The organism is Lysinibacillus sp. NPDC097231, from assembly GCF_044761885.1.
In the GTDB taxonomy this organism is placed as follows: Bacteria; Bacillota; Bacilli; order Bacillales_A; family Planococcaceae; genus Lysinibacillus.
On record NZ_JBIWDH010000024.1, the window covers coordinates 1 to 57,671 of the forward strand.

Annotated in this window: 52 protein-coding genes and 1 other annotated feature (1 of these 53 running past the window's edge); of the genes, 32 read left to right on the plus strand and 20 right to left on the minus strand. The window is 34.1% G+C overall.

The window, feature by feature from the left end; all coding sequences use genetic code 11:
- Positions 1-315 precede the first annotated feature (315 nt).
- On the plus strand, positions 316-1,575 hold the full coding sequence (locus ACIQXF_RS14670) for a TnsD family Tn7-like transposition protein (protein WP_402784066.1): 1,260 nt from the start codon (positions 316-318) through the stop codon (positions 1,573-1,575).
- Positions 1,576-2,447: 872 nt separating this feature from the next.
- Here ACIQXF_RS14670 and ACIQXF_RS14675 read toward each other — a convergent pair.
- From ACIQXF_RS14675 to ACIQXF_RS14705, 7 genes are all read right to left on the minus strand, one after another.
- Positions 2,448-3,128 (minus strand): CPBP family intramembrane glutamic endopeptidase, encoded by a 681-nt coding sequence (locus ACIQXF_RS14675; RefSeq protein ID WP_402783940.1) that lies wholly within the window; start codon positions 3,126-3,128, stop codon positions 2,448-2,450.
- Positions 3,129-3,262: 134 nt separating this feature from the next.
- Positions 3,263-4,021 carry an ABC transporter permease gene (locus ACIQXF_RS14680; protein WP_402783942.1) on the minus strand — a complete coding sequence of 253 codons (759 nt, stop codon included), beginning with the start codon at positions 4,019-4,021 and terminating at the stop codon, positions 3,263-3,265.
- Entirely contained in the window at positions 4,018-4,767 is a 750-nt protein-coding gene (locus tag ACIQXF_RS14685) for an ABC transporter permease (RefSeq protein WP_402783944.1), read from the minus strand. The genes ACIQXF_RS14680 and ACIQXF_RS14685 overlap by 4 nt, the downstream gene beginning before the upstream one ends.
- Positions 4,764-5,477, minus strand: a complete 714-nt coding sequence (locus ACIQXF_RS14690) for an ABC transporter ATP-binding protein (protein WP_402783946.1) — start codon at positions 5,475-5,477, stop codon at positions 4,764-4,766. Before ACIQXF_RS14690 ends, ACIQXF_RS14685 begins: the two co-directional genes overlap by 4 nt.
- Before the next feature lie 92 nt (positions 5,478-5,569).
- Positions 5,570-6,574, minus strand: a complete 1,005-nt coding sequence (locus ACIQXF_RS14695; RefSeq protein WP_402783948.1) for a sensor histidine kinase — start codon at positions 6,572-6,574, stop codon at positions 5,570-5,572.
- Positions 6,571-7,248 (minus strand): response regulator transcription factor, encoded by a 678-nt coding sequence (locus ACIQXF_RS14700; RefSeq protein WP_402783950.1) that lies wholly within the window; start codon positions 7,246-7,248, stop codon positions 6,571-6,573. The genes ACIQXF_RS14695 and ACIQXF_RS14700 overlap by 4 nt, the downstream gene beginning before the upstream one ends.
- Before the next feature lie 125 nt (positions 7,249-7,373).
- Positions 7,374-7,628: a hypothetical protein gene (locus ACIQXF_RS14705; RefSeq protein ID WP_402783952.1), complete on the minus strand. Its 255-nt coding sequence runs from the start codon at positions 7,626-7,628 to the stop codon at positions 7,374-7,376.
- Between the two features lie 318 nt (positions 7,629-7,946).
- Between ACIQXF_RS14705 and ACIQXF_RS14710 the strand changes: the two genes are divergently transcribed.
- The 4 genes from ACIQXF_RS14710 to ACIQXF_RS14725 all read left to right on the plus strand — a co-directional run bounded on the left by ACIQXF_RS14710 (position 7,947) and on the right by ACIQXF_RS14725 (position 11,337).
- Positions 7,947-8,360: a hypothetical protein gene (locus ACIQXF_RS14710; protein ID WP_402783954.1), complete on the plus strand. Its 414-nt coding sequence runs from the start codon at positions 7,947-7,949 to the stop codon at positions 8,358-8,360.
- Positions 8,361-8,683: 323 nt separating this feature from the next.
- Positions 8,684-9,406, plus strand: coding sequence for a DUF4085 family protein (locus ACIQXF_RS14715; RefSeq protein ID WP_402783956.1), 723 nt, complete (start codon positions 8,684-8,686; stop codon positions 9,404-9,406).
- A gap of 172 nt (positions 9,407-9,578) precedes the next feature.
- Positions 9,579-10,445 carry a phosphotransferase family protein gene (locus ACIQXF_RS14720; protein WP_402783958.1) on the plus strand — a complete coding sequence of 289 codons (867 nt, stop codon included), beginning with the start codon at positions 9,579-9,581 and terminating at the stop codon, positions 10,443-10,445.
- A gap of 187 nt (positions 10,446-10,632) precedes the next feature.
- Positions 10,633-11,337, plus strand: coding sequence for a hypothetical protein (locus ACIQXF_RS14725; protein ID WP_402783960.1), 705 nt, complete (start codon positions 10,633-10,635; stop codon positions 11,335-11,337).
- 503 nt (positions 11,338-11,840) lie between these two features.
- Here ACIQXF_RS14725 and ACIQXF_RS14730 read toward each other — a convergent pair.
- Positions 11,841-13,268, minus strand: a complete 1,428-nt coding sequence (locus tag ACIQXF_RS14730; RefSeq protein ID WP_402783962.1) for a serine hydrolase domain-containing protein — start codon at positions 13,266-13,268, stop codon at positions 11,841-11,843.
- A gap of 883 nt (positions 13,269-14,151) precedes the next feature.
- A complete protein-coding gene (locus ACIQXF_RS14735) occupies positions 14,152-15,006 on the minus strand; it encodes a metallophosphoesterase family protein (RefSeq protein WP_402783964.1) in 855 nt (284 codons plus the stop codon).
- Between the two features lie 628 nt (positions 15,007-15,634).
- Here ACIQXF_RS14735 and ACIQXF_RS14740 point away from each other — a divergent pair.
- The 5 genes from ACIQXF_RS14740 to arcC all read left to right on the plus strand — a co-directional run bounded on the left by ACIQXF_RS14740 (position 15,635) and on the right by arcC (position 21,314).
- Positions 15,635-16,327, plus strand: a complete 693-nt coding sequence (locus ACIQXF_RS14740; RefSeq protein WP_402783966.1) for a Crp/Fnr family transcriptional regulator — start codon at positions 15,635-15,637, stop codon at positions 16,325-16,327.
- 264 nt (positions 16,328-16,591) lie between these two features.
- Positions 16,592-17,827 carry an arginine deiminase gene (arcA, locus tag ACIQXF_RS14745; protein ID WP_402783968.1) on the plus strand — a complete coding sequence of 412 codons (1,236 nt, stop codon included), beginning with the start codon at positions 16,592-16,594 and terminating at the stop codon, positions 17,825-17,827.
- Between the two features lie 28 nt (positions 17,828-17,855).
- Positions 17,856-18,875 carry an ornithine carbamoyltransferase gene (argF, locus tag ACIQXF_RS14750; protein WP_402783970.1) on the plus strand — a complete coding sequence of 340 codons (1,020 nt, stop codon included), beginning with the start codon at positions 17,856-17,858 and terminating at the stop codon, positions 18,873-18,875.
- A gap of 69 nt (positions 18,876-18,944) precedes the next feature.
- Complete coding sequence (arcD, locus tag ACIQXF_RS14755) at positions 18,945-20,342, plus strand: arginine-ornithine antiporter (protein ID WP_402783972.1); 1,398 nt, start codon at positions 18,945-18,947, stop codon at positions 20,340-20,342.
- Between the two features lie 27 nt (positions 20,343-20,369).
- Positions 20,370-21,314 carry a carbamate kinase gene (gene arcC / locus ACIQXF_RS14760; RefSeq protein ID WP_402783974.1) on the plus strand — a complete coding sequence of 315 codons (945 nt, stop codon included), beginning with the start codon at positions 20,370-20,372 and terminating at the stop codon, positions 21,312-21,314.
- A 513-nt stretch (positions 21,315-21,827) separates the two neighbouring features.
- On the opposite strand, the gene ACIQXF_RS14765 is transcribed toward arcC, so the two are convergent.
- The gene (locus ACIQXF_RS14765) at positions 21,828-22,262 is read right to left on the minus strand and encodes a lipoprotein (protein ID WP_402783976.1); all 435 of its coding nucleotides are present in this window, start codon (positions 22,260-22,262) and stop codon (positions 21,828-21,830) included.
- Between the two features lie 133 nt (positions 22,263-22,395).
- Between ACIQXF_RS14765 and ACIQXF_RS14770 the strand changes: the two genes are divergently transcribed.
- From ACIQXF_RS14770 to tlp, 5 genes are all read left to right on the plus strand, one after another.
- Entirely contained in the window at positions 22,396-22,959 is a 564-nt protein-coding gene (locus ACIQXF_RS14770; RefSeq protein WP_402783978.1) for a hypothetical protein, read from the plus strand.
- Positions 22,960-23,442: 483 nt separating this feature from the next.
- Positions 23,443-23,673 carry an anti sigma factor C-terminal domain-containing protein gene (locus ACIQXF_RS14775; RefSeq protein WP_402783980.1) on the plus strand — a complete coding sequence of 77 codons (231 nt, stop codon included), beginning with the start codon at positions 23,443-23,445 and terminating at the stop codon, positions 23,671-23,673.
- A 644-nt stretch (positions 23,674-24,317) separates the two neighbouring features.
- Positions 24,318-26,789, plus strand: a complete 2,472-nt coding sequence (locus ACIQXF_RS14780) for an S-layer homology domain-containing protein (RefSeq protein ID WP_402783982.1) — start codon at positions 24,318-24,320, stop codon at positions 26,787-26,789.
- A gap of 236 nt (positions 26,790-27,025) precedes the next feature.
- Positions 27,026-28,387: a TraB/GumN family protein gene (locus tag ACIQXF_RS14785; RefSeq protein WP_402783984.1), complete on the plus strand. Its 1,362-nt coding sequence runs from the start codon at positions 27,026-27,028 to the stop codon at positions 28,385-28,387.
- Between the two features lie 279 nt (positions 28,388-28,666).
- The gene (tlp, locus tag ACIQXF_RS14790) at positions 28,667-28,903 is read left to right on the plus strand and encodes a small acid-soluble spore protein Tlp (protein WP_370047470.1); all 237 of its coding nucleotides are present in this window, start codon (positions 28,667-28,669) and stop codon (positions 28,901-28,903) included.
- Positions 28,904-29,246: 343 nt separating this feature from the next.
- Here tlp and ACIQXF_RS14795 read toward each other — a convergent pair whose 3' ends face one another.
- Positions 29,247-30,110, minus strand: coding sequence for a helix-turn-helix domain-containing protein (locus ACIQXF_RS14795; RefSeq protein WP_402784068.1), 864 nt, complete (start codon positions 30,108-30,110; stop codon positions 29,247-29,249).
- Positions 30,111-30,674: 564 nt separating this feature from the next.
- On the opposite strand from ACIQXF_RS14795, the gene pyrF reads away from it, so the two are divergent.
- The 6 genes from pyrF (at position 30,675) to ACIQXF_RS14825 (ending at position 38,486) form a co-directional block, all read left to right on the plus strand.
- Positions 30,675-31,628, plus strand: a complete 954-nt coding sequence (pyrF, locus tag ACIQXF_RS14800) for an orotidine-5'-phosphate decarboxylase (RefSeq protein WP_402783987.1) — start codon at positions 30,675-30,677, stop codon at positions 31,626-31,628.
- A gap of 331 nt (positions 31,629-31,959) precedes the next feature.
- The gene (locus ACIQXF_RS14805; protein WP_402783989.1) at positions 31,960-32,430 is read left to right on the plus strand and encodes a GNAT family N-acetyltransferase; all 471 of its coding nucleotides are present in this window, start codon (positions 31,960-31,962) and stop codon (positions 32,428-32,430) included.
- Between the two features lie 281 nt (positions 32,431-32,711).
- The gene (locus ACIQXF_RS14810; protein WP_402783991.1) at positions 32,712-33,245 is read left to right on the plus strand and encodes an RNA polymerase sigma factor; all 534 of its coding nucleotides are present in this window, start codon (positions 32,712-32,714) and stop codon (positions 33,243-33,245) included.
- On the plus strand, positions 33,232-34,884 hold the full coding sequence (locus ACIQXF_RS14815) for a DUF4179 domain-containing protein (RefSeq protein WP_402783993.1): 1,653 nt from the start codon (positions 33,232-33,234) through the stop codon (positions 34,882-34,884). Before ACIQXF_RS14810 ends, ACIQXF_RS14815 begins: the two co-directional genes overlap by 14 nt.
- A gap of 523 nt (positions 34,885-35,407) precedes the next feature.
- Positions 35,408-35,649 (plus strand) — a binding site (T-box leader).
- Between the two features lie 246 nt (positions 35,650-35,895).
- On the plus strand, positions 35,896-36,210 hold the full coding sequence (locus tag ACIQXF_RS14820) for a hypothetical protein (RefSeq protein WP_402783995.1): 315 nt from the start codon (positions 35,896-35,898) through the stop codon (positions 36,208-36,210).
- Positions 36,211-36,713: 503 nt separating this feature from the next.
- On the plus strand, positions 36,714-38,486 hold the full coding sequence (locus tag ACIQXF_RS14825; RefSeq protein WP_402783997.1) for an oleate hydratase: 1,773 nt from the start codon (positions 36,714-36,716) through the stop codon (positions 38,484-38,486).
- A gap of 434 nt (positions 38,487-38,920) precedes the next feature.
- Here the strand turns inward: ACIQXF_RS14825 and ACIQXF_RS14830 are convergent, their stop codons facing one another.
- The 5 genes from ACIQXF_RS14830 to ACIQXF_RS14850 form a co-directional block, all read right to left on the minus strand.
- Entirely contained in the window at positions 38,921-39,139 is a 219-nt protein-coding gene (locus ACIQXF_RS14830) for a helix-turn-helix domain-containing protein (protein WP_402783999.1), read from the minus strand.
- A gap of 10 nt (positions 39,140-39,149) precedes the next feature.
- Entirely contained in the window at positions 39,150-39,635 is a 486-nt protein-coding gene (locus ACIQXF_RS14835; RefSeq protein WP_402784001.1) for a DUF2975 domain-containing protein, read from the minus strand.
- Between the two features lie 332 nt (positions 39,636-39,967).
- Positions 39,968-40,306, minus strand: a complete 339-nt coding sequence (locus ACIQXF_RS14840; protein ID WP_402784003.1) for a hypothetical protein — start codon at positions 40,304-40,306, stop codon at positions 39,968-39,970.
- Between the two features lie 175 nt (positions 40,307-40,481).
- Positions 40,482-41,849, minus strand: coding sequence for a M1 family metallopeptidase (locus tag ACIQXF_RS14845; protein WP_402784005.1), 1,368 nt, complete (start codon positions 41,847-41,849; stop codon positions 40,482-40,484).
- Between the two features lie 276 nt (positions 41,850-42,125).
- The gene (locus ACIQXF_RS14850; RefSeq protein WP_402784007.1) at positions 42,126-42,476 is read right to left on the minus strand and encodes a hypothetical protein; all 351 of its coding nucleotides are present in this window, start codon (positions 42,474-42,476) and stop codon (positions 42,126-42,128) included.
- A gap of 199 nt (positions 42,477-42,675) precedes the next feature.
- Between ACIQXF_RS14850 and ACIQXF_RS14855 the strand changes: the two genes are divergently transcribed.
- Positions 42,676-43,179: a GNAT family N-acetyltransferase gene (locus tag ACIQXF_RS14855; RefSeq protein WP_402784009.1), complete on the plus strand. Its 504-nt coding sequence runs from the start codon at positions 42,676-42,678 to the stop codon at positions 43,177-43,179.
- A gap of 24 nt (positions 43,180-43,203) precedes the next feature.
- Positions 43,204-44,169, plus strand: a complete 966-nt coding sequence (locus ACIQXF_RS14860; RefSeq protein ID WP_402784011.1) for an alpha/beta hydrolase — start codon at positions 43,204-43,206, stop codon at positions 44,167-44,169.
- 155 nt (positions 44,170-44,324) lie between these two features.
- Here the strand turns inward: ACIQXF_RS14860 and ACIQXF_RS14865 are convergent, their stop codons facing one another.
- Positions 44,325-45,956, minus strand: a complete 1,632-nt coding sequence (locus tag ACIQXF_RS14865) for a hypothetical protein (protein ID WP_402784013.1) — start codon at positions 45,954-45,956, stop codon at positions 44,325-44,327.
- A complete protein-coding gene (locus ACIQXF_RS14870; RefSeq protein WP_402784015.1) occupies positions 45,956-46,735 on the minus strand; it encodes an ABC transporter ATP-binding protein in 780 nt (259 codons plus the stop codon). Before ACIQXF_RS14870 ends, ACIQXF_RS14865 begins: the two co-directional genes overlap by 1 nt.
- 155 nt (positions 46,736-46,890) lie before the next feature.
- Here ACIQXF_RS14870 and ACIQXF_RS14875 point away from each other — a divergent pair, with 155 nt between their 5' ends.
- The 4 genes from ACIQXF_RS14875 to ACIQXF_RS14890 all read left to right on the plus strand — a co-directional run bounded on the left by ACIQXF_RS14875 (position 46,891) and on the right by ACIQXF_RS14890 (position 51,182).
- Entirely contained in the window at positions 46,891-47,415 is a 525-nt protein-coding gene (locus ACIQXF_RS14875) for a sigma-70 family RNA polymerase sigma factor (RefSeq protein WP_402784017.1), read from the plus strand.
- A complete protein-coding gene (locus ACIQXF_RS14880; RefSeq protein ID WP_402784019.1) occupies positions 47,405-48,268 on the plus strand; it encodes a hypothetical protein in 864 nt (287 codons plus the stop codon). The genes ACIQXF_RS14875 and ACIQXF_RS14880 overlap by 11 nt, the downstream gene beginning before the upstream one ends.
- A 531-nt stretch (positions 48,269-48,799) precedes the next feature.
- Positions 48,800-50,272 carry a MocR-like pyridoxine biosynthesis transcription factor PdxR gene (pdxR, locus tag ACIQXF_RS14885; RefSeq protein WP_402784021.1) on the plus strand — a complete coding sequence of 491 codons (1,473 nt, stop codon included), beginning with the start codon at positions 48,800-48,802 and terminating at the stop codon, positions 50,270-50,272.
- Between the two features lie 4 nt (positions 50,273-50,276).
- The gene (locus ACIQXF_RS14890) at positions 50,277-51,182 is read left to right on the plus strand and encodes a D-alanine--D-alanine ligase (protein ID WP_402784023.1); all 906 of its coding nucleotides are present in this window, start codon (positions 50,277-50,279) and stop codon (positions 51,180-51,182) included.
- 82 nt (positions 51,183-51,264) lie between these two features.
- On the opposite strand, the gene ACIQXF_RS14895 is transcribed toward ACIQXF_RS14890, so the two are convergent.
- On the minus strand, positions 51,265-52,104 hold the full coding sequence (locus ACIQXF_RS14895; protein ID WP_402784025.1) for a YitT family protein: 840 nt from the start codon (positions 52,102-52,104) through the stop codon (positions 51,265-51,267).
- 404 nt (positions 52,105-52,508) lie between these two features.
- Between ACIQXF_RS14895 and ACIQXF_RS14900 the strand changes: the two genes are divergently transcribed.
- Complete coding sequence (locus tag ACIQXF_RS14900; RefSeq protein ID WP_402784027.1) at positions 52,509-53,072, plus strand: cupin domain-containing protein; 564 nt, start codon at positions 52,509-52,511, stop codon at positions 53,070-53,072.
- 219 nt (positions 53,073-53,291) lie between these two features.
- Here ACIQXF_RS14900 and ACIQXF_RS14905 read toward each other — a convergent pair whose 3' ends face one another.
- Positions 53,292-53,717: an Hsp20/alpha crystallin family protein gene (locus ACIQXF_RS14905; protein WP_402784029.1), complete on the minus strand. Its 426-nt coding sequence runs from the start codon at positions 53,715-53,717 to the stop codon at positions 53,292-53,294.
- Positions 53,718-54,492: 775 nt separating this feature from the next.
- Here ACIQXF_RS14905 and ACIQXF_RS14910 point away from each other — a divergent pair.
- The 4 genes from ACIQXF_RS14910 to ACIQXF_RS14925 form a co-directional block, all read left to right on the plus strand.
- Positions 54,493-55,086 carry an NADPH-dependent FMN reductase gene (locus ACIQXF_RS14910; protein ID WP_402784031.1) on the plus strand — a complete coding sequence of 198 codons (594 nt, stop codon included), beginning with the start codon at positions 54,493-54,495 and terminating at the stop codon, positions 55,084-55,086.
- Positions 55,087-55,483: 397 nt separating this feature from the next.
- Positions 55,484-56,422, plus strand: a complete 939-nt coding sequence (locus ACIQXF_RS14915) for a ring-cleaving dioxygenase (protein WP_402784033.1) — start codon at positions 55,484-55,486, stop codon at positions 56,420-56,422.
- Positions 56,423-56,437: 15 nt separating this feature from the next.
- Positions 56,438-57,046 carry a flavin reductase family protein gene (locus tag ACIQXF_RS14920; RefSeq protein WP_402784035.1) on the plus strand — a complete coding sequence of 203 codons (609 nt, stop codon included), beginning with the start codon at positions 56,438-56,440 and terminating at the stop codon, positions 57,044-57,046.
- A 248-nt stretch (positions 57,047-57,294) separates the two neighbouring features.
- A protein-coding gene (locus ACIQXF_RS14925) for a sigma-70 family RNA polymerase sigma factor (protein WP_402784037.1) crosses the window boundary here: on the plus strand, positions 57,295-57,671 show its 5' portion. Its footprint extends 136 nt past the window's final position; 377 of the gene's 513 nt are visible here — the first part of the coding sequence; it begins with the start codon at positions 57,295-57,297; the stop codon falls past the right edge of the window.

Here is a 57,671-nt window from a genome sequence, read left to right on the forward strand (position 1 = left end):
CTTGCGTTATTCATCTTAATTGAACCGCCGTATACGGATCCGTACGTACGGTGGTGAGAGAGGTCGGGGGTTAGTCACCCCCTCCTACTCGATTGTGAACGATGTGTTGAGGATAGTATAGAGAAATATGGTGAGAGTTATTGGAATAGAATTTTCCAAACTCAAGGAATCTATGTATGTAGTAAACATGAAACGCCTTTAAGATATGCTTTATTAAATACTATTAATAATCCTATAAATAAATTTTTATTACCAAATGAATATGTAGCAGAAGAAATTAAATTAACTGATGGGTCTTTTCAGAAACTTTTAAGTATATCTGAGAACGTTGAATACTTTTTTGAAAATGAAGTAGGCTATATTAATAGTAAAGAACTTTATAATAAATATTTTGAGTGTATTAAGATAGCAGGAATATCTACTCCATTATCAAGTTTAAAAAAGAATTTAGGTGGGATATTGATTTCTAAGTTTGGAGAAGAGGCCTTAGATCTTTTAAACTCTAATCCACTAAAAAATGATTGGCTTTCGTACTTAAGCATAGAGAGGATAAAACATATTCATCCAATTAGACATGTCTTATTAATGGTTGCGCTTTCGAATTCTGTACAAGAATTTTTGACTAATGAATTCGGCTATAAACCTTTCGGAAACGGACCATGGGCATGTATGAATATACTTTCGGATCATTATACAATGGAAACTATTAAAGATATAAACTTAGTATTTAATAAATATAAAGGGGAATTTCAAGGGGAATTTAAGTGTAATTGTGGATTCACATATATATTAAATATCGGAGAAAATTCCCCACTTAATATTGAAAACTTTCATTTTAGAATTAAAGAGAAAGGGGATGTGTGGAATAGAGAGTTTAGTAAATTGGTTAGTAGAGGTGTACCTATTTCGGAGATTGCTACAATAACGAAACAAGCAAAAGGAACAGTTAGAAAAATAATAAAATTTGGACACGATTCCTTTGAACAAGAAAAGGCACGGAAGCGAAAACTTATTATAAAAAATGAGGACATACAAAAAAATATTAATCGAAGGGAATGGATTAAACTAAGGCGTAAATTCCCTAATTTATTACGTACTGAATTAATTGCGGCAAATAAATCTCTATATACAAAATTAAGAAGTAAAGATGCGGTATGGTTAGATGAAAATTTGCCTCTTTCTAAGAGAGGAAGAAGTAAATTAAGTAAAGAAGCATATTTTGAGAAGGACTTAGCATATTTAGAGAAAGCAAAATATGTGATAAATAAATGGTCTGAGTATGAAAAACAAGCTGATAAATTAATAAAAATAACAAAGATACCTATTTTGGTGAGGATCGGTTTAGATTCCAGGTATGTAAATAAATACAAAATGACTTTTAGTTTTATAAAATCAGTTTTAGAATCACATGGAGATTATCAAATAAGAATTATCAAAAATTGCATTGCCACTCATTTTGATGATACTGAATTAAAAAGATATAAAATACTTTCGCTAAGTGGATTAAGGAAACTAGAGCCACAAGCTAAGAAATATTTAGATGATATTATTAAAGAACATAATACTCCAAAATAATTACTCAATAAAAATGAAGTTAAGGAATTAATACAGTAGTATTAAATAGTATACAACTTTTTTGTAACATTTGTTTGAAATTTATAAACAATTCAAGTGTTAAAAGTATACATCTTTTTTGTTACATAATAAAAGTATTTTAATTATGAATGCATGATTTGGGGCTTAAAAGTATACATCTTTTTTGTTATTTAACATGTTTTGTGTGTACACAACTTAATTGTACCCTACACAACTCAATTGTACCCTGTACAACTTAATTATACCCTGTACAACTCAATTGTACCCTAGTATATTTAAGTTAGTAGCTAAATTTATGTAGGGCTGGTATATAAAATAAAATTAGTTGATTTTAGGCTTAAAAAGCTAGTGCCTGCCTCTATTGTATAAAGGAAGGCACTTTTAAATTATGGCTGTTTTTTAAAATTGTTACTGTTCAATCATAATGGCAGAGTTAATCTACAAATGTTTGTAGATTGACTCTTTTTTGTTTTGATGTTTCATAAGTCGATTATACGAATATTGATTCCTGTGATTTTCCATTCAAATCTTAACAAGAATGCTTGTTGTATTAAACTGCCCTTTTAGCGCCAGAAAAATGCTGATTACAATCTTAGGAAATATACACGATTTAAACGTTAAGCCATAACCGTGTAAATATTGGTGTATCAAGTGTTTACGCTTCATGTATAAAAAACTGTATAAATAATGTTCATAAGAAAAGCCGCGAAACGTTGTTTTAACAACATTGATGGCTTCTAAATGTGCGACAAAACTTGCGTTTGGGAACGCTTTTTAGTTTATTGATGTATACATTATAAATCCTTGTTGCACTAAAGTACCACGTTAGTTAATTAATAATATATTTTTCACTAAATAATAGTAACAAAAAAATTATGCAACGCGTGCAACAACACAACCGACCATAATGAACCTGTCTTTTTATAGACAAAACCGAAAAGTAAACCTAATGCAAAAACATATATATGGGTCCCAGCTATAAAGAAATCATAGAATCCAGCATTGTAAATCCAAATTGGGTAGCGAATGACCAAAAATAGTAAAGCAGTTACAATATTTGCTTTCCAAAAAGCCATTTTTTTATTGATTTCTTGTAAAATTAATCCCCTGAAAACAATTTCTTCAGCTAGCCCTGCCATAAGAAAACCATTAAGGTAATCATCAAGGGATAATGAAAATTGAAATGATTGCTGATTAATAATATATGTTTCAAATGCAAAATATAAGCCAACTAACAGTGAAAGAACTACTCCCCAAAATAAACCTCTTTTAACATTAACGTTCACTCTTAAGTAGTCAAATGGGTTAGTATGTAAATAATATTTTATGTATAACCAAGTTGGAACAATCCATACAAACCCCTTAACCAACGCCTCTAATAATGGGTAGATTATTTCACCGAACGAATAAATGTAGTCAATTAACCATAATTCTTTAATTGTCCATGCCAAATAAAATATGAGTAGAAACCCTATCATTGCTTTTACATCATTATTTTTCACTTCACTTTCAACACTTAATTGTGATTCCATTTCTACCTCCATTAATGTAGTTATTTCTATTTTCGAATATTTACCAAGATTGCATTTGGGAACGTTATTTAGGTTTATTATGTATATCTTATAAATCACTTGTGTATTTTTCCGGTAATAGCTGAAACCTAAACTTAGGCATCTCGTTTACGGTAAGATACAATAGCTACTGTAATAAAGATCAGTGTCCATAACATAGAAACACCTGTCCCTTGCATTGGTGTAAGGACATTTATTTCGTCAGAGGAAGGCGGCATATACATATAATATCCTGCCGTATCCGGAAAATAATTTTTAATACCGGGTAAAAAATTTCTCAATAATGGACTGACAATGAAATAATGACCAAGCAGTACCACTAAAGCAGGAGTGGTTCGTCTGAGTACAACACCTATAGCTGCACTGAGAAGGGTGGTTAATGTTAGATAGCCGGTTGCACCTACTAAAGTTTTTATCATAGCATCTATTTCAATCACTAATGCTGTGTCTCTCATCATAATAAAAGCATATAGTACACCTGATGCAGCAATAATAAACGCCATAGGAATGGTTACAATTGCCAAAGCTAAATGCTTCGTGGATAGTTGAAACTCTCGCCAAGGGATCGTAGTTAAAGTAGTTCGAATCTGTCCACCCGTATACTCTGAACAAGTAGCTAAGATACCTAGAATAATGAACCCTGCTTGAAGATAGCCCATAGAAGCAAGTCCTATTTTCAGTATACTTTGCGTTCCTGCTGCCCCTTGTAGACCAGCAGAAGTAAAAGCTGCTGCTAAAACTAAATTTAGAATGAATGTCCCCATAAGAGTGAGCCATACCAATGGTAATGTAACTAATTTTTCCAGTTCAGCACCAAGGATTAGAGTTATCTTTCTACTAGAAGAGACACTCATGATGTAACGTCCCTCCTATGGAATACAATGGCTGCGACAATGAAAAGAACAGCTACCCAAGCAAACATGATTAAACCACCTGTGAATGGGGTGTGAAAACTGTCGCTCGTAAACATAAACATATCAAAGCCAGCCTTATCTGGTAAGTAAAACGCTAATTTTGTAACCTTAGTAAGGAGGTAAGAGACTGTCACAACAGATGAATTTATCATAAGCACAGTAAGCGGGATAATGCCATTCTTAGTTAGAACCGTAATCCCAAATGCTAAAAGAGCAGTAAATATCCAGTAACAAACCGCGCCGATCAGTCTAGATGCTTCAAATGCAGGGGCGTATTCACCAAGAATAAGATTTGTAGCTGACACAGTTGTTAGAATAGCAACAATGGAAAGCAGTATGCTGATCACTGTCACTGCACTTGCTTTTGCCAGCAAAAAGTGGAAACGGGATGAAACAACGGTTAAACTCGTTGTAATCTGATTCCCTCCACCAGATTCACTACCCTCTGTCAAATACTCACTGCTGACAGCAAGCACACCAAGAATAATGATACCTTGCACGCCAAGACCTAAACCAATATAGCCAACTTCCGATAGTCGTGTGCTAACTCCAGCTATAATCTCCTCTTTTTGTGCTGTACTGTCCAAGGCAGCAATGACCGCTGGGGCAAATGCTCCAATAAGAAAGGCAAGCCAAATACCCGGCAGGGAGAACAATTTAGATAGTTCCGCGTTAAATGCTCTCATACAACATCACCTGCATTTTCAGATGTCAGGGCAAAAAAGGCTTCCTCCAGCGTGGAATGGTTCCCTATTACTTCTTCCAATGTTCCATCTGCAACGACTTTTCCATGATTAATAATCACCACATCATCAACAGTCTCTGTCAGCTCTCCCATGAGATGACTGGATAGTAACACCGTTTTTCCAGACGCAGCACGTTCGCGTAAAAATGTCCGAATCCAACGAATTCCTTCCGGGTCGAGCCCGTTTACAGGTTCATCTAAAACCAATATTTTTGGATCCCCAAGTAGTGCTGCTGCCATTCCAAGTCTTCTCCCCATGCCAAGGGAATAATTGCCGACCCTTTTCCCAGCTGCATTACTAAGACCTACTATTTCCAGAACTTCCTCGACACGTGAGCGAGGTAATCCTGCGGCACGAGCAATCCAACGCAAGTGTGCCCGTCCTGTTCGCATACGATGCGCTCCAAATCCATCAAGTGCAGCACCTACTGTTGCTAGAGGATTCTGTAATTCTGCGAATGGCACTCCATCAATGAGTGCACTTCCTGAGGTGGCACGATCTAATCCAAGCAGGATGCGAAGTGTTGAACTTTTCCCTGCCCCATTTGGACCCAAAAAACCAGTTACTCTACCTGGTCTAGCTTTAAAACTGATACCTAATAAGATTTCTTGAGTTCCGCGATGTTTGACTAAGTTATTAATTGTAAGCAACCATAACACTTCCTTTCTGTTATGGTTCTAATTATAAAAAAGCAAAGTTACATCTCGGTTATCTTGTTGTTTACTTCTGGGTTAACTTTAGGTTAAGCTCTACCAATAGCTACTCTTGTACCATTTTCATTTGATGTAAAGTCAGCTTTCAGCTTCATTTTTTTCAACATATAATTTGAAGCCGATAAACCAATCTCCGCCCCACCCTCATAGGAAGAGTTATCCATACCTGGACCTCTGTCTGCAACAATGATCTGTTCTTTTTCTACATCAACCACAATGTTTGTATATTTTCCCTCTGCTGCATGGCGAAGAATATTCTGAAATAAATTATCCAGAACTCGTGTCATCCATTTAGGATCTGCTTCCCAATAAAAAGTCTTCTCTGTCGGTAAATCAACATCTAACTGAATTTCTTTTTCTTCAAATGCAGGATACCACTCAGCGACAGATGCTCTTACTAATCGTACAATATCTGTTGGAGTGGGATGAAAAGGATGTTTCCCTGATGTAAGCAATGTATAGGAAAGTAAATCATCCATTAGATCTCCGACTCTTGTAATCGTATGGTTCATCTCTGCTAATGAGTCTTGCCCTTCAAAACTCATTGATTCTTTATTTAATCTGGTGATACGTCCTCTCAAAATGGTAAGTGGCGTTCGTAAGTCGTGAGATAAATTCGCGATGAGTCGATGGCGTAATAATTCCTCTTCATATTCTCGCCTTCTACTGTCTTCAAGCTGCTGAATCATCCAATTAAAAGAACTTCCTAACTGGTCTATTTCATCCATACGATCCGTTTGAACAGATATTGGTTTAGGAAATGAATTATTATTAGCTGAAAATGACATGACTTCCTGTAAGCGGGTGAGACGTTTACGAAGTCTCAAGAAGAACAGCCAAGATATTACAACAAATGCGACAATAATAAAACCAAACAAAAGTACGGTAAAGTAAAACAGATTTAACATATTCATTTCTTTTTCATTGCTAACAGGAACGAACGAAGTGAAGAAAATAAGCACAAGAAGAGGAAAAAAGATAAATAGAAAATGCACTTTTAGAAAACGACGAAATAATGATCTATTCTGTTTCATAGTTTCACCCGATAGCCTATTCCCTTCAACGTTTCAATAATTCCTGGGGAATCTGGATGACGTTCCAACTTTTGACGCAATCGATGGATATGCACAATTATTGTTTTATCACCAGTAATATAAGCTTCTTGCCAAATGGCTTCGTAGATTCGTTCTTTGGGTAAAACCTGATTAGGATGGCGTAAGAAGTACATTAATATTTGATGTTGTTTCCCTGTTAATATAATTTCTTCACCTGTGCGTTTGTCGTATACCATTTGAACTTCTGGATCTACTTCAATATCATTTCCTAATGAAATGCGCTCGGAATGTGTTCCACCACTTCGACGGATTAATACTTCTAATCTTGCAACTAATTCATCCGTATGGAAGGGTTTCGTTAAATAGTCATCAGCAAATTTTAAACCATCTACTTTATCTTCTATCGATGTTCGAGCAGATAACAGCAATATAGGAACGGCAGGAGCTACCTTCTTTAATCGTTTTCCCACAGTAAATCCGTCTAACCCGGGTAGCATGATATCCAAAATAACTAATTCATGCTGATTTACTTCTCTTTCGGCTCCTTCACCTGAAAGCAGCCATTGAACTGAAAACCCTCGCTGTTCCAATTCTTCTTTTACCCAACTGCCTATTTTCTCATTATCTTCAATATATAATACGCTTCTTTTCAAGTAACATCCCTCTCTCTAAATTTCAAATTTATCTTGCATCATTTACAGTAACAATTGGATGCTTTTGTGTGCGCAAGGTATCACGTAGTGTAGGAAAATTGACTTCAAGCCATTCTCTGTCATTTTTATATAAGTAAGTGAATGTTTTTTAAACTCCGTTTGAAATTGCTTTCTATTTTTTTCTGAAAATTAATCTTGTATTCTTCATAATTTTTATCATTTTTAAAAAGTAATGAATCTGTATTTATAATCCAAGTTAATGTTTCCATGTTCAACTTATTTCTTTCTGTATCCCCCAACCTTTTTTTTCTCCCAATAGCCATTTTAGCATCATTAATTTCTTGTAACTTCATATCTAAAATTTCTACACTTTTCTTCATTCTAAGCCTAAAATCAGTCATAAATAATAATTACCCTTTGCTTAATATTTTATTTGGGAATAAAGTGTATTCCCACCACTATTCTACCGAAAGTATGTAAGATGGTAAAAAAAGTGAAGAAAAATAATTAATAGTTCTATACAAAATATAAGTATGTTCATTATAAGTAGACTCTAGCTAAACAAGTTTGAATGTAGTAATGCTAAGGTTTATGATGTTTACTTTAAGTTGTTCAATTGTTACTTAGAATAGAGTTTGATTATGGATGTTTTATCAAGGTTTGTTGTAGCTTTTGATTAAAGTTCGATAAAAGATAAGTTGCAAACGCTGATTTTATACAGAAAGAAACCAACTGTTTTGATTATCGCACAGGCAAAAAAAGATTTTGAAAATGGTAAGTGTGGTGGTCATAAAAATCCTTCCTATATGACACTTAAGAACAGCTTTGTATCTGTAGTCTCACCTGACCGTAAAGGCTCGATAGCACAAATGTTAAGGCAATTACCATTCATGCAGCGTGGTAAGGTTAGCTATTTAGAGATAAAGGATGCGAATTGGAATATTACAACTACTTATTCCTCCACTAATGGTTGGCATTCGATTGGTACAAAAGAAGAATTTCGTCGTGAAAGTGAATTTGATGCTATTTATATAGAAACGTGGCGCGCATTAAAAGCAGAAGCACAGCAGCAAGTAAAACCAACATCAAGTTCGATTGATACATTTATTTAAGTTATACAAACATATACAAAATAACGTTCTCAAATCAAAGTTTGGGCGCACATGAAAAAGCCACGAATGTAGTTAAATCAACGTTTTGTGGCTTTTTGTATGAACATTAATTATACGGCGTTTTAAGATTGAAAATTTATAAAAAAGTTTGATGAAAAGATCTATTTTGTAGAGTATTTATTTGTTTAACAATCGGGCCATATTATTGAATAACTTGTATTTAAATTATTTAGTTATTTATGTTATAAATAGATAAATATACAAGAAAAGTAGTTGAACAATTTCACTAAATTTCTTAGTGTATACGAAGGATGAGGTTTATAATGAAATATTTTACTAAAGAATGGTTCGAGTTGAGTCAAAAAACAAGTTTCCACCTTAATTTAGTGGAAGATCAAAAGGCTGAATTATTTTCAGAAGAATACTTTCAGCAGCTTTACAATAGCGAATTAATGGTTTGGCTTACTTTACGAGAAGAAATGTATACAATTGATTTTAATAAAGAAGAGGCAACAGAAGAATTTCATAACGCCTTCAACGTAAATCAGATGATTTTAAAAAGGCAATTACCACAAATGATTTTAGAACAGATAGCTGATTTAAGAGTTTTCGCTTTATATACAGCATCCCGTAAGGTCATAAATGCTGTAACTAAATTTTGTGAGGAAAATGAAAGGTCAGTAAATGCCATTCGTGAGAATTACAGAAGCTATTATAAAGAAGCCTCCACTTCATTTGATAAAGAAATTGTAGAGGATTTTCGATTCCATGATTGTAAGGTAATAAATTTAATTCAAAATGACACAAATTTAACATTAACCTTAGATAATTCAGGTGGTTTTACAGATGTAGATGAAGTAACCTTTGCAAATTTTCATCTAATAAAACAAGATGGTTTATTAGAAAATACATGGTGGTTGTATGAGGAAGTGTATAAAGTTAATAATCAATACGAATTTCATGCATTATTAGAAAATGGAGAGAACGAGTTAATTGACTTTATTATTTCAGCTGAACGAGTTTCCTTTACACGTAAGGACTTTTAGTCGAACAAAGTTCTTCAACAAACGGGCGCTATTCTTTAATGATAAATGAATCTTTCTTTATGAAATGGCCTCTTAATTTAAGAACCGAAAGGGTTTTTCTTGTTTATTTTAAAGAGGTTTTTTTTTATCGTTGCAATATTGAAATACTAAATGAAGGATTGGAAGTGTTATTTTGACAGAACAACTAATAAAAAGGCAATTAAAAAATAAATATGGTAATTTTTCTCCCATTCGTTTAACTGGAGGTTATACAAATACAACTTATTTATTAGATGGGACACATCCTTTATTAGTTGTTAAAGTGGCTAATACTTTTAGCCAGGATATTTATAATGAAATAAATTGTTTGAAATTAATTCAAGAAACAGGAATAGCACCAAAATTTTATGAACTTTTGGAAACCAATGATAATCAAATAACAGTAATGGAATACCGAGAAGGGAGAAATGGTCAAGCAATTTTTGATGATAAAGGTGTTGAAAAAATAAAAGAGTTATATAAAAGTTTAGGTAAATCTCTTGCTAAAAACATACATTCCAAAAAATATAATTTTAGCTCAAATGGAATAAAAGAATGTGACTTACACGCTATAAAAATGAGTTTAGATTTTGTTCCTGAAGAACTAAAAAGAAAATCTAAAGTGATATTACAAAAAATCAATGATTCTAAAATGGATTGGGTTTTAACGCATGGTGATTATGGAATGCACAATGTATTATACACCGAAGATAACGTCCTTACTGTTTTAGATTGGGAGTGGTCTGAATGGGCGAACCCTTTAAATGATGTAGGTTGGGTATGCTGGTTTACCAAACTTCACTATCCCAAACAAGCGGATTCATTAAACAGCGTTTTTATTGAACAATATAAAACCAATAACCCTATTTTTTTATCTTCTGAAACATTAAAGGGTTATTGTGTTTATAAAGTATGGAAAATCCTACATAAGATTAAAAATGCGCCATTAGAAGTGCAACAGGAGTGGATAAGACGTTTGGAATGGACAATAGAAACTGATATTTTTGATTTTATCAACTAATTCAACAATCGGGCGCGATTCTGTAATAAGGATCAGCGCTCGTTTTATTAAAGGGGTCATATCGGGTAATAAAACCATTTTTGTTATATTATTAATCCAATATTTTGAGTTTTTTTCCTCCATTAACTTAGCTAATCAGTGGAATAGACAGTAAAATTTCGAGAACACTAAAATGAGGTGTTTTCATATGAAAAAAATTCTTATTTTAATGATTGCTATCTCTCTTTTTGCTGTTTTACCGAAGGCGATAGCTACGACAAATGACTATGATGAAATTGCCAAGTCTGATAAAGTTGGCGTTACTCTTTATGCAAAAAAGCTAAATGGATTATATACAGATTTTAAAATTGATTATCAAGGTAGTATCCTTTCAAAACCTTATTGGATAAACACAACAAATCCTACTTGGTCTCCTGAAATTATCTATGAGGATATCAGTCAAGATGGAAAGAAAGTGCTAGTTATAATTTTGACTAAAGGAATTGGTACTGGTGTTTTAGAACGTGAAGTTCATGTTTTTCAAACCCAACAGCGCAAATCAAATAAAACACAGAGTCTGGTACCAGTTGAAGTCCCTGTTGATGAACCATTAGCGATATTATTAAAAAATGTAAAGACCGAGTTAACACCAAACAAAGCAAGTGTTAGTATTGGTGACAAAAAATATATAATTGATGTTAAACCTTTGGGTATCCAACCTGGAGATTTATTTGACGAGATATACTTTGGTAATCTTATCAACTTTGAAATAAAAGACAATCAACTTATTGCAAAGCTCGGAGGACAAATCTCTCTAGCTGGAGGATATATAGGGGATATTCAAATCACATATAAATTCAAAGACAAAATGTATCAAGTGAAATCCATTGAATTTATACCTTATGAAGAATAAAGAACGATATTCCACAATCAGGCATGAAAAATGATCTTTCAACAATCGGGCGCGATTATTGAACAACATAGCTGGAAAATGATCAAACTTTTTTATAAAAATCTCATACCTATCTAAAAAGAGTAACTCCATTTTGATCAATCTTTTTTCAAAATGGAGTTTTTGAAGTTGCTATTAGATAAGGATTGAGGGATATTTTTTAATCAATCTTTATTCCAAAGCTACATGAATATGTTGTTAACAGATAATAAAGTTGTTTAAAAAATAATAAAGTCGTTTAAAATATAAAATAGTTGTTTAAATATTTGTGTAATTCACATCCGTTTGCTTATAATTAAAATAAGCGAACGAATGTTTTTATTTTAAGGAGTGGATTCTATGATTGCGGCTCTAGAAAAATTAGAGTTTTCTAAGTTGGACTCTCGATTAGTTCATTTATCTCAAGTGTGCAGAAATAATAAAGTTGTTTAATTTACAATAAAGTTATTTGAAAAATAATAATTTTATCGGTGAGTGTATACAAACCATGTAATGCTTGCTGTTAATAATGCTGACGAAATCAAAGCTGTAAGAACACTATATGTTTGCCAAATAAGTATCGTTGACCAATCGAAAGCACAGCACAGTATACCCAGGGCAATCGTAGCGATCAGGAAAATAACTGTTACGATTATTCTCTTTTTTGTCATTGGCTGCCGCTCATTCGTTTTCCTTCTACGTAATCCTAAGAGAAATAGCAGAACGGCCAATAGGCAAAGAATAATTGTGATAGACGACAAAATGATATCCAAAAGCTGTGTGCCGCTTATTTCATATGACTGAGTTAGATTGCCGTCTAATATATCTTTAACTTTTAGTACCAGGTTTATATTGGTATTTGCGCCGTTGCTCAGCAAGCAGACGGCTGTTCGTTCATTTAGCAGTATGGCTACTTCGGTTCTGAAATTTGGATTACCCCCAGTGTGTTCTATAATCGTTTGGTCGGCGTTTACCGACCAGCCTGCCGCATAATACATATCGTTGACAGCCGAAACAGACATATCACCTCTATGTGATTTTTCGATAACCGTGTGAAATATTTCGGGTATGTCCTGCACGATACCCATCTGTATGCCCATCCAACGCGCCATATCTTTTGTATTAGAAATGATGTAGCCTGCGGGTTTATTCCCAGCATAATCCGGAGCTTTAAATGGAGTTGTCATAAAAAAGGAAGAACGGTAGCCCTGTGCCAACTGTCCAGTGGCTTGAGCATCTTCTTTATAAACATACGTCTGGTGAAGACCTAACGGCTGAAATACCTGTTCCCTCATAAAGTCTTCATAGCTTTGTCGCGACACAATCTCAATAACCAAACCCAATACGTCATAATTAACGGTACCATAGTTATACTGTTCACCGGGAGGGAACGCCAATTCAGCATCTACGAGCATTTCCACAGTCTTTTGCAACATATCCGGTGTATTGCCTTGTGGAATATTTTGAGTATGCCTAATATTTGTTAGACCACTGGTATGGTGAAGAAAGTTATTTAGTGTAAGGCTTTGCATATCAACAGGTTTCCCTTGATACTTTAACGTAAACCAAGGTAAATATTTTTGGACAGGGTCAGTCATTGAGAGCAGCCCTTGCTCTTCTAACAGCATAATACCCATACCGGTAAAAGCTTTACTGACCGAGGCTAACTCATAGAGTGTATTTTCACTTGCAGACAACCCCTTTTCACGGTCTGCATACCCTGAAGAAAAGTAGAACACTTCATCATCAGCAAGTATTGAGATCGACATTCCCGGCACACCTGATATACGACAGGCATCATCTAGCAACGCTTGTATTGCCGCAGATTTCGAATCTGACAACGCATAACTTTGTGTTGCGTATCCTGAGAATAATATAAATATCGTTAATACAAAAACAATAATCTTTTTCATAAACTCTCCTTTTTGAAAAATTATAAGAGAATACTATAAATAACCTACTTTTACAACTACTAAACTAAACTTTAATTTATCTTTCTATTCACCTATATAATGAATGTAGAATAGAGTCATGGACACAACCTGGTTAAGTAAGTATTATTATAACCAAGAGAGGACGTATCTTTTTTATGAGTCAAAAACGATACAATAAAGAATTTAAACAAACCGTAGTGGAGCTTTACACTCCGGTACACGGTCAGTCAATTGTCTAGCAAATATGGTGTTTCTGAAGTAACCATTTATAAATGGATTAAATTACATTCTCCAATCGAAGGTACAGAAGAATTAACCGCAGCGGAAGTTTCTTCGATCCAAAAATAAAATCTTCTTTTAAAGCAGGAAATCGAAATCCTAAAAAAGGCTATGACCATATTCGCGAAAAAGTAACCGAACAAGAACTCATTGACCATATTGAAAGCGAACATTATCCTATTCAATTAATGTGTGGCGTTTTAAATGTACCCAAAAGTACGTATTACCAGTCTTTCCACAAGAAACCTAGCGTGTACGAAGTTGAAAACAAAAAAATTACGGATCGTATTTGTGCCATTCACAAAGAAAGTGATGGACGATACAGCAAAAAAATATAATTAATATTGTCACGTAATTCGTAAGAGATTAGTTACAAATGTAGGATTTGAAATAAAATCGTAGGGTTTATAAAAAGTTGAACCGTTTTAAATTTATCAAGGCCTAAATGATAAAAGGTGAAACATATTAGTCATATATAATATGTTTCACCCTTTTACTTCTTGCCCAGTAATCGTGCCCGATTATGGAAGGTCCTATACATGTCTTATTCAATTAATCTATCGTTAGTTCGAAAAGATTCATTTCATCCCTTTAAATTCCAATAATTTTTTTCGAAAAAATTAATTATCTCATCTTTATAGTTAAATTTATCATTGAGCTTTTGTAATAACTCAATATCATGAGTATGAGTTTTTCCTGCCTCAAGCATTTCTCGATATAAGTCAATATAAGGAAGTTTATTATTAATAGCGTTGTTTAATTCCTTTTCTACATCATAGGAAATTTTTTTAAATCTCACCTCAGTAATCCCCATCTCATCAATTTCAAGAATTGCATACTGCGCACGTAGGTCAGAATGTAACTTGCCCCATTTGTAAAAGGGCTGCCCTATAGTTCCTGGGTTAATAATCAATTGATCATTACTACTATAGCGTAACAATTGGTGATGGGTATGAGCATAAATCGCAATATCGTAATCATGCTCAAATAACTGATCAAAATTTTCCTGATTACTAGTGGGCCATAAATCCCCTCCATAATTTTTATTTTGTAAATTATGGCTAATACTGATAGATAGATTATTAACCTGTCTTGTTAGGTGTAATGGTAAATTCTTAATACGATTAATATAGCTTTTATCCAAATTTTCACACTGATACTGAACTAACCTAGAAATATAGATATCAGAAGCATTTTCAAAGTCAATCTCTTTATTTAGTACGTCAAGGAAGCAGTCTTCCCAATTTCCTTTAACATAAGTAGAAACCTTAATCCTATCTAATAGTTCAAATAAATCATTTGTCCCAGGCCCAGGCATGATTAAATCCCCTAAAAACCAATATTCAGTGACATCTTCTTTGATCGAATCTTCGATAACTGCTTTTAAAGCACTTGTATTCCCATGGACATCTGCTAGTAAAGCAATCTTATGTTTCATGTCTGTCATTTGCCCCCTTATAAAATTTACAATATAATCCATAATAGAATGTATATTCTTATTTTATCATATATGGAATTTATTTAACCTATTACCATAGTTTGAGTGATAACCTTTACAATCTCTTTTAATCTATTACATAGAAAGCTTATTTTTCACAACGCTTTTTCCTTAATATAGACGCACTGTAATCAATTCCAAAATCAATGTCTATATCTTCGTTTCGAAGTCTAGCAGTAATTGTCCTCAAAATTTCCCCGTTACTTATAAAAGCTTTTGTTATAATCAGTTCCGATGTTTGATCTGAAATTCCTTTGGAAACATTATGTTCATCTGCGTGTTACCGATAAACCCGCTAATCATCATCAATTTAAGCCCCACATTATTGTTATTTAAGAAAGTGCTTTTTGTGTCACAGAGCGTAAGATTCTTTTTTGGTATAATTTAAAATAATTGTTATTTTCAATTTAGTGAATTAGACAAGGAAATCTTTAAAAGAGTGAACCTTCTTTTACAAAAAGTTTTATAAAGAAAAAATACAATTGTAATACTTGCATAAACGTAAATAAGAGTTAGTTACTATCTTAATTATTGTTAAGAAAATAATAATCAGTAAGGAATGATGAGTATGTTAATGGAAGCAAATTATTATGATATTCTACGAAAATTCGAAGTTTTTTCTTTTCTAGAAGGGAAAGAATTAGAGAAATTTGAGAAGAATTTATTCCAGCGTACATATAAAAAGAACCAAATCTTATTTACAGAAGGTGATCCTCGAGAAAGAATTTACTTATTAATAGATGGTTTCGTAAAATTAGAAAAGACGAATATAGAAGCAGAAACGACTTACACGGATTATATAAAGCCTAATGAATTATTTCCTTATAGAGGAATGTTTCATCATGATTTTTATGATTTTTCCGCGTGTGCAATAACGGATATCGTTGTTCATTATATACCTACTAAAATCTTTGAATCATTTGTAAAAAAAAATAACGATCAATTGTATTTTATTATTAATCAGCTTTCAGAAATCTTAGGTCAACATGAAAAAAGATTACAAATTTCTTTATCAAACTATGTAAAAGATAAAGTAGAGTTAGGAATTGCATACTTAATGGAATATTTTGGGGAGGATGATGGTCATGATATTAAAGTAGACTTACCTATGACTATTAAGGAGTTATCACTAATGCTTGGTGTCTCAAGAGAGTCGGTCTCTGCGTGTTATGGCGACTTAAAAAGAGAAAATTTACTCTCGGAAAAAGCTAAACGAATAATCATACATAATCCAGAGTATTTTCATAAGAAGCTAACCTAAAATCTTAATATGAATATAGCCTTTAGAAACCCATTGAAAGTGTATTCTTTCAATGGGTTTTTTTGATAATGGTGAAAAGTGAGGAAAATTCCACACTACCCTAGTGGAACTTTCTAACTAAGCATAAGTGAATTTTTTAACATAGGTATGTAGGTAAATTTTACATGTTAGCTATCTGTTCCTTAACGAAAGCGTTTCCATAATAATGGTACGCTATAAGTGTAGTAAGTAGCTACAAGAAAATTTTACTGGAGGTTATTCATTATGAAGAATGTACTAAATGTCACATCAGAAATTGGAAAACTGCAGACGGTCTTACTACATCGACCTGGAAAAGAAGTTGAAAACTTAACACCAGAGTATTTACAAAGATTACTTTTTGATGATATTCCATTTTTACCAATCATTCAAAAGGAACACGATTTTTTTGCACAAACGTTAAGAGATAATGATGTAGAAGTTTTGTACTTAACGACGTTAGTAGCTGAAGCGTTACATACAGACGAGTTAAAAAAACAATTTGTTATAGATATGTTAAACGAATCGAAAATCTCGGTGGACGACTCTCACAATGTCATTGCTGAATACTTATTATCATTTGAAACAGAAGAAATGGTCAAAAAAATTATGGCGGGCGTTCGTAAAAATGAAATCGAAAAACTAAAAAAGAAACATTTATATGAAATGCTTGATAATCATTATCCATTTTATATGGATCCTATGCCTAACTTATACTTTACGAGAGACCCTGCAGCTACAATCGGTAATGGTTTAACAATCAATAGAATGAGAGAAGTAGCTAGACAGCGAGAATCACTGTTTATGGAATATATTGTTAAATATCATCCGCGCTTTGCTGAAAAGGACATTCCAATTTGGTTTAACAGAGATTTTGATTTTCCGATGGAAGGTGGCGACGAGCTAGTACTTTCTAAAGATACCATTGCTATCGGAATCAGTGCACGTACTGCAGCGAAAGCCATTGAACGTTTTGCATTAAATGTATTTAATTCTCGAAGTGATATTAAAAGAGTTATTGCTGTAGAGATTCCGAAAATTAGAGCATTTATGCATTTAGATACAGTATTTACAATGATTGATTATGACAAATTTACAATTCATCCTGCTATACAAGATTCTGATGGAAAAATGAATATTTATATTCTTGAAAAAGGGTCTGATAACGAGACGTTAAATATTACGCACAAAACCAATCTATTAGAAACATTAAAAGAAGTGTTAGAGCGTAAAGAAATCCTATTAATTCCATGTGGTGGTGGTGATGAAATTGCTGGACCTCGTGAGCAATGGAATGATGGATCAAACACGTTAGCAATAGCTCCGGGGAAAGTTATTACGTATGACCGTAACTATATTTCGAACCAGTTATTAAGAGACAACGGGATTGAGGTCATTGAGGTATTAAGTTCAGAGTTATCGAGAGGGCGAGGCGGCCCACGTTGTATGAGCATGCCTTTAATCAGAAAAGATTTAGACTAAATAAAAATAAACAGTGAAAGGAAGTTGCATGATGACAACAAAATCAATCTTAAATAACGGATTAGTCGGTAGAAGTTTACTTACATTAAAGGATTACACAGAAGATGAAATTAACTATTTGATCAATTTGGCAGCTGAATTAAAAGAAATGAAGAAGAAAGGGATTCCACATCGCTATTTAGATGGGCAAAATATTGCACTACTTTTTGAAAAACCTTCAACTAGAACTCGATGTGCTTTCACAGTAGCTTGTGTAGATCTAGGCGCACACCCTGAATATTTAGGGAAACATGATGTTCAATTTGGGAAAAAAGAATCCACTCGTGATACGGCAATTGTGCTCGGACGGATGTTTGACGGAATTGAATTTAGAGGTTTTAGTCAAGCCACTGTGGAGTCTTTAGCAAAATATTCTGGGGTCCCGGTCTGGAATGGATTAACAAACGAGTTCCATCCAACTCAAATATTAGCCGATTTCTTAACAATAAAAGAACAAAAGGGACATTTAAAAGGCGTGAAATTAGTTTATGTTGGAGACGGTAGAAATAACGTAGCCAATAGTTTACTCATAGGGGCAGCAAAATTAGGTGTTAACATACGAATCTGTTCACCAAAAGAATTATTCCCTAGTAATGAAGTGGTCGCATATGCAGAAAAACTTTCTGAAGATTCAAAAGGGGAAATCTTAATAACTGACAATATCGATGAAGCTGTAAATGGTGTAGATGTAATTTATACAGATGTGTGGGTATCGATGGGAGAAGAGGATAAATACAAAGAACGAATCGATCAATTACTCCCCTATCAAGTTAATAGTGAAATGCTCCAGAAAACGGGCAATGAGAATGTGATGTTTTTACATTGTCTTCCAAGCTTCCATGACTTAGAAACAGAAGTGGGATTAAATGTATACAGGGAATATGGGTTAAAAGAAATGGAAGTAACAGATGAAGTTTTCCAAAGTGTAAACTCTTTTGTTTTCGATCAAGCAGAAAATCGATTGCACACAATTAAAGCGGTCATGGCAGCAACAAATCACCGACTGTGAGTTTGTAATTTGCAGGGAGGGGAGCGAGTACTGCTCCCTCTACTTTCTAATTAAAGAAAGGTGATAAAAATGCAGGATAAAAAGTTAGGGATTATTCCGTTAATAGCATTGGTCATAGGATCTATGATAGGTGGCGGCGCATTTAACTTAGCAGGTGATATGGCATTAGGTGCAAATGCGGGTGCAGTAATTATAGGTTGGATTATTACAGGTATTGGTATTTTAGCTTTAGGATTTGTATTTCAAAATCTATCAATTCAAAAGCCAGAATTAGAAAGTGGTATTTTTAGTTATGCAAAAGAAGGTTTTGGGCCGTTTTTAGGTTTTAGTAGTGCTTGGGGCTATTGGGTATCTGCTTGGCTAGGGAACGTCGCTTATGCAACGTTAGTAATGTCATCAATCGGTTACTTTATTCCGGCATTTGAAGGTGGGCAAAATATTGCCGCTATTTTAGGGGCGTCGGTTTTATTATGGTCAGTGCACTTCCTTGTACTTCGAGGGATAAGCTCTGCAACATTTATAAACACAATTACAACTATTTGCAAAATAATACCAATTTTCCTATTTATATTAATTACTATTTTTGCTTTCAATTGGGACAAATTCACATTTGAATTTTGGGGAAGTGAAAGCTTCTCTTGGAGTGCTATATCAGATCAAGTAAAAAGTACTATGCTTGTGACATTATGGGTGTTTATCGGTATAGAAGGCGCAGTGATTATGTCTGCTAGAGCAAAAAGCAAATCTGATGTAGGAAAAGCTACGATTATTGGATTAGTTAGTGTGTTATTAATTTATGCGTTAATAACGTTAGCTTCGATGGGTGTAATGACACGAGACGAGCTAGCAGGTTTACCAAATCCGACAATGGCATATGTTTTTGAAGCAGTAGTCGGAAAATGGGGTGCGGTGTTTATTAATATAGGATTAATTATTTCTGTATTAGGGGCTTGGTTAAGTTGGACATTATTTGCATCCGAACTACCGTTTATTGCTGCGAAAGATAAGGTATTCCCTAAATGGTTAGCGAAAGAAAATAAAAATCATGCACCAGTAAATTCACTTTGGTTAACGAATGGATTAATTCAAGTTTTCCTTATCACATTATTATTCACAGAAACCGCTTACAACTTTATGTTCAGTTTAGCATCTTCAGCGATATTAATTCCTTATATGTTATCAGCATTTTATCAGGTAAAGCTAACATCTAAAAATAATACTAAGCAATTAGTTATTGGAATCATTGCTAGTATTTATACGATATGGCTAGTTTATGCTGGTGGAATAGACTATCTATTATTAACGATGTTACTTTATGCACCAGGAATCATCCTTTATAAGCGTACTCAAAAAGAATATGGCCTATCACGTAAAGATACAAAGGTAGAGATTACATTAATGTTGATATTTGTAGTACTAGCTGTATTTGCATTAGTGGGGCTAGTAAGCGGAAGTGTTAAATTCTAACGATAATTTAAGATTGGTGTGAAAAATATGACGAAAAGAGATAAAGTTGTAATCGCATTAGGTGGTAATGCAATCCAAGCGGGTGATGGTACTGCTGAAGCTCAGCAGCAAGCGATTAGAAAAACCGTCACATTAATAGTAGAAATTATTAAGCTAGGTTATCAAGTTGTCATAACTCATGGCAATGGCCCTCAAGTTGGGAACATTTTATTGCAGCAAACCATTGCTGGAACTAAGGGCATACCACCGATGGCACTTGATACTTGTGGTGCTATGAGCCAAGGAATGATTGGTTACTGGATGGAAAAAGAAATCGACGATTTATTAAGAGAGCAAGGCATAGAAAAAGGCGTAGTTTCAATTGTTACTAGAACTGAAGTAGATCCAAATGACCCAGCATTTACAAATCCTACAAAGCCTATTGGGCCATTTTATACCGAAGAAGAAGCAATAGCAAAAATGCAACAAACTGGTTCTACGTATGTAGAAGATGCTGGAAGAGGTTGGAGACGAGTTGTGCCATCTCCTATGCCTATTGATATTATCGAGCATGGCATTATAGGGAAGCTGGCGGATTCAGACCAAATCGTTATTTGTGCGGGAGGAGGCGGTATCCCTGTTTATAAGGAGAATCACAAATTTATTGGTGTAGAAGCTGTAATAGATAAGGACTTTAGTTCAGAAAAATTAGCTGAACTAATTGATGCGGATACTTTGCTCATATTAACTGGCGTCGACCACGTGTATATTCACTATAATCAGCCGAATGAAGAAGCCTTGAATTATGTATCTATTGAAGACCTGAAAAAATATATAAAACAAGGGTACTTTGCACAAGGAAGTATGTTACCAAAAGTAGAGGCAGGTATTACATTTGCTGAATCTAAAGCAGGACGTACATCCATTATTACTTCATTAGACAAAGCATTAGAGGCATTATTAGGAGAAGCAGGCACAGTAATTAAAAAATAAAATAGAGGATGGGACATAACTAGCTGATTTCCAAGAAAAAAGAGAATTCGATGTCATTCGAGTTCTCTTTTTTCTTCGATGCATTGAGTTATTCCATTTTCTCTATCCTATTTCTCTGTTAATGACAGTGTATTTTCGAAGATTTACTGCCATTAACGGTATTCATCTAATGCTAACATGAACATACTCGTATAATAATAAATTAATTAAATAAAAAACGGAGTATATGTGCCATTGTCTTTTTTTGTTGTTTCCAACTTTATCCAAATTACTTTTTTTACTATCTCTGAATTTTTGCTCTGATGTTACCCACTTTATTTGTCCTATACAAATCGAATTAGTTTAGGATTGATTGCCATTCTTTTCTGAAAGAAAGTTTTAAATGAGCGTAAAAATCGTGTTATTCTGGTTCAAGAGGGATTTCCCATTTCGTAGTTGTTTGTGTGGTAACTAACAATTGTACATGAGAATCTCTTTTTTTTATTGGGAGAAACTAGATCATCAACACGTGTGTTATTTTACATTAACATCAAAAACAAACGTTTCTTTTCCTTTATTCCATATAGCATTAAGTTCGTAAATATAATACCCCTCTTTAGATGGCATGGTTATTTTTTCATCTTTAATTTCAACATTTTCAATTGTGCCATCTTCATTCATTTTAGTTACGTTAATAGAGATTGGATTCTTTTCAATTTTAAATTTTAATATATCTCCTTTTTCGACTTCTAATGTTTCGAAGTTATCTGCTATTTCACTAATATCAGGAGAACCTTTTAGTCTTACTTCAAAACCGTCATCTTTCCATTCATAATTACTTGGAATCATAGTATAATGCTCCCCATCAAAAATAACTTGGCCTTCTGGTTGTTTATGAATACCGGTTGGAAATACATTGCATCCGGTCAAAATAATAACTATTAGTATTGGTAAAACTATTTTATTCATTTGACCACTCTCCCTTTTTACTGAATTCCCCTACAGTGAATATATCATAACATTATTTTCATCAAGACTTTATAAAAATTTACAAAAATATAGATATATGTTAATATATAACAATAAAATAGGGGGGATGAAAATGAAAAAAAATTTATTGTCTGGTCTTTTATTAGCAAGTAGTTTTTTATTATTTAATAATGATGTATCAGCAGCAGAACAAAGCACTTCTACAGGTCAACTATCAGAAGAATCCACAGAAAATATTGTTTATTTCGATATGGACAAACAAGATATTTTAGTTACTGATGATGTTATTATTAGAAAAATCGGCCCGAGTAGTAACTCTCTATTAAACACATTAAGTTTAAATCAAGATATTTCTTTATTAGGTAATGGGGTTTGGGACCTTCTTGGATATGAAACTGTTTATTCTCAATCAAGCATTTGGCATTCGGACGGTGGAGATTTCAAAGTAGTAATAGATCAAACTGATTTTGGCCCAGTGTTTTATCAATTGAAAGAAGAAGATACATACACTTCCCAAAGTGTAGGATCACAACAACTGGTTTCTGGTACTGGAGTTGTTGAGATAGTATACAGAAATATTACAAGTTATGTCGATGGAGATAATAATCTTGCTGAATTTTATATGACAAAGTTAACACATAAAAGCAATGGTTATCTAATGGCATTTTACGATTAATATTTCAACAAACTTAATTTTTTCGCGCCTCTTTTTGAATGAAAGAGGCGTTTTTATTGTCTTAAATAATTAATAACTCTTTTCTAATTCTTGATTTATTTAAGTCATGCTAAGTTATTACGACGACGAATTTTATGAATTTTCCGATAAAATATTCTGGAATTCTTCAATAAATGCATTCAGTATAAGATAAGTACTAAAATATCTAATACAACGCAAATATTTACAATGGCTATTGCAATTTTGTTAACATCTTTAACTTCTTTCTGCTGCAGTTTTATCTTTCTATATAAAACTTGAATCTTTTTTTGCATCTGTTTTCTATTTTGTTTTTTTCTGCGCAATCATTTTTTCTTCTTTTCAGATAAGATTATAGGAAATCAATAAACAAAATTTTTAATTGAAATAAACTTCGAGGTTAGCTTAAGTACAAATCATTAAATTGATATTAACATAAATATCCAATAACGAAAATAGAGAACAATGATGTTCGACAGTCTTAAAGCAACGAGGTTGATTCCTTTAACATTGAGCTTCTTCGAGGAAGCAAACCAAGTTTATCAATCTTTAATAGGGGAGAATGGAACCCTAGATAAAAGTGATGTGAAAATTATTGGGGCAGTAGTAACTGGCACACCAAAGCAATTGGAGTCACTACAAGGGCAAACATACATTAAAGCATCTACATTTGGGGTAATATCGAATCGAAAATAGTGAACTTGAAAGACGATAGAATAGCTTTTCTAGTCAACAACCTTTAACAAGCAAGGGTCTAAAAAATTACCTAATCCCCTGAAAAAAATAGAAAGATATTTAGCTACTCTTGAATAAGATAAGGATGGAAAATTACAATATATCTATATCGGGGATATTTAGTAATAAAGACATCGAATATCAGATGCAATCTGTACTCGATGTCTTTTTGTTAAATTAAATAGCTTCTTATATTCCTCTATTAACTAATATTATCTTCAACTACTCTCAGACCTTCTAACCCATCGAAAACACTTTAATGCAACTTTAACAACAATTTTTAGCTTTAAAAAGCACAATATATTTTGCGGAAATCTAAGTAACATACTTATGAAAAAATTACCTAATTGCCCAATGTTATAATAATATTACCTTATTTTTAGCATTTATTTATTGGGATTATAATAATATCATTGTCTTGTAAGGCAAATTTTGATTGTTAAATTAATCATTGTAAATTTAGAAGATTGCTTTACAGATAATCTTTTTGTAATAAACTTATTATTTTCGAAAACTTATTATACATAATTTTTGAAATTAATAGAGCGTTAATATTGTTTTCACAAAATAATATAATTTTATTAGAGTTCTGGAGGAATAAAATAATGACAAAGCAAAACAAAGGTCGTAAATTTTTCGCAGTTTCAGCTACAGCAGCCCTAGTAGCGTCAGCAATCGTACCAGTCGCATCAGCTGCTGAATTTAAAGATGCAGATAGCATTTCATCATGGGCAAAAGAAGCAGTACAATTTTTAACTGACAAAGGTTTCATCCAAGGTGACGAAAAAGGAAACTTCAATCCAGCTGGTACACTTACTCGTGCAGAAGCTGCTGAAATTTTATCAAAAGCATTAGATTTAAAAGCAACTGGAACAGAAGATTTTTCTGATGTAAATGAAAATGACTGGTTCTATAACGCAGTGCTTGCAACTTCACCAGAATTATTTGACGGTATGGGCAATGGTAAATTTGAACCTAAAGCTCAATTAACAAGAGAACAAGCTGCTAAAGTTATCGTACAAGGTTACCAATTAACAGGTAAAGCTGATCTAAGCCAATTCGCAGATGCTTCTAAAGCTTCTAAATGGGCTGTATCATACTTAGAAACAGCTGTAGAAAACGGCGTAATCAACGGTAAAGGTTCTTTATTAGCACCACAAGATAAAATCAGCCGTGAAGAATTCGCTACTATGGTAAAACGTACAATTGATGCAACAACTAAGGAAGTAACACCAGCTGTAGCATCTGTAAAAGGACTTAATGCGAAGGAATTTGAAGTGAAGTTCAACACAGCTGTTGATAAAGAAGATGCTGAAGTGACAGCGAAATATGCTATTAATGGTGTAGTTATCACAAAAGCAGAAGTATCTGAAGACGGCATGACTGTTATTTTAACGACTGATAAAGAGATTAAATTAGCAAATGACAAAGTGACTGTAAAACCAATCAAAACTAAAGCAGATGCTAAAGTTCTAACTGAAGAATTCAACAAATTAATCACATTTGCAGACACAACTCCTGTTAGCGTTAATGCCGTTGAAGCAAAAGGTACAACAGCAGTTATCACTTTCGATGAGCTTGTACAAAGTGAAGGTACAGTAAGCTTAAATGGTACTGAACTTGCTAAGGATCGCTATACTTTATCTGGTAAAAAGTTAACAATCAACGGTTTAACTGCTGAGCAAACTTATAATGTAGACATTGTTGGCGCAACTGACTTTGCAAATAATATCGCAAATCCTATCGCAGTTAACTTCACAGTTCTTAAAGCAGACGTTGATAATTCAAAACCAACTGTATCTACAGCTGTGAATGGTACAGAAATCACTTTTGATTTCTCAGAAGAATTAATGAAACAAAATCTTGATGGAAATGCTACTACTGAAGAGTATGCAAAAGTAACTGTTGGTTCTATTGTTTTCTACTTAACAGATGCTAATATTAAAGATGCTACTGATAAAACTGTATTCACTATTGATGCAAAAACTGCTTTAGGTACATCGACATTCATTAATACAAACATTAAAGTAGAAGGACAAAAAGATTTAGCTGGAAATGCTGGAGACGCATTTGAGTTCAATGCTATTCTAACTAAAGATACAACGCCTGCTACATTTGTATCAGCTTCTACTAAAATGTTAGTAGCTGATGATGTAAATGCAACTACAGACGTAGATGCTTTATACCTTACTTTTAGTGAACCTGTAAAAGTAGATGGTGAATTAACGCTTAAATCTCAAAACGGTGTTGTTTACACTGCTGGGAAAGTAACAGCTGTAAAAGCAGATGCTGGTTTCGATGTAGATGGTAACGGTAAAATCGAGGGTGCTGAGAAAAATACAGTAAAAATTGATATTGATTTAGATAGCAATTCAACATATACATTTGAATTATCTGCTAAAGCAGTTAAAGATTTATCTAAAAACGTAACTGCAGAGGCAATTACATTTAATGTTGCAACTGGTGCATTCGAAGCTACACCAGAAACACCAACAGATTCATTAGTACTTGGAGCTACACCTGAGGTAACAGATAATAATGTATTTACTGTTGAGTATGCTGCAGATGTGACTGCAACAGCAACAAATGTAGCTAACTACACACTTGGAGGAAAAGAGCTACCTGCTGGAACTCAACTTCAATTTGTAGATGGTACTAAAAAAGTAAGATTCACATTACCAGAGGGTTCTATCACAGCTAATGGTAGTTATGTACTTGAAGCTAAGAATGTAGTAGATACTAAAGGTAACACACTTAAAAATGGTAAAGCTTCAATTACACTAGCACTTAAAGAAAATATTGCACCTGTAGCTTCTAAAGTAACAGTTGTAAATAACAAAAAATTTATCGTAGACTTCTCTGAAAGCATTGCTAAAGAAGATACACCAACAGGTTTAACAGTGAAGATTGCAGGCTCAACTGTAAAACTTACTTCTGCTATTGTAGAAAATGGTAAACTTACTGTGACTACTAAAGCTGAATATGCTTTAACAGATAGCATTGAAGTTGAATTCAAATCAACTAATCTAGTTGATGCTAATAACAACAAAGTTAAAGACGGTTCTATTTCAAAATAATAATAAATTTGAAATGATGTAAACTGTTCAAATTAGAAAGGCCTTGTAGAGATATCTCTACAAGGTTTTTCTTTTTAGAATTCGTATCCAGGATTAATATACATATTAAAAAGCCATGCATTTTCAAGCCGATACAAAATTGTAAGTATTTTTCACATTTACTATAAATCATCTTGTAATTATATGGTATAATTTCAAGCGGCGTTGAAAATAAAGACCAAGGGAGAGAAGATAATATGATGAAAAAGATACTGAAACGTACGAGTGCTGCGTTGCTTGGCGCTTCATTGATGCTGACAACGATTGTGCCAGTGATCCATGCGGAGGAGCAATCACCTGCCCTAACACCATCCATTAGTAATTGGGCTATTGAAACCTTAAACGAGGGTGAAAAATACGGCATTTACCCAATTGAATGGTATTATGAAGGCTTCCTTCAAGAAATTTCGGTGGAGAAAGTAAATGAACTACTGGCATTAACAGAAAAGAAAATTGCTTCCCTGGGCTTAGCGGAAAATAAACAGTACAAGCCAGTGAGCGTGAAGAACGATAACACACGCGGTGATATTGTAAAGCGTTTGTATAATATCGTGGCGCGCTACGATTTACCTGTCGGCACAGATGCCATTAAATTTATGAAAGAACATAATATATTACAAGGTTCGTCAAACGGACTACAGTTAGAGGAAAAAGCAACGACGCAACAAGCTGTACTACTAGCTGTCCGATTCATTCAGAGTACATATGCACTTGCAGAGCAAGGTGCGAAGGGGGTAGCTTGGGTAGTGGAGGATGAGGATACACTTGTGTATTTACTTGGCTCCATTCACCTAGGTACACCTGACTTATATCCGTTCGATAAAAAACTAGTGAAGGCGTTCGATGAAGCGGATGCGCTGTTAGTAGAGGCAAATATTCTGGATACGAAAGGGCTAGAATATTCTGCAGAAAAGGGAATGTATTCAGACGGCTCAACACTGAAAGATGCTGTTGCGCCAGAAACATATGCGAAACTTGAGAAAGTAGCGAAACTATACAATCTCCCGATGGAAGAACTGACATTGCAAAAGCCTTGGATGCTGACAAGCACATTATCACTGCTGGCAATGGATGATTCCTTTGGTATGACACCACAAGAGTTGGCGATGCATGGTATTGATATTTACTTTTTATTGAATGCACAGCTACAGCAAAAGCCAGTGATTGAATTAGAAGGTACAAAAGCACAAATTGATATGTTTGACGCGTTATCACCAGAAGCTCAGGAGCAGTCTTTAGTCGCTGTGTTGGATAACATCATCAATCCATCTGAAGAGAATCAAGCTAAAATCCTCGAAGAGTGGTTTACAAGTTGGAAGCAGGGCAACGTTGAAGAATTTGCAAAAAGCTTCCAAGCGATGCAAGGCGAATCGTCAGAGTACAATGAAATGCTATTTGGTTTACGAGATGAACAAATGGCAAAGAAAATCATGAATGTACTTAAAGAGAAAAAAGGTACGTACTTTGTTGTTGTTGGTTCAGGTCACTACTTAATCGAGAAAAGCGTGCGCTATCATTTGGAGAAAAACGGTTACAAAGTGAAGCCGTTTTATCAATAAAGAAAAAATAATTTACCGGTAAATTCCTGTTGGAGTTTAAGGGAAATGCATTTTAAGTTGTACTTTAATTTAGTTATTAGAGTAAAAAAGCCTTTAAGGGATATATTTCCTTAAAGGCTTTTTAGATAAGGAAGTATAAGTTTGGTGATGTCTAGGTATTCGCTTGAGTCTCTTCACGTGGCAAAAGGGCAAATGCGCTTTTCTTAGTAAAAATTAGTGTACATATAAACATAAAAAAAATACAAACTAATGTTAACGTCAAAATTTAAGGAGGTTACCTTGGCTAATTCAAGACACTCGAAACCAGATGATAGATCTAATAACGTTGAACGAATTCGTGATATCGTTAAGAACACTGAAGAAAAACTTCATGAAGCGGAAATTAGTTTGGAATTTGCAGACCCTATGCAAAGTGAAATGATTAAAGAAAAAAATAAGCGACGTCAACAGTCAATTGAAGGATTAAAAGAAGAAATGAAAGATGAAATGGCAGCACGCAAAAAAGGAGAAGTGTAGAATTGGAGACTTAGGTTTCTCCATTTTTCGGACTTCACAACAAAAGTAGATGGTCTAGAAGTTCTATAATGGACTTCTAAAATGCCATCTGCTTTTATGAGGAGGTAAATAACTTATTACATTCCAAAGTATGCCCATTTTGAAAAAATATTTGACAATTTTTGTGTTAAGTTCTTTAAAAATAAAATAGTACTGAATAACTTCAATTAAGTATTCCGATGAAAAGCTGCTCTTAAAGTCTTTTTCTGGGGTTTTATGGGAATATTAGAAAACTAATTTTCTATTTATAGATTTATAAGGATAATTAGATTATGATTTTATTCAGGTTACATATAATGCATAGCTAGTCAATATTAATCTTAGATTGAATGAACCTCAATAAGAAGTCATCTTTCTCATTCACTGCTAAATAATAGGCGATTTTATAGGATTCAATATAGTTTGGTATATTTAGCATTTGCTCATTATAGGCTTTCTCATAATAGAGATGGCTAAGGCGTAATTGTGTATTGACATTTGGTTTATTTGCCCATTGAATACCTTGTATAGAAACTTTTAAAGCTTTTTCGTATTCCCCATATTTTGAATAGGCATTAGCAATATTGAAGTAAATTAGCGTTATTTTCGGGTCATTTTCAATCTTTGTGTTCGTATCAATATCTTGTAAAATGATTTCAAAATAGCGAAATGATTCTATAAACATCTCCATTTTCGCTATAAAAATACCAAGGTTGTTAAGTATAATAATCTCTTGATAGGAAAGATTTGATTTATTTTCATAATAAGTGATATAGAGTGCTTCTTCTAATATTTCATAAGCCTTATGATGTTCTCCTTTAGTAAAACCATAGTACAGTGCTTTATAAAATAAAAGGAGTTGCAGGTCTAATGGAGTATAGAAGAATGAATGAAGATGATGGGATTTTATCAATCCATAAATTTCTTCATATTTTCTCTGATAAAATAGTGCTGATAACTTTTCTTTTAAGTTTTTTTTAATAGTCAACTCAGTTGTTGTGTATTCACTCAGTTCATCTAAAGGTACTTCCAATCGTTCACACAACTTTGCAAGCAAGTGGAAATTAGGTGTGTGTTTGTTTTTCTCAATTTGGCTTAACATGCTTTGCGAACAGACTCCTTCACTTAACTCCTTTTGTGATAAGCCTTTTGATAATCTGAGACTACGAATTTTAGTTCCTATATCCATGTATTTCACACTCCAAAATTGAAATGAGGTGCAACTATGCTTGAATTTTTAATTACTACACTAAGTGATCTTCCTTACAACCTAATTCACTTTTTAAAATTTTAATGAAATTATATTTAAATGTCTCATCTTTCATGAGTTAAAAGAAGCATTTTGAAATACATATGTAATCAGTTACTAGGAGATACTCCATGCAACATAAATATGAAAGAGCCATTACATCTGATTTATTGGAATATATGTAGTTAGTAATGCAACTTTAGATAAAAGTTGTAATAGAGAGAATTCAAGGCACAGAGCAAACCAGTAACAATCTATGTCGATGGTTTTGATTTATTATATTTAGTATATTTTATTGGTAATAAAATCGACTATTGAGTAAAATCCTATCTTTTTGCAGTCTAGCTTTTTAAAAAATGTGCATTTTATGTAATTTTTGATGGAGATATTTGGGGTTAAAGATGGATACGGATATTTGGATAATGCTTCAACAAGCGATCCAAAACCTAATAACCTTAATTAATATTATATCTCTTATAAAAGAGCTGTAAGGAGATAAAGGGTATGTTTAAACAAAATTTTGCAGATAGGCTTAATAAAGCAGTTAAACAAAAAGAATCCCATTCGGTTATAGGGTTAGATCCTATAATTTCACGTATTCCCAATTTTATAATAGAAGAAGCTAAAAAAACATATGGCGAAAACCCAAAGGGAGCTGGGTTTGCTTTTACTCAATTTAATAAATTAGTTATTGATGCAATTAAAGATAACGTGGCAGTTATAAAGCCTCAACTAGCATATTATGAAGTTTTTGGTGAACACGGAATTCACGCTTTTTGGGAAACTGTGAAGTATGCTCAACAGATGGGATTGCTTGTAATCGCCGATGCAAAAAGGGGCGATATAGGTTCTACTGCAAAAGCCTATGCAAATTCATTTTTTAGAGATGAAAACAACAAATGGAATCAAAATAAAGATGCAGTAGATGCACTTACAATTAACCCCTATTTAGGTAGAGATAGCCTTGAACCGTTTTTTAACTCAGCTAAAGAGATAAATTCTGGATTATTTGTTTTAGTTAAAACGAGTAACCCATATTCGGGGGATTTTCAAGACCAGAAGTCAATAGATGGAATATCCTTAGCTGAGAAAGTAGGATTTCTAATAAATAAATTTTCTAATGAACACTTAGGGGAATCAGGTTATTCTTCAATTGGGGCTGTTGTAGGAGCAACCTATCCTGAAGATATGAAGGTATTTAGAAAGATAATGCCTAAATCCGTATTTTTGGTTCCGGGATATGGAACACAAGGAGCAACTGGAAAAGATGTTGTTAATGCTTTTAATGAAGATGGATATGGGGCTTTGATTAGTGCCTCCCGCAGTATTATATACTCTTTTGAATCAGTAAATGCTCAGGATCATATGGCTGTGAAAAATGCTATCACACAAGCAACTATTGAAATGAATAAAGATATTAATTCAGCTTTAAAAAAAGAAAATAAGCTGATCTGGTAGAATTTTTGATCATTCCCTTTTAAAGTATTATTTAGAAAACCTTATTCCATATCCAATACAATAATTTTAAAAAACACAAAGTACCATTTGAAAAACTTCAAATGGTACTTTGCGTTTTAAATCGAATTTACATATGATATGGTTCATCATAAATATGTAAATTAAGATTCATTTTCCTTCTATCATCTTTTAAATCACACTCAACACTTTACGCCTTCGTAATATGAGAGGCTCTTTCACCATAAGTAAAAACATTATCTTCATTCAGCGGAAATGGATTATCAACAAAGGTAATGTAAAACTGTTACCATTAAAGGAAGGAGGTAAATATATGAAGATAAGATTAGCTAAATTAGGGGACTTACAGCAATTGTTGTATATTTTAAATACCGTTACTTTGGATTTACAACAAAAAGGGATACACCAATGGGATTACCCTTGGGATAATAATAAAATTGTTAATCAAATAAAAAATAATTTCTCTTACGTTTTAGTATTAGATAAGAAAATAATTGGAACCTTTTGTTTAAATGATATAAATAATATAAATGAATTCTCTGTTGAGGTAAAAAGTAAATATCTATCTCAGATTGCTATATTACCCGAATTTCAAGGGAGGGATTTTGGTTCCTCAATAACGCAATTTGCTTGTTCCTTTGTAAAAGAGTTGAAAAAAACACTATATTTAGATTGTTGGGCTGGAAATGAAAAGTTAAAAGAGTTTTATTCAAGAAATGGGCTAGAATATATCGGGGACTTCCCAGAAGAAGACTATTACATTAGTATTTTTAAATATAGCTAAAAATATGCAGAAAAATACATATATCTTTTGGGCTAACATCTGTAATTTGCCTTTTTAAAAATTAAATATCGATATAATTTGAACCTCGCACTTTGACCAATGTATTTGAAGATGCGGGGTTTCTTTATGATCGAAGTTCTCCCTTCTATTGTGGTTGTCTTAGTATTAAAGTTAGTAAATGGAATTCTATATCAATAAAGAATGACTTTACCAAAAAAAGATGAACCTTTTCCAATGGTCATTTGTTTAAATAGTATAACGCACGGAAAGGAGTGCCTTGGATGACAGAGCGTGAATTATTCGATTCTTATAACCAGGATGTATACCGCACATGTTACTACATGCTACGGAATGCACAAGATGCCGAAGATCTCTGCCATGACGTATTTATCACCGTCTTTCGTCAGGATTGGCAAAGCGTTGAACATACGCGTGCCTGGATCATGCGCATCGCAATGAACCATTGCTTAAACTTGCTTAGAAAGAATAAGACTCAGCGGGATAAACAGAGTCAGGTTCAATGGCTTCATGATCAGGCTACATCATCAATTAAATCCGTAGACACTATTGTATTAGAAAAAGCAGCAGAAGAAGAATGGGAGGAACTACTGAAGCAACTACCAGACAAATTGCTGGCAGTTGTTACCCTCCGCTATATCGGTGAGTTATCCATGGTAGAGATCGCTGAAACCCTGAAGATTCCTGTGGGTACAGTGAAGTCGAGACTTCATAAGGCATTGAAAATCATGCGCAAAAAACTTGAACACAATAACAACCTATGGTTGAAGGGAGAGAACCAATATGGAACGCATTGAAAACAAGGTTAAAAACAAAATGAAGGCATCTAATAACGTCGCTTACCCTGATTTTGATCAGATGTGGAGCAGTATCCAGCAAGACGAGCTAAAGGTTGCTGGTGGTGAACCGATTGTCCTTCGTCCTCGAAAACGAAAACGCTTTGCTTTGGTGGCAGGGCTATCTGTAGCTTTGATGGCTACACCAGTTTATGCAGCACTCACTTATGACTGGTCCAGCACGCTTACCTATAGGGAAGGTATTCAGTCCGCGTTAGAGAAGGGCTTAGGCCAAAAAATAGAGCAATCCGTTACAAAGGAGGGTGTTACGTTAACCATTCACACGGCGTTTGTAGACGAGAACAGAACCGTATTGCTATATAGTTTGAAACCTGAAACATCTCAAGATATAAAGGATGTAAAGGATATAGATTTTAAATTTATCGGACTAAAAGATTCGAAGGGTAACTTTATTGAAGGGAATTATACGCACGAGTGGAATGAGGAGCTTGGTGAATTCCAGGGATTTTTTGAGACGGACTGGGTTGCCGAAGGGCAGACGACCGATGTTGAGTTTGTAATGGAGAATATCCAATACATCGGCAATAAGAAGCAGTCCATCAGCTATAATCCTAATGACTCTACTACGCAAGTGTTCCCAATTCAAAAGGATGGGGTGGGTAGCGTGACCTTACAGTCTTTTGAACAAGCTGAAGGTAAAGTTCTCCTAAGATCAGACGTTAAGCTTTCGGATACTGAAATGCCGTACAAACGTGTAGAATTCGAGGCAATCAATGATGTGGGTGAATCTGTTAAACAAGTGCAAGGTACTTCTTTCTCATACCGTGACGGAAAAGCAAACGTCGATCAACTATTCAAGTCCGACACCTTACGTGAAGAAGGAACTAAATTCCAGATCTCTTATGAGCATATACTAGAAACAAAAGAAAGTACTTGGAGCACAAATATGAATCTTTCCAAAAAACAGTTGGAAAATGGGTCATTTAAGCAAGTGCTAGACATCCCTATGGGTGATGTTCCTAACACGAAAATCCATGAAATGAAGGTTACACCAACCCAAGTTCGTTTGATTCTTACTCAAGATCAAGATATGTACGAAACTATTCCTTTTAGGGAATATCAACTGGATGTAGGTGGGACCTTGTTAAATTCTAGATGGGTAACTTTGGGTAAAAACCCTAGCGAAACAGAGCTACGCTTTGAAGTAAAAGGGCTGGATGTGGCTTCTCTGGCTAATCAGCCTGTAACCTTCGTTGCGAAGCACCGTGTTGATGCAATTAGGGGAGACGACAATCCAATCCGTTTGACTGACATATCAGTAAAACCTCAAAGCTTAACGTCTAGCATTGCGGGGTATCCAATCACATGGACTTATTATTTGAAGGACAATAACCTCTATGTGGAATCCTTGAGCTCTGACCCGGCGTTTGCTGGAGTCAATCAAACCTATTATCTGGACGGCGATAATGGACCGGTCTTTGGGTATCCTGAACTGATGGGTTTATTTGAAGATGAAAGTAATAAAGCAATGGATGTGTATGAAAATTTCAATAAGAAAGAGCTAGATATTTACATTGAAAAGTATTTAATCGACAAGCCAAACGAGGAGCTTCGTATTCAGCTTAAGTCTGGAAAATAACATGCGTCGGAGCTGCAGTTTTCTAGGCGATTTTCGACACGAATTGTGCGAGCACAATTCAAAATCCGGACGCATTGTTTAACTGTCCGAAAGCAAAGCGACAGCTACAATTATGCAAGGCTATTAGCACTAGTAACTTTAGTTATGGTTTGTTCTTACTTAAAGCCATCTACACAAACTAGTGGGCAATAAAAAATAATGAATATAAAAATAAGCTGTGAAGAGATTTTTCTTTATAGCTTATTTTTATTTAAACATGATTCTAGGACTAATATCTGTGTAAACAATCAAAGACAAAGAGGGGGATTATCGCTATAGGTAATAAAACGCAATATTAATTATTTCAAAAAAGAGAGATGAAAAATGAAATTAAAACCGTGCTTAACAGCTTAATAATTAGCTTTCGAAAAGTTATACAATTAAATTTATCTTTTTAATTTATTGACAATTCCAATAAAGGTACTATAATAATTAACAAGATTTGCATAACGAAAAATTGTTGTTAACAATTTGGAGTATAAGAGTAAAAGTGTTGAAGAGAACTAGTAGTTTTAATGGAACTTACAGAAAGTAGCCGGTCGATGAGAGGCGCAAGGAAAGTTAAAATGAATTCATCTTGGAGCTGCGTACCGAACTTTAGTAGGCTACGACGGGTTTGCATCCGTAATCAATGCAAAGGTATCGCATTTAGCCGTACCTATTGAGAAGAGTTATGTGAGTAACTCTTAAATTAAGGTGGTAACACGTTCATAACACGTCCTTTAGGTTTATTCCTAAAGGGCGTTTTTTTATTTTCATTCAGCAGAACAGTGGGTGGAAAGATTGTGGCCATTACCGAGATGATCGACATCGTGCAGTCCTAGGAACAATTCAAAATCCGGACGCATTGTTTATCTGCGCGAAAGCGGCAAATGTTTTCTGTAGCGATACCTACAATTACGCCAAGACGAAATTGATTTTTACTCTTATAGAACTTGCAATATTAATTCAATATTTAAGGAGTTGTATTGTATGTTTTTAAGACTGGAAGAACAAGAAGAGATGATTCAAAGGGGGGTAGGTAAGATCGCTAATGAAAGTGAGGTTTTACCTGATAACATCCCCACCATGTTAATTGAAATAGGGAAAGAGTCTGTACTAGATATTATTCCATCATTAATTGCTGAAGGATATATTAAAAGCAAAAGCGAATTTATGCGATTAATTAAACAAAATGGGGTATCTTTAAACGGTGAAAAACTTGTAGAAGATGATACTGACATAATATTGATGAATGATGAGGTTTTACAAATCGGGAAAAAAGGATTTCTACGATTTATAAAATAAGGGAGCTGGGTTCAATAATCTTCCTTTCGAAAATTTAAGTGAAATTTTAAACACTTTGATAACCATCTATCAAAGAAATGATAGATGGTTATTGTATTTCTAGGGGGTATAAAAGACAATTGTGTTTGTAAAGAATCACTCTTTTTGTTTTCTTGATATAATAATTATGCAAGACTGTCCTCAAAAGATTGTATACTTTAGCCTTTTTGAACAGCTATATGGTTAATAGTATAGAAGGAAATTATGCAAATAATCCGCGTGCTTTAAAGGTTAATCCTATAAAGGTAATCTAATTTTCAAGTATTGTGTAATCCCTTTGATATAAAGACATTGATGAATATATTTATAAAAATGCAATGAATTGTTATGTCAAATAATAGGGAGTGGTATATTTAGAGTTTAGTTTCAAAATTGAATTATTTGTTAATTTCTCTCTCATTTTACCATTACCATACAAAATAATGTTATGCTATATCACGATAATAGTTTATGGAGGCGGTATTATGTATTACAGTAATGGTAATTATGAGGCTTTTGCACGTCCTAAAAAACCAGTAGGTGTTGATGAGAAATCAGCGTATCTTGTTGGTTCGGGGCTAGCTTCACTGTCAGCCGCATGTTTTTTAATTCGTGATGGTCAAATGAAGGGAGAGAATATTCATATTCTCGAAGAACTAGATATCTCAGGAGGTAGTCTTGATGGTATTTTAAATCCGACAAGAGGCTTTATTATTCGCGGTGGTCGAGAAATGGAAGATCATTTTGAATGCCTATGGGATTTATTCCGTTCAATCCCATCTCTAGAAATAGAAAACGCTTCTGTTTTAGATGAATTTTATTGGTTAAATAAAGAGGATCCTAACTATTCAAAATGTAGGTTGATTGAAAATAGAGGGCAAAGACTTGAGGATGATGGTAAATTTACATTATCTGATAAAGCATCTGAAGAAATGATTAAATTATTCTTTACTCCTGAAGAGAAATTAGAGGATGTAAAAATTACAGATGTTTTCTCTGAAGAGTTCTTTGAATCGAACTTCTGGCTATATTGGTCTACGATGTTTGCGTTTGAAAAATGGCATTCTGCAATGGAAATGCGTCGTTATATTATGCGTTTCATTCATCATGTTGGGGGTCTACCTGATTTATCTGCTTTGAAATTTACAAAGTATAACCAGTATGAATCTTTAGTACTTCCTATGATTAAATATTTAGAAAGCCATAATGTTGATTTCCAATTTAACACTGTTGTAGAGAATGTTTTAGTTGATAAAGTTGGCGACAAAAAGGTAGCTCATACTTTAGTGTTAAAACAAAATGGTGAGAAAAAGAATATTGAGCTAACAGAAAATGAATTAGTTTTCGTTACAAATGGTAGTATTACGGAGAGTACAACTTATGGTGACAATAATACACCAGCCCCTATAAGCACAGATTTAGGAGGAAGCTGGTCACTTTGGAAAAACATCGCTTCACAAGATTCTGAGTTCGGTAGACCAGAAAAATTCTGCGAGAATCTTCCTGAAGAAAGTTGGTTTGTTTCAGCAACACTAACTACATTGGATGCTAAAGTTGCTCCATATATTGAAAAGATAAGCAAAAGAGATCCTTACGCTGGTAAAGTGGTTACTGGTGGTATTGTAACTGCTACTGATTCTAATTGGATGCTAAGCTATACGTTGAACCGACAACCTCATTTTAAAGATCAACCAAAAGACCAATTAGTAGTGTGGATTTATGGTTTACTTTCTAATAAACCGGGTGATTTTATTAAAAAGAGTATCACGGAATGTACTGGAATTGAGATTGCGCAAGAGTGGTTGTACCATATGGGTGTGCCTGTAGACGAAATACCAGATTTAGCACAAAATTCTTGTAATACAATTCCATGTTACATGCCTTATATAACATCTTACTTCATGCCTAGAGCAATGGGAGATCGTCCTTTAGTTGTCCCTAATGGATCTGTTAACTTAGCCTTCATGGGTAATTTTAGTGAAACAGCAAGAGACACTGTATTCACAACTGAATATTCAGTAAGAACAGCGATGGAAGCTGTTTATCAATTATTAGATATTGATCGAGGCGTTCCAGAAGTGTTTGCATCTACTTATGATATTCGTACTTTGTTAGCTTCAACTGCTCGCTTACTTGATGGTGAAAAATTTACAGATGTAGATGCTCCATTTATCTTAAAACAAATTGGTAAATTTGGTATTCATAAAACGAAAGATACGATTATATATGATTTACTCAAAGAAAGTAAATTGATATAAAAATTAAGTTACTTAAATCAGACTGTGGACAAACTCAAAACATTTTAAGTTTGCCTACAGTCTTTTTTCTTGGCTGTTTTTATGTTTGATATTTCGTAAATCGAATATTTAACTAAAGCACTCCGTTCAATAAGGAATTTGATGTTGGAAAATAATTTTGAGGACTTTAGTTATTCCATTCGTCCCTGACAAAGGCCATTACGCTTTCAATAGTTGAGACATTCTTCTTGAGCCAACTTTCACACATTTCTCTTGCCAATGGGTAAATAAACCTAATTCTACTAACGATTTTTACATAACCTAGTAAAACATTTATAACACCATCAGCATTTAACCCAATTCTTGTAAATCCTTAACCAGTTCTACATCTTCTTGAGAAACAACACCATGATCCCTTTTCCCTTCTATTGAAACTGTCAAAACACTTTCTGTTTTTATTGAATGTCTTCGTCACCTTTGTACTCCAAAATATCACCTGGCTGACAATCTAAAGTCTTACATATCGCTTCTAATGTTGAAAAACGAACCGCTTTTGCTTTCCCATTTTTCAGAATAGAAAGATTCGCCATAGTAATCCCAACCCTTTCCGAAAGCTCCGTTACGCTCATTTTTCGCTTTGCTAACATCACATCAATATTAATAATAATTGCCATATCATCCACCTCAGACCGTCAAATCATTTTCTGATTTTATATTAATCGCTTCTTGTAGAAGCCGTTGGAGGATAGCAGCAAAAACGGCGATAATCAACGAAGCAAAAATGATGATGAGTCCCATTATTCCAATAGGAGGGTCAACTTTATTTGCTATAAAATGGAATAGTGGCAAACCTAATACATACAAACCACTGATTATAATCGCACAGCACTTTATGCTCTTTAACGCCTTTACAGATAATTCCGAGAATGCTGTGTTCTCGTCAATGTACCGCAAAAGATTAAAAGCCTGATAGAGAGCAAAGTAAAAAGGCACAGCTGATCCATACATCACGATGAAAATGAGATATTTCATTGGAGAAAAATTTGGATACAATCTTGATGCAAAATTAGCCAAATGGGGTACTAAAAATATACATAAAGCGAGAATTGCAATTCCAGCCAGAAAAATAATTACCTTTAAGAAAGTTGTTGAACCTCGTTTAACATTCATATTAAGCACCTCACTTATTTAATAACATTATAAATTTAACATACCATTTATCGTTTTGCGATAAATTCGTATTGTTTTTGAATGTATTATTATTGTTATTTATATATCCTTTTAATTTTAATATTCATTAAAATATTCACAATAAAAAACTCGACCCATAACTAATGGATCGAGTTATAAATTTGTTTTTATTTATTCGACTTTCATTTATATAGTTGAATTTCAGTACCCGACTTTGTTATCATTCGACATCAATTAAACTGCCCTATTAGTTTAATATTAACAGTGAAGCTTATTAAACAACCGAGCCTGTTTGCTAATTTGCAAAACGTTTACATATTTGATATTCCATAGCTAAAAATACAAAGTAATAAACTGATAATGGTTAATCCAGCAACTGGAATAGCAAAAACTTTATTGTTTTTAAATTCATAGGTTGCTGTGATTGCACCTGCGACGCATAATGCTAACCATACGGGTATAAACACAGCATCCGCAATATTTGTTGGTAACAGAGCGTAACCATTAACTAAGTAAAATACCCAGTTCAAAACCAACAGTCCTACTATTACATAAGAGATTTTTCGAGGTGGGTTTCCTTTCTTGTCTTTTCTAACAGTTATAAATACTGGAATGATAAACGTAAAAAATGCAAGAATGCCAACAACCATTAAAATTATTAATGAAATTCCAATGATGAACTCTCCCTTTCACAATACCTCATTGTGTAATCTGACTTATTTTAAAATAAAAGGTTGCGTTTACCGATTGTTGAACACAAGTTAAACAATTCAATGTCTTAAAAGACTTTGCTCCACTTGACTAAAGCCCCTGTTGAATAATTAATTATTTATTTTTAGTCTCCAGTTCTAACCAACCTTCAAATAAGGAATCATCTTCTAATTCTAAATAGAATTTCATGAACCTTACGAATTCATTTGTATCTACTTCTTTATACTTATAAAGAGTAAAATATCTACTTAAAAAATCCTCTGCTGTTTGTTTTCCACCATGTTGATTGAAAATCTTAGCTAAGTTTGAGTAGGATTGACCATAGATATAATTACTTTGTATACTTTTTAAATAGTCATGTAATGGTAAATTGGAAGGCAACGGTTCCATTTTGTCTGAAAAGTCTATATATCTTAATTCTTTCTCATTTGGATATTTAAATAAATAAGTTGCAATCTCAGCAATTCCCTCATCTAACCACGCATCGGTGTATGGGTCATTACTTATTATTCCGTAAAACCATTGATGAGCAATTTCATGAATTACAATATTTTTTAATGCTTCGTTTGTGACAGAACGCCCATAGATGGAGCCTGCTGTTACCACCCCTGGATACTCCATTCCTGGCCCATCTAAAATAATATCTAACTGTTTGTGTGGATACGGCCCAATAATACTTTGAAAGTAATTGAAAGATTCAACAGCAGTCTCTGCCACTTCCTCTAAAAACTCCTCTGATCTACCCTTTCCAAATACTCTAATATTTACATTATTAGATTTTTTTTCGATAACTTGCGGGTCTTTTAAAATAGCAACAAATATTTCTTTTACATTTTCAATTCGAAATGATTTATTGTTTACACTTGGAAATTTATCTTCATCACTGGTTGTAACAAGAGTGTATTCTTTAGGAATATCAAATGTTACATTAAAGTTACTAAAAGCTGTGTGATATGACTCTCCTTTGAAAGAATAATCTTGCTTATTCCATCCTTTTTGATAGGTAGGAACCATTGGATACCATTGAGCGAGATGATAATTACTATCGATTTTTTCGAATCTAAACCCGTCGATTGGTAAGGTGAAGTTATATTTCATTTGAAATTTAACACTTTCATTTGGAGAAACCAATGTTCTTAAAGGGATGTTTATTATATCTTTCTCAAGTAAGTATGATGCATCTTGATTGTCAATTTTAACTGACTCAATTCCAATTTCAGATGGGGTATTTAATTGAGGAGAATTTTCGGACGTAAACATATTAGGAATAAAATAAAGTTTTAACTCATCCCATTTTTCATTAGAAACATTGAGAATATCTATTGATATTTCTGCACTAAAAAGCCCATTGGTATCCATACTTAATTTCATATTATAATTACTTTGGCTCCCAGATGGTATTTCTTGGGGATTGAAAACTATATCTGAACAACCTATTAATAAAAATATACTTAGAAGGTAAATAAACAATATTTTCTTCAAAAGAAGTTATCCCCTTTCCTATATCGAATATTCAAACTTAAAATTTACCATTACTAATATATTCCATATACTCAATTGAGATTCCTTTTTACACTAGCCTGCCCTGTTAGTTGAATAGCAACAATCTTTCGTAAAACAGCCTTTTTCTTTTACATTGATAAAGCCGTTGACCGGAAGGATGGGTGGATGCTTTCCGCGAGCGGGGTCGAGCTGCTTCCCTCTGCTTTCGCGACAGATAAATTACTGCCCGTTCATAAAGGGTCGATCCGTAAGAGGTTAATTTGTATCCTTTATCTTCAGAACGCCAATATACTTGGATGCTAATGAGAGATTTATCAAATCGTCATCTTTTTTGTAAATGACATTATGACCATCAATTTTAACTTGCTTCCATCCACTCTTTATAATCATTAAACGATAGCTAAGAGGAACCTCTGTACCTGTGGATTTCCCCCATGTAAAGCCTTTTCCATTCGTATTTTCACTGTCAAGCGTTGCATCTTTTGGAACAGGGAAATCATAGAATTCTTGTAGGAAATAATAATGCTTATCCAAATTCATATAATTACCAACACCTACTCCAACTAAAAGAGTATAAAATAAAATCCACGATACAGCTCGTTTCATAAATTAATCACCTTTTTCTACAAGTTATTTGTTAGTTAAAAAAGCAAAATAATCCATTTTAAGAATGCTCTTTTATTATATCAATGAATACCATAGCTTCATTAAAAAGTTTGATAAAAATCAAACTCTCCTATAATATATCTTTAAGAAACATATTTGTTATTTTATTACAAATTTAAGGGCGGGGGGTTTGAGTAATTTGGACATATCTATCCATAAATTACAAGAATGTGATGAACAAGAATTATTTATTTTTGAAAAGGAAAATCGATTATTCTTTGAACAAATGGTACCTAGTCGCGGAGAAGATTATTATAGTTTTGAAACGTTTAAAGAAAGACATAGAGAGCTTTTAACGGAACAACGGGAACGAAAATCAATATTCTATTTAATAAGAGATAACTTGGGCAATATTGTTGGTAGAATCAATTTAGTGGATATTGATGCAACTAATCATTGTGCGGAAATTGGTTATAGAGTTGGAGAAGAATATGGTGGAAAGGGAATAGGAGCTAGAGCCTTAAAACTATTAATAGAATCAGAAAGCAATATAAAAAAGATAAAAGCAAAAACAACAACGAATAATATTGCCTCTCAAAGAGTTCTTGAAAAAAATGGATTTAAACCAGTATGTATCAGTGATGAAGTGTTCGAAATGAATGGTCAAAACTTGAAATTTATACATTATATTTTCGAATACTAAAGAATAGGAGGGGTTTGTGAAGCAGTGATTAAACGAATAGTAAAAGTATTTATAGTTTTTATTGTGATATTTTTGTTAATCATTACTGCGAGCTTTTTCATCCATCAAATGCAGCTATCGAAAGAAGATAAACTATTTATTCCAACTGGAAAAATGCTAGAAGTTAATGGTCATCAGATCCATGTTTACATAGAAGGAAAAGGTGAAGAAACGCTTGTATTTATGTCTGGGGGAGGCACAAGCTCACCTGTTTTAGATTTTAAATCATTATATTCATTGTTAAGTGATAAATATAGAATCGTTGTCGTTGAAAAGGCAGGCTATGGATTTAGTGACATTACAGATTCTGACCGTGATATTGATACTATTTTGCGTGAAACAAGGGAAGCTCTATTAAAATCAGGCGTTGAAGGACCTTATATTTTATTTCCTCATTCTATGTCTGGGATTGAAGCATTATATTGGGCTGAAGTTCATCCAGATGAGGTAAAAGCAATTGTAGGGTTGGATATGGCTGTTCCAACTGCATACGAGGATTATGATATAAATATGTCGATGATCTATTTAAGTTCCTTAGCTGCAAAGATTGGCGTTACGAGGTGGATTCCTGGCCTTTCCGAAAGTGATGCGATGAAGTATGGGAATTTGACAAAGCAAGAAAAAGAACTGTCTAAAGTGATTTTTTATCGTAGAACCGTAACTAAAAATATGATAAATGAAGTTAAGCAAATTAAAGCAAATGCTGAAAAGGTAGGAGCGGCTGGAATCCCAAATGTTCCAATGCTTATGTTCTCTTCAAACGGTCAAGGGACAGGCTGGGATGAGGATACATGGCATGAATTACAAAAGGATTTCATTAGCAAGCATGATGAGGGCAAACTTATAAAATTAGATTGCTCACACTATGTTCATGATATTGAATTTAAGAGAATAGCGGACGAATCAGAAAAATATATAGAGAGTTTGAATCAAGGGAGCTTCATGAATTGATAGTTTCCGTTTCTAAAATTAAACTTCCAGCATCTATTAAATGCTACTATCTTTAGTAATGCTGTTAAAGAACTAATACAAAATGACATTACGAAATTAAAAGGCTAAAAAACGGCTTCAGCCCAATCAATGGTAGGCTGAAGCCGTTTTTCATTCTAAATAATGCTCTCTGTACGCTTAAAAGCAAGCTTCCATATTATTAGGTTTATGAGTATAAGAATAATAAAATAGATAATTGACCCAAAAGTAATTTGACTGGCTATTAAATAGTGTAACCCTGCCAGCATACCTAATGGGATGAATAGTAAAATGGTTTTCCAGCCCTGGGCATCACCGATCTCATCATAGGGCTTAGTGAAAGGTATTTTGCTACTCATACCGAAGTAACAAATTATGGTGAACAAACAGCTGGTTACTAATACTGCTAATAAGTCTGGGATAATTCTAAGGCCATAAATATAGCAAAAAATAATACTTAGCACTATATATAACGGAATATACAATTTGATTAAAAATGCCTTTAAGCTACCTTTTTGTAGATCTCTATAATCTTTTAGCGGCAGTGTTTTATAAATCCACGCAGCCTTATATTTAGCAGAATGACCAAGCATTAGGACAGCAGATGGCATAATGAGCATACTAAAATAAATATTTAAATAACCCATGCTGACAGAATAATCGATTTGTTCCGATCTACTAAAAGTAAACATAAAGATAAATGGGATGATAAACGAAAAGCCTAAAGATGGATATACTTTCAGTTTAAACTCCCGCTCTTGCTTCATCATTAGGGAAGCGAAGCGGTAGAATGCTCTTTCTTCATGAGTTCGACAAACAATCGCTAATAAAGATGACTTTAAACGATTATTTTTTTCTTTTTTTGATTTACTTGTGCCTAATAGTTTTTGTAAATTACGTTCAAAGGTTGGAACTAGTTTGATATAAAGCCATATCGAGATGATGGGTATGATGATCGCCAAAATACAGAAAACCATTGTCAATAAAGAATAGTCACCATTTAGCAGTAACTCGTAGGGAGCGGCGAACCACATTGGTATAAGGAAAACACTCCACCAATGAAACGCAACCACCATATCTAAATTGACAAGTTCAAATGATCTAATAAGAACTTGATAGCCAATCATTAGCATTAAGGATAGCCCGATTTGTACATAGTTGATCATATCCTTCAGCTTTTCCCCATCAAAGAATCGTAAAATCACAATATAGAGAATGGCGGTAAGAGCGACAATAAATAGGTTGATTAAAATAATCTCAAGCACTGTTAAAATAAAGAATACAATGCCTTGATTAAATAGGCTTACCAAAAGTGGAATAGCCGTTAATGCAACAGTTAAATACGTCAAATAGATAAAAATATGCATAAATTTAGCTGCATTAATGGTTTTAGCAGAGATAGGCTTAGTCGAAAGGATACTTCTGTCCCGTACATCCAACAGGACTGATGAAAAATCAGAGATGAGGGATGTCATAATTAAAAAAATAATCATGGCATACGAAATACTCATCTGGAAAAGATAGTTTTGCCCAAAGCTCATTAGAGGAATGAGCATAAGCCCGAATAAAACATAAATCCATAAAGATTTAATATAGCCGTATTTTTGATCGTCCTTCTTCTTGGTTTGGTTAAATAATGTTGGTATTTTACGCTCATCCATTGTTAGCTTTATATGAAGGATTTTCCGCATCATTTCATAATCAATGCCCATCTTGATAAAAATAATTCGGAATTTATCCAGTAATTGTAGGGTTTTAAAATCCGTCATTATCGTACCTCTTGTACAATTGAAACAAATTTTTCACCAATTTCCTGATGCTCGTGGAAGCCCGTCAATTGGTTGAAAATTCTTTCTAGAGTTCCCTCTGTGTTATCGGCTTGTAGCTGGGCAAATGTCCCATCGGCAGCGATTTTTCCATCATACAACAGGATGATACGGCTACTGATTTTCTCCACCACGTCCATAATATGAGATGAATAAAATATGGTTTTTCCTTGAGCGGCTAGTTGCGTTAAGATCTCCTTAAAAATCATGACACTATTAGCATCTAACCCATTGATTGGTTCATCTAAAAATAGTAAGTCTGGATTATGTAATAAACTTGCGATGATTAACAGCTTCTGCCGCATACCCTTTGAATAAGAAGATATTCTTGAATGATATGCTTCTCCGACACCGAACAACTCCATTAAGGATTTTGATTTGTCTGCTGCTACTTCTAATTCGAGTCCATAAAGCTGGCCAATGAATGTTAAATATTCATAACCTGTTAAATTATCATAAACATCAGCGATTTCAGGTACATAACCAATTCTTCGCTTATAGTTAATTTGATTTTTTTGTATATTTTCCCCAAAAAGCTTAATTTCTCCGCCGTATTCCCCTTCGATTCCTAAAATAATTTTGACAGTCGTGCTTTTACCTGCACCGTTCGGACCAATATAGCCGATAATTTCTCCTCTGGATACATGAAGATCAATGCCTTTTAAAATTTCTTTGTTTCCATAGCTCTTCGTCAAATTTGTAATCGTTAAAATTTCTTCCATCTTGCAGCTCCCTCCTAGAGGTTGTTAATAATAAACATGGAAAAAGATAACCATAAATATAATATATCATATAAAAAGGGGGGATATTCCTTTTTGTAAGATGAAACCAGATCATTTCCAGTCTTGTCTAACTTTATAAGAGGGGAGGTTTTGTTTTGACGAATGATGACAAAGAAGTTTTGCTAAATGAAGCGATGGAGCAGCATGGTGATTATTTAAAGCGTTTAGTTTATACATATGTAAAAGAAATACAAAAAACAGAAGATATTGTACAGGATGTCTTTTTTAAATTTTATAAAAGTCTTGATTGTTTTAAAGGGCGTTCTTCCATTAAAACGTATTTATATCGTATAGCTGTGAACGAGTGTCAAAATTATTTAAAAAGCTGGCATTATAGAAAGTTAGAAGTAACAGAAAAAGTGAGAACTTGGTTAAAACGAGATTCTCTTGAAATGGACTATTTACAGAAAGAGCAAAATCAATCAATTGGAGAATTAGTGAATTCGTTACCGATTAAATATCGAGAAGTACTGTGGCTGCATTATTATGTTGAATTATCGATTGCAGAGATGGCCGATGTTTTAAAATGCTCTCCTAACACGATCAAAACACGTCTAGTACGGGGCAGGAAACTAGCAAAAATAACGGTAGAGGAGGGGGAAATTGAATATGAATATTAAAAATGAACTAGAGAGGTCTATTCCTAATTCTGTAAAATTGTCAGAGACGGAGAAAGAGAATATTCGTGCCAAAATACAGCATTCTAATATACCTAAATATCATTTTAAGCCCTTAATTGTTTCAATAGTAGCGGTCATCCTAATAGGAATTAGTCTATTACCTACTATTCAATCGATGGAGAAAGCTAGCTCTCCTTCTGATGATTCATCAATGGCTATTACGGGTGAAGTGCAAGAGCAAAATTTTGAATCACCTACACAACCTACAGAAGATATACCTAAAGAATCACCCCTTCCTCTTACAGATGAGGTAAAAAAACAATATTATAAGCAATATGTGGAGATCGTAGAAAAAGCTATGCAACAGAAACCAGGTTTATCTACCTTTGTTGCGCCAATAGAGGAATTTGAAGAAGAATATTGGGTTACACCGGAAGAATTTGAAAAAAGGATTCAATTGGGGGTAGAACAACACTTGGCAACAGAACGTGAGAAAATTGATAATATGCTAACATCCCCGGAACCAGTTATTACAAATGCGGATGGTAGTACAACTAAAACAACGTATATTTACTTCCCAGATATTTTGAAAACAATCGAAGTAACTGGACATTTTGAAACAAAATATAATGAAGTTCATGAGCGACAATTATTTATAAAAGCAGACAACATCTCAACAAAATTAGCCTATCCTAGCGGCACGTGGGAGCAAACATCCTATAAGGTTTCTTTAATAGATGGTGGTAGGACCTATAGTATTCGTATTGAAGGAAATTTTGATTATAATAAATTTCACTTTGAAAAGGCATTTACCATTGAATTTAATTGTGATGAAAATGGCAAAATATATTAGTATTTTGGACGGGGAATTATGGCCTATAATTGATGAAGCAAAGGTACATGTAGGGTTAATTTGCGCTAATATGTTAGAGATGAATTTACAAGAGTAGGTCTATTTAAAACGAACTAAAGTACCTGAGTGTTTTTGACATAAACATTGAGGAAATGATAAGGGGAATATCTTTGAAAATTGGAAATATCATTATTATTTTAGGGATAATCAGTAGTTTAATTGGATTGGTCTATCCATTAGGCTATCACAATTCTATTTACTTTAAATACCTATTTTATATAGGGATCATGGTTTTTGGAATCGGTATTTTAATCGATAGGATTGAAAGCTATATACACTATCAAATAAGGAAACGTTAATTTTAATCAACGTTTCCTTATTTTTTTACCATGTTGAAACTTGTGTGCCAGAATAGATAGGAGTGAGTTTATCTTCATTACATAAGAATAAATGTATCTTTATTGTAGCAACCACGTCTAAAGAAAATTCCACATGCTGTGGACCTTTTGAGTTTGAAACAGTTATGCAAAAATGAAGCAAGGGGGCAAGGAAGTGTTTAATGATTTTAAGCTTATGGATGATCGTCCGGTTTATATTCAATTAAAAGATTATTTAAAAGAAATGATTATGAAGGGACACCTGCTGGAGCATCAGAAGCTTCCATCTACCCGTGAACTTAGTAAATTATTATTGGTCAGTAGAAATACAGTACTGAATGCATATGCAGATTTAGAGCAAGAGGGCATTATCTATGCAGTGAAAGGAAAAGGGAATTTTGTAGGGAAGGTCGTAACAGTGAAAACAACATCCATTGAACTTCATTGGAAGGAAAGGCTTAATAAAGTTACCTTGTTAGCGGACGAATTAGATTTGATGAAGCAAGAAGATATTCACTGGGAAAAAGGCATGATTTCCTTCAACAGTGTGGCCCCTGAAGAAAAACTTTTTGATGTTGAAAATTTTAAAAGAGCCTTTTTAACTCGTATGTCCCTTGAAGGAGATATCGTATTGAATTACGGATACGCAAAGGGCTATAAACCTCTAATCGAGTACCTTCTTCACTATATGGAAATGAAGGGTGTTGATATTTCTAATAAGGGTATGTTGATTACGAATGGTTTTACCGAAGGATTGGATATTTTATTATCTTCTTTCGCTAAAAAATCAGGGCGTGTAATTTGCGAAAATCCAACTCATCATGCAGCATTAAAGCTTTTTCGTTTACATGGCTTTGACATTCACGGAATCGACATGAAGGATGATGGTATTGATATAGATCAAGTTGAAAAATGCTTGGCAGAAAAAGCTTTTGATTTTGCCTATCTAATCCCGTCTTATCATAATCCAACAGGAATTGTTACCTCCTCAGAAAAAAGGGCTGAAATCATTAGACTTTTTTCTAAATATCAAATTCCAATTGTGGAGGATGGCTTTAATGAGGAATTACTTTATTCTGGTTCTCATTTAGCACCGTTAATGACTTTTATCGGAGCTGGTAACAATGTTATTTATATTAGTAGCTTTTCAAAAATTCTTTTTCCCGGCTTACGTGTTGGTTGGATTCTAGCAGATAAGAAGCTTATCCACTACTTGGAAAGTTTAAAAAGGGCACGGACTATTCATACATCGACACTAGATCAAGCCGTGCTTTATCAATATTTACAGGATGGTTATTTCGAAAAATATTTAAAAAAGGCCAAGGCAGTCTATAAGAAAAAATATGAACTAGCCCGTCAGACTTGCAATCAATACATCCCTTTTAAAAGAATGACTGGGGATGGTGGGCTTCATCTATTTATTGAGCTAGAAGAAGGAATGAATGCTCGTACACTATTGGAAAAGTGCTATCAAAGGGGAGTTGTTTTTTATCCTGGAGATGTTTTTTATAGTAATGATGAAGGCAGTAACACATTAAGATTAGGATTTTCTCGGTTAAAAGAAGAGGATATTGTCCGTGGAATTAAGATCATCGGTGACACTTTGAAAAATGAAATGGGGAGTTGAACATATGAAAGTTGGCGTTATTATGGGGGGCGTTTCCTCTGAAAAGGAAATCTCTATCATGACAGGGGCAGAAATGATTGCCCATTTAGATAAGAGTAAATATGAAGTTGTCGCGATTGAACTACATGACAAAAAAGAGCTTGTAGAAAAGGTGAGAAACCTCGATATTGCCTTGTTAGCGCTTCACGGCAAATTTGGGGAAGATGGCACGATTCAAGGTGTACTTGAAACCTTAGATGTTCCATATACCGGGAGCGGGATGCTAGCAAGCGGTATGTGTATGGATAAAAATATATCGAAAAAAATTCTACGTTATGAGGGAGTTGAAACACCAGATTGGCTCCATCTTTCGACTATTGAGGAGCTTGGCTTAGATGAATTAGATAAAATGGGGTACCCATTAGTAGTAAAACCTAATTCGGGTGGCTCCAGCGTAGGTGTAAAAATAGTAAAAGATAAAGATACTTTAGTATCAGCGGTTTCGGAAGTATTCAAATGGGATTCTGAAATTATAATTGAAAAGTATATTAAAGGGGAAGAAATAACATGCTCTATTATCGATGGTGAACTATTACCAATACTTTCGATTCGACATACTGCAGACTTTTTTGACTATAAGGCGAAATATGAGGATGCCGCTACGATTGAGGAGATTGTAGAACTTCCAACTGCCATACATGAACGTGTTGCTGAAGCTGCAATGGCCTGCTATAACGCTTTAAAGTGCAGTGTTTATGCCAGAATTGATATGATGATCAAGGATGGAATCCCATATGTCATGGAGGTCAATACATTGCCAGGGATGACAAAAAATAGCTTACTCCCAAAAAGCGCACTTGGAGCAGGGATCAGCTATGAGAACCTATTGGATAAGATTATAGAAATTTCTTTGCAGGTTAGAAGACTGTAAACCTAATACCCGTTTTGCAAAAAACACCTCTATGTTAAGTTTTCAACATAAGGTGTTTTCTCAGATTATTAGGTCAGTATAACTAAGATTTAGATAATTCAATAAACCCTTGTCCAAACACATCTCTTACATCGTGAATGGCGATAAAGGCATCCTTATCGATTTCTTTTACGATTTTCTTTAGTTTTACAACTTCCTGTTTACTAATAACAATATAAAGAATTTCTTTCTGTTCTTTCGTATAATAGCCGTGCCCTGATAGCACTGTGACGCCTCGATTCATAAACCCATTGACATGACTAGCAATGTCTTCTGGTTTTTTTGAAATAATGGTAACTGCTTTTTTAGGATTTACACCTTCAATCACAAACTCCATTACCTTTGTTCCGATATAGAGCATAATAATAGTCAGCATTAATGCCTCTGCCCCGATAATAAAATAAGATGAAAAAGCAACAATTAAATCAAAAAATAATAGACCATAACTAACACTCCAGCCCAGATATTTGTTCGTGATTCTAGCTAAGATAGTTGAACCTGCTGTTGTTCCACCTACTCTTATAATTAAGCCTATGCCAACTCCAGCAAACACTCCGCCAAAAATAGTATTCACAATAATTTCATTTGAAGAAATGGACCACGATTCTGTCAAATGCAAAAAAAGTGAATGAAGGGTTACGGCAATAATCGTATAAATAGTCGTTTGCCTACTTAAAAATTTATAGCCAACCACTAATAAAACTGCATTTAGTGCAAAGCTCACAATACTTGGCGACCATCCAAACAGATAATACGCAATGATAGTTATACCAGTTACGCCACCTTCACCTAAATCATTAGGAATAACAAATAAATTTACCGCCAGCGCAAAAAGCATCGCCCCAATCGCAATCATTAAAAAATCCATAATGTATTTCTTCATATTACACACCACCAAAAAAATTGATTTTTTCCTAAATACATACTATATCAAGTTCTCTTTATTTTATATACCTTTCAACAAGAAGATGTTTGGAGTCAAGGTAAAGGTAATCAAGAAAAGGATATCCTCAGATCTATGCGACTTTACACAAATGAGATGTCACGAGACTCCTATAATGCAAGGAAATGGTCTTGAACTGACAATAACCAAGTAGCTTGTGAAGAAGCAATTTATTGACATCAATGTTACATCTATAGCAAAAGAACAAACTACATTTTCTTTTAGCTTACCTAGATGGGGATAAGTCATACTCTGGAAACTTGCAAATGTCAGAAATGTGTATTAGTACATTTCATAAACAAGTTGCATAGGATAATCTTATAATGTGTGAGGGGATTGAGAAAATGTACTACATTCCTTATTACGGTAACGTGCCTATGTATAACTATGGAGATCAGCTTGTTTATTGGACCCTTCCTAACCAGATAGGGTATGCAAACAGAGCTGACCCTTCTCGTTTTTCTAATGATGAAAGTATTGTATTAAAAGATTATGGAACCCTGCCACTTGTCATCAATCTTGAAAAGGCGGCTAAGCAAAACGATAATTATCGTACTACTCTGTGGACAGGGAATAAATTACAGCTTACTTTAATGAGTATTAATGTTGGTGAAGATATTGGTCTGGAAATACACCCAAATGTTGATCAATTTTTATATATTGAACAGGGCGAGGGACTTGCTCAAATGGGCCCAAGTAAAAACAATTTAAACTATGAAAGAATGGTCCAGGATGATTATGCCGTAATAGTGCCTGCTGGAACATGGCATAACGTCACAAATACAGGGAGTGTGCCACTAAAGCTTTATTCGATCTACGCTCCTCCTAACCACCCATTTGGTACTGTACATGTTACTAAAGCAGACGCTATGACCTCGGAAGCAGGGTACGGTAGTGGCAACCAATAATAGATTTTGTAATTTCTCGATACTACAAATATAACTAAAAAAGACAACTTTACTTAGAGAAGTTGTCTTTTTTCTCGTCATTTAAATGATTTATATATAGATATTAAGCCATCCAAAAAGTTAGCTACAAAGGATATGATGGTTTTTGTTTTGGGCGTTGTAAAGTACATAAAAAGACCGATTCTACGAGATCTCGGTCTTTTTGAATAGGATATGCTTTTATTTAAACTCTACATTAATTCTTTTTGTATTATCTTTTGCTAGTTTTGGCATTTTAACTTTCAGAAGGTCATTTTTATAAGTAGCTGATATTCCTTCATGGTCTACTAGTCTTGGAAGAGATATAGCATGTTGAAAACGACTCATATAACGTTCTCCTCTATGCATATTTTCATTTGCTCGATTAATAATACCACTAATTTTTAGCATATTATTTTCTATGTCAATATCGATATCTTCCTTTTTTTCTAATCCAGGTATATGACAAGTAGCCACTAGCTCATTATCAGTTTCATGAATATCTACTCGAATACCACCAAACGGTTTCATGTTATCGAAGGAAAACGGAAAGTCTGAAAATAAACGATCAAGGTCTCTTCTCATTTTGGCTAGGTGCTTAAATGGTTCGTACGGCTCTAATCCCATAATGAATACCTCCTCAATATTTTTACAGGGTTACTATTTCGATTTATAAAAATTTTATGCATTAGAGGATTATACGAATTGGACTATAAACCATTAGAAGATGAAATTGAAGATTTAGTGGAATTATTAACTCAAAACAAGTGGATTTATCTTCATGAGTCCCAGTTCCCCTACATAAACGAAATGTTGAAATCTTAACATTTCTTAACTGTAGCTTGTATGGAGAATTAATCGTAAGACCCTGACAGTCATTTTGTTAGGAGAGTCGGAACCTTCTGTAAAAATAATCAGACGTAGTCATTATAATTTAAGCTGGACCTTCCATAATAATGATTAGGGACCGTTGATTTTTCTCGGAGAGTGGCGACTCCCGCGGAAAGCGCCAACTCGGAGTAAAAATCAACCTTTGCTTATCGATACGCATTATTTAATATTTATTCTTTTGACGGAAAGCTGAGCAGAGATTTTTATATCATTACATCTTTGCTTTTTTAAATAAACAAACCTATTGACGTAAATTAAAACATCGTGGTATTATTATCTCGAATTCAAGATAAATAAATTCAAGATAAACGAATTCAAACCTTTTAACTTCTTTCAGCGATGTCCAAACACCTGTACCTGCTGAAAGAAGTTAAAGCCTCCGGCGGATGTCACGGATTCGGAGAGGAGTTCTTTGTACAGGCACAAAGCCGAATCCGGACGCAATTATGCCGAGGCATAATTGATTCTTTGTAGAAAAGTTTAACTTTTTACATCAGAAGGAGGTAATATTATGGGTTTTTTAAATAAATTCTTTACTTCAAAAAAAGAGGAGGAAAAAACAATGGCAGAATTAAATATCGGAATCATTATTGGATCAACACGTGAAGGGCGTGTAAGTCCACAGGTAGCACAATGGGTAAAAGAAATTGCAGATCAACGCGGAGATGCTAATTATACAATCATTGATATTGCGGATTACAAATTACCTTTATTGGGGGAACCAGGACAAGATGCATCAGGCGCTCAAGCTTGGTCAGAAATTGTTGCCAAACAAGATGGATTTGTATTTATCGTGCAAGAGTACAATCATTCCATTACAGGTGCTCTCAAAAATGCACTTGATTACTTACGTGTAGAGTGGAATAACAAAGCTGCAGGTATTGTATCTTATGGATCTGTAGGTGGTGCACGAGCAGCTGAACATTTACGTGGCATTATGGGCGAACTATTAATTGCTGACGTACGCGTACATCCAGCAATATCATTATTCACAGATTTTGAAAATGGAACAGATTTTAAACCAAAGGCGGTTCAATCAGATTCTGTTAACCAAATGTTAGATCAATTAATTCCTTGGTCAAAAGCTTTATATACAATTCGTTAATCTTGTTTAACTTATTTCAGCGGGTGTCCAAACACCAATTGAAATAGAGGAACTCAGTCTAAGAACGCCACGTCCTGTGGCAACGACTGAGTGACCAACATCACGTTGGCCCAAAGTCTCCGGCGGATGTCACGGAATCGGAAAGGAGTTCTTAAAGGATGTTAGCCTAAAATCATCGCATCCATGCGATAACGGCTAACTGACTTGCATCGGTAAAAACGACACGTCCTGTGGCATTACCGAAATGACCGACATTGTGTCGGCCCTCACGCAGGCCTAAGCACAAAGCCGATTCCGGACGCAATTATGCCGAAGTATAATTGATAGATTGAGGTAGAACGTTATTGGGTAAAGTATAGGTGTGAAAATACATTTAGTCATGAAGGGGCTAGTTAACATGAAAAAACATACTGCGGGTATTCACCATATCACAGCCATTGTAGGGCATCCACAAGAGAATATTGATTTTTATGCTGGTGTATTAGGCTTACGTCTAGTAAAACAAACGGTAAACTTCGATGACCCAGGCACATATCATCTTTATTTTGGTAACAAAGGTGGTAAACCAGGTACTATTATTACATTCTTCCCATGGGCAAATGCTTATCAAGGACGTATTGGTGATGGCCAAGTCGGCGTTACAACTTATGTTGTTCCAGAAGGAGCACTAACTTTCTGGGTTAATCGTCTAGCAAAGTTTGCAATTCCGTTCGAAAAAGGTGAGCGTTTTGGTGAACAAGTCATTCAATTTGATGATCCACACGGCCTTCATATTGAATTAGTTGCACGTGCAGAAGGCGAATTGAATGAATGGACATTTGGTGAAGTAACACCTGAGGTAGCGATTAAAGGATTTGGTGGGGCAACACTGTATTCAAGTCATCCTGAAGAAACAGCGAAGGTATTAACTGAAGTTATGGGGCTTGAAAAAATAGCAACAGAAGGCGAGTATACACGCTATAAATCCAGCGCAGACATTGGCAATACAGTGGATTTAAAAGTTGTTCCAGGTGTACGTGGTCAAATGGGTGTAGGAACAGTTCATCACATTGCATGGAGAGCCCAAAATGACGCGGATCACTTAGAATGGCAAGAGTATGTAATGAATCATGGACAACGTGTTACCGAAGTGAAAGATCGTAATTATTTTAATGCGATTTATTTCCGTGAACCTGGTGAAATATTATTTGAAATTGCGACAGACCCACCTGGATTCGCTCATGATGAAAAGCCTGAGACAATGGGTAGCCAATTAATGCTGCCACCTCAGTATGAGCAGCATCGAGAACAATTAGCAAGAACGTTAATTCCAATCGAAGTGCGTACGCTTGATTAAGAGAGGGTGAGTCGTTTGATTTCGATTGATCCTAAGAAAAATACAGAGCGAGACAACTATAAATTATTGATTGGCAGTATTATTCCAAGACCTATTGCTTTTGTTACGACGAAATCGGAGCAAGGGGTCATCAATGGCGCACCATTTAGCTACTTCAATATTGTATCTTCCAATCCACCGATGATTTCTTTAGCAATTCAGAGATCTAATGGACGCTTAAAAGATACAGCTCGACACATTCATCATCAGCAACAATTTGTTGTGCATATTGTAGATGAGGAGAATGTAAAGCAGGTGAATGAAACAGCTGCTTCCTTACCTGTAACAGAGAGTGAAATTGACAGAGCGCAATTTACATTAATCGATAGCCAGCTTATTTCTGTACCAGGTATTCAAGAGGCAAAGGTTCGAATGGAATGCAGTTTAATACAAACGATTCCGTTGATGAATGGTGAGGAACAGACAGGTGATTTGTTTATTGGTGAAGTTGTACAATTTCATATAGATGAGACTATTTATCATGAAGGACGAATTGATCCAAGGAAACTAAAAGCCATTAGTAGATTAGCTGGCTCAAGTTACGCAAAGATTGGAGATATTTTTTCGATAGAACGACCTGAATGATATATAACATGCGAAAATGTTGATTGAACAGCATTTTCGCATTTTTATTTTATTCTAAACTATATTAAAAATCCTTCTATACTCTGTTAATAGTACATCGGAATAATTACAAAAACTTTAATCCTCCTTTAGATATACTTTCTGGGGAGGATTTTTTTATGGATTTTATTGAAACGATTTACATATTTACAACATCTAACATATAGAAACAAGAAAGGATGGTGAAAAAATTGCAAGTGAAGTCATTATTGTCAGATGCGAAAAAAGGGAATAACCAAGCGTTCGTAGAGCTATTACAGGAAGAAAAAGTAAAGCTATATAAGATGGCTTATATTTACATGAAAAATGAGAACGATGCATTAGATGTGGTGCAGGAGACAATAGCAAGGGCGTATGCCAATATCCATACAGTGAAAGAGGAGCAGTATTTTGCCACATGGCTGATGAGAATTTTGATAAATACAGCATTAGAAATGTTACGTAAAAATCAAAAAATTATTCCTCTCCTTGAACAACAGCCGGAGCAAGAGCAAATTTCAACTAACGATGAAAAGCTGGATTTATTACAAGCCATTGAACAGTTAGAGGAAAAATATAAAACCGTTATTTTATTGAGATACTATCG

Excerpts from the sequence above, each read along its gene's own strand:
- ACIQXF_RS14675 (WP_402783940.1), bottom strand. The coding sequence starts at position 3,128 with ATGGAATCACAATTAAGTGTTGAAAGTGAAGTGAAAAATAATGATGTA.
- ACIQXF_RS14680 (WP_402783942.1), bottom strand. The coding sequence starts at position 4,021 with ATGAGTGTCTCTTCTAGTAGAAAGATAACTCTAATCCTTGGTGCTGAA.
- ACIQXF_RS14685 (WP_402783944.1), bottom strand. The coding sequence starts at position 4,767 with ATGAGAGCATTTAACGCGGAACTATCTAAATTGTTCTCCCTGCCGGGT.
- ACIQXF_RS14695 (WP_402783948.1), bottom strand. The coding sequence starts at position 6,574 with ATGAAACAGAATAGATCATTATTTCGTCGTTTTCTAAAAGTGCATTTT.
- ACIQXF_RS14705 (WP_402783952.1), bottom strand. The coding sequence starts at position 7,628 with ATGAAGAAAAGTGTAGAAATTTTAGATATGAAGTTACAAGAAATTAAT.
- ACIQXF_RS14715 (WP_402783956.1), top strand. The coding sequence starts at position 8,684 with ATGAAATATTTTACTAAAGAATGGTTCGAGTTGAGTCAAAAAACAAGT.
- ACIQXF_RS14725 (WP_402783960.1), top strand. The coding sequence starts at position 10,633 with ATGAAAAAAATTCTTATTTTAATGATTGCTATCTCTCTTTTTGCTGTT.
- ACIQXF_RS14730 (WP_402783962.1), bottom strand. The coding sequence starts at position 13,268 with ATGAAAAAGATTATTGTTTTTGTATTAACGATATTTATATTATTCTCA.
- ACIQXF_RS14735 (WP_402783964.1), bottom strand. The coding sequence starts at position 15,006 with ATGAAACATAAGATTGCTTTACTAGCAGATGTCCATGGGAATACAAGT.
- ACIQXF_RS14740 (WP_402783966.1), top strand. The coding sequence starts at position 15,635 with ATGTTAATGGAAGCAAATTATTATGATATTCTACGAAAATTCGAAGTT.
- arcA (WP_402783968.1), top strand. The coding sequence starts at position 16,592 with ATGAAGAATGTACTAAATGTCACATCAGAAATTGGAAAACTGCAGACG.
- argF (WP_402783970.1), top strand. The coding sequence starts at position 17,856 with ATGATGACAACAAAATCAATCTTAAATAACGGATTAGTCGGTAGAAGT.
- arcD (WP_402783972.1), top strand. The coding sequence starts at position 18,945 with ATGCAGGATAAAAAGTTAGGGATTATTCCGTTAATAGCATTGGTCATA.
- arcC (WP_402783974.1), top strand. The coding sequence starts at position 20,370 with ATGACGAAAAGAGATAAAGTTGTAATCGCATTAGGTGGTAATGCAATC.
- ACIQXF_RS14765 (WP_402783976.1), bottom strand. The coding sequence starts at position 22,262 with ATGAATAAAATAGTTTTACCAATACTAATAGTTATTATTTTGACCGGA.
- ACIQXF_RS14770 (WP_402783978.1), top strand. The coding sequence starts at position 22,396 with ATGAAAAAAAATTTATTGTCTGGTCTTTTATTAGCAAGTAGTTTTTTA.
- ACIQXF_RS14775 (WP_402783980.1), top strand. The coding sequence starts at position 23,443 with ATGATGTTCGACAGTCTTAAAGCAACGAGGTTGATTCCTTTAACATTG.
- ACIQXF_RS14780 (WP_402783982.1), top strand. The coding sequence starts at position 24,318 with ATGACAAAGCAAAACAAAGGTCGTAAATTTTTCGCAGTTTCAGCTACA.
- ACIQXF_RS14785 (WP_402783984.1), top strand. The coding sequence starts at position 27,026 with ATGATGAAAAAGATACTGAAACGTACGAGTGCTGCGTTGCTTGGCGCT.
- ACIQXF_RS14795 (WP_402784068.1), bottom strand. The coding sequence starts at position 30,110 with ATGGATATAGGAACTAAAATTCGTAGTCTCAGATTATCAAAAGGCTTA.
- pyrF (WP_402783987.1), top strand. The coding sequence starts at position 30,675 with ATGTTTAAACAAAATTTTGCAGATAGGCTTAATAAAGCAGTTAAACAA.
- ACIQXF_RS14805 (WP_402783989.1), top strand. The coding sequence starts at position 31,960 with ATGAAGATAAGATTAGCTAAATTAGGGGACTTACAGCAATTGTTGTAT.
- ACIQXF_RS14810 (WP_402783991.1), top strand. The coding sequence starts at position 32,712 with ATGACAGAGCGTGAATTATTCGATTCTTATAACCAGGATGTATACCGC.
- ACIQXF_RS14815 (WP_402783993.1), top strand. The coding sequence starts at position 33,232 with ATGGAACGCATTGAAAACAAGGTTAAAAACAAAATGAAGGCATCTAAT.
- ACIQXF_RS14820 (WP_402783995.1), top strand. The coding sequence starts at position 35,896 with ATGTTTTTAAGACTGGAAGAACAAGAAGAGATGATTCAAAGGGGGGTA.
- ACIQXF_RS14825 (WP_402783997.1), top strand. The coding sequence starts at position 36,714 with ATGTATTACAGTAATGGTAATTATGAGGCTTTTGCACGTCCTAAAAAA.
- ACIQXF_RS14830 (WP_402783999.1), bottom strand. The coding sequence starts at position 39,139 with ATGGCAATTATTATTAATATTGATGTGATGTTAGCAAAGCGAAAAATG.
- ACIQXF_RS14835 (WP_402784001.1), bottom strand. The coding sequence starts at position 39,635 with ATGAATGTTAAACGAGGTTCAACAACTTTCTTAAAGGTAATTATTTTT.
- ACIQXF_RS14840 (WP_402784003.1), bottom strand. The coding sequence starts at position 40,306 with ATGGTTGTTGGCATTCTTGCATTTTTTACGTTTATCATTCCAGTATTT.
- ACIQXF_RS14850 (WP_402784007.1), bottom strand. The coding sequence starts at position 42,476 with ATGAAACGAGCTGTATCGTGGATTTTATTTTATACTCTTTTAGTTGGA.
- ACIQXF_RS14865 (WP_402784013.1), bottom strand. The coding sequence starts at position 45,956 with ATGACGGATTTTAAAACCCTACAATTACTGGATAAATTCCGAATTATT.
- ACIQXF_RS14870 (WP_402784015.1), bottom strand. The coding sequence starts at position 46,735 with ATGGAAGAAATTTTAACGATTACAAATTTGACGAAGAGCTATGGAAAC.
- ACIQXF_RS14880 (WP_402784019.1), top strand. The coding sequence starts at position 47,405 with ATGAATATTAAAAATGAACTAGAGAGGTCTATTCCTAATTCTGTAAAA.
- pdxR (WP_402784021.1), top strand. The coding sequence starts at position 48,800 with ATGAAGCAAGGGGGCAAGGAAGTGTTTAATGATTTTAAGCTTATGGAT.
- ACIQXF_RS14890 (WP_402784023.1), top strand. The coding sequence starts at position 50,277 with ATGAAAGTTGGCGTTATTATGGGGGGCGTTTCCTCTGAAAAGGAAATC.
- ACIQXF_RS14895 (WP_402784025.1), bottom strand. The coding sequence starts at position 52,104 with ATGAAGAAATACATTATGGATTTTTTAATGATTGCGATTGGGGCGATG.
- ACIQXF_RS14900 (WP_402784027.1), top strand. The coding sequence starts at position 52,509 with ATGTACTACATTCCTTATTACGGTAACGTGCCTATGTATAACTATGGA.
- ACIQXF_RS14905 (WP_402784029.1), bottom strand. The coding sequence starts at position 53,717 with ATGGGATTAGAGCCGTACGAACCATTTAAGCACCTAGCCAAAATGAGA.
- ACIQXF_RS14910 (WP_402784031.1), top strand. The coding sequence starts at position 54,493 with ATGGGTTTTTTAAATAAATTCTTTACTTCAAAAAAAGAGGAGGAAAAA.
- ACIQXF_RS14915 (WP_402784033.1), top strand. The coding sequence starts at position 55,484 with ATGAAAAAACATACTGCGGGTATTCACCATATCACAGCCATTGTAGGG.